The organism is Acidocella sp. C78, assembly GCF_907164655.1.
This window is the reverse complement of sequence record NZ_CAJQZK010000001.1, coordinates 286,450-344,120: the sequence shown is the minus strand read 5'-3', so window position 1 is coordinate 344,120 and position 57,671 is coordinate 286,450. Positions and strand designations below refer to the sequence as shown.

Genomic DNA, 57,671 nt, shown 5'->3' with positions numbered 1-57,671 from the left:
ATATTTGGCGATGATCGCGGGGATCAGGGCCTCGCTTGTGTCATCGAAGCTGAAAGCGGGTTCGGTCATGTCGTTCATCTTTCAGCGATCCACTTCCCCGAACACGATATCGATCGAGCCCAGCACGGCGATCGCATCGGCGAGGAGATGGCCTTTCGACATCAGGTTCATCGCCTGGAGATGCGAGAAGCCGGTTGCGCGGATCTTGCAGCGATAGGGCCGGTTGCTCCCATCGGCGACGAGATAGACACCGAATTCACCCTTCGGCGCCTCGACCGCGGTGTAGGTCGAGCCGGCGGGAACATGGTAGCCTTCGGTGTAGAGTTTGAAATGATGGATGAGTGCTTCCATCGACCGCTTCATATCGGCACGTTTCGGGGGCGTGATCTTGTGATCCTGCACCTTGATCGGTCCTTCAGGCATCGCCTTGAGCGCCTGGCGGATGATTTTCAGGCTCTCGACCATCTCGCGAATCCGCACGAGGTAACGGTCAAACGAGTCGCCATGCCGGCCAACCGGAATGTCGAAATCAACCTCGTCATATTTGTCATAGGGCTGCGCCCGCCGCAGATCCCAGGCGATACCGGAGGCCCGCAGGTTGGGGCCGGAAAATCCCATCGCCAGCGCGTCTTCGGCAGAGATCACCCCGATATCGACGAGGCGCTGGCGAAAGATTCGGTTGTCGTTCAGCAGGTTCTGTAGATCGTCGAGAAATTTCGGAAACCGCTCGCTCCACTCCCAGATCTGATCGGCAAGACCAGCAGGCATGTCCTTCGAAACCCCGCCGGGGCGGAAATAGTTGGCGTGGAAGCGCGCCCCGGATACGGCCTCGTGAAAGGTCAGCAACTTCTCCCGCTCTTCATACCCCCAAAGGCTCGGGGATTGCGCGCCAATATCAAGCGCGAGGTGAACGGCGTTCAACAAATGATTGAGAATACGGGTAATTTCTGCAAACAGCACGCGGATCCACTGCGCCCGTTCCGGCACTTTCACGCCGAGCAGCCGCTCGGTCGCGAGGGCGAACGCATGCTCGCAGCACATCGGACTGACGTAATCGAGCCGGTCAAAATACGGCACCGCCTGAAGATAGGATTTATATTCGATCAGCTTCTCGGTGCCGCGATGCAACAGGCCGATATGCGGATCGGCACGGGTTACCGTCTCGCCCTCCAATTCCATGATCAGGCGCAACACGCCGTGAGTGGCCGGATGCTGCGGGCCGACATTCACCGTATGACGGTCGTTGATGTCGATCACGCGACGCTCGGGTTCCTGCGTCCCGTTCTGTATCGCGTCACTCACGAGCCTGACCCTCCGCCCACCGCCTTCTCGTCGCCAGGCAGCGTATTCATCGCTTCCCAGGGCGAGAGGAAATCGAAATTCCGGAATTCCTGCGTCAGCGCGACCCTGTCGTAAACGACCCGCTTCTGTTCCTCGTCATAGCGAAGTTCGACATGACCGGTGAGCGGAAAATCCTTGCGCAATGGATGCCCCTCGAACCCGTTATCGGTCAGAATCCGGCGATGATCGACAAGCCCATCGAAACTCACGCCGAACAGGTCGAATACCTCACGCTCCCACCAGGTGACGCCAGACCAGATTTCGCTGACGCTTGGCACCGGTGTGGCTTCGTCGGTGGTCACGATCACACGCAACCGATCATTTCGGGTCACCGACAGCAGATTATAGACGACATCGAACCGCTCGGCCCGTTCTGGCCAGTCGACACCGCAGACGTCCATGCATTGCTCAAAGGCAAAATTCGGATCATCGCGGAGAATGCGCATCACCGTGGCGAGCGATTTCCGGTCAACCGCAATAATACGCTCATCCCGTTCGAGCATGACATGACTGACGCCGGAAACCGCGCGAAGCCGGTCGCCAAAGGGGTCGGCTGGCGCCGCGACGGCCGGCGCCTCTGTCTGGTTCTCTTCACTCACGGAAAATCGTCCCCGTCCGGCGAATTTTCTTCTGTAACTGGGTAATTCCGTACACCAGCGCCTCAGCCGTCGGCGGGCAGCCCGGCACATAAATATCGACCGGAACGATCCGGTCGCAGCCGCGCACGACGGAATAGGAATAATGATAATATCCGCCGCCATTGGCGCAGCTGCCCATCGAAATCACCCAACGAGGCTCCGGCATCTGGTCGTAGACCTTGCGCAGGGCCGGAGCCATCTTGTTGGTCAGCGTTCCGGCAACAATCATCACGTCGCTCTGGCGCGGCGAATTGCGCGGGATGATCCCAAAACGGTCGAGATCCCAGCGTGGCATATAGGCGTGAATCATCTCGACGGCACAGCAGGCGAGGCCGAAGGTCATCGGCCACAGGCTGCCGGTTCGGGCCCAGTTCACCAGCCGGTCGAGATTGGCAACAACGAACCCCTTGCCGGCGATTTCCCCCGTGATGCTACGGACCACGGCGTCCTGCTCGGCTCCGGGATTCAGATGCTCTCGATTCCAGGCAATGTCAGGCTGTTGCACGGCGTTCATGTCATGCCTTCCGCTTGGGCCGATGCGGCCGGTTTGTCACTCGTCTCATCAGGGTCAGGCACAAGCAGAGCCAGGCTATTCCCAGTCAAGCGCTCCCTTGCGCCACTCATAGATAAACCCGATCGCCAGGATTGCCAGAAACCCCATCATCGACCAGAACCCCAGCGCGCCAATCCGCGACAGGCTCACTGCCCAAGGGAACAGGAACGCGATTTCGACGTCGAATATGATGAAGAGAATTGCCACGAGGTAATACCGCACATCGAATTTGCGGCGGGCATCACTGAACGGAGCGAAGCCACACTCATAGGCACTCAGCTTTTCACCGTAAGGATTTTGGCGGGCGACAAGAAGTGAACCGACAACGAACGCGCCGCCAAGAAGACCTGCTATGCCGAGGAAAACCAGGATGGGGAAGTAGACCGACAGATCCGCATGCATCGCGATTGTCCCCTGCATATCCAGCATTACCCGCCAAGTCGCGGCAGACCATCAGATCAGAGCGCCGCAGGCCGAACACGCCACCGCAACCCGAATGACTCAGGCTGTTTCAGGTCGTGTCCTCCTTATGTTCTGTCCATCCATGATGCCTGAACCAAGGCAAAATGGCGCGAGTGACGGGGCTCGAACCCGCGACCTCCGGCGTGACAGGCCGGCGCTCTAACCAACTGAGCTACACCCGCGTTGTGAGACGTTCCGTATAGCGGCGACCGATGCGCGTCAAGCTCTGGTGGCGAGGTTGTCTTGTCCGTCATCGAAGGCCAACCCGCTTTCGCGCCCTCACAGCACCACCGGCTCCTGCCGCAAATGCACGAACCTCCCGGCAAACGCCCCAACATGCCTGCAGCACTGCCGCCCGTGCGGATTCGAGGGTGCGATGATGCGGACTTTTGCTGTTTCCGGAGATATTTATGCGACACTGCTATGCGTCAGGATGAACCACACCAACGGCCCAGAAGCCGAATCGGCTCGAGTCGCTCGGGTCATGTCGCAGAGGAAAAGGGGGCGATGAATGGGCGGTGACGGGATCGAACCGCCGACCCTCTCGGTGTAAACGAGACGCTCTACCTCTGAGCTAACCGCCCATAGCGGCGCCCTGCCAGTCCGCTGGCAGGGGCTTGGCAATCAGTTCAGGCCGACACAGAGATCGGCCTGTTTCAGTGTCAGTTCACAGCATCCTTGAGGGTCTTGCCTGGCTTGAACTTGACCGAGGTCGACGCTGCGATCTGGATTTCCTCTCCAGTGCGCGGGTTGCGACCTGTCGCCGCCTTCCGTTCGGCCGTGCCAAACGTGCCGAAACCGACCAGGCGCACTTCTTCCTTGCGCTTCAGAGCATCCTCGATAGCAGCAAACACCGCATCCACCACTTCGGTGGCCTTGGCTTTGGTAAGGTCGGTCTTCTCCGCAACGTCTGCGACGAGATCCATTTTGTTCACGGGTCAGTCTCCCAGTTGGTGTAAACGGAAGTGGGCGGTCAAGAAAACGAATCGGCTCCCGGCCACGCATTCCGCCGAACGCCGCACACTAATGGGGCCGGTTTCCCTCCGTCAACGAAGACGAATGGAAAACCGGCCTCAAAATACACGCGATATGCTAGTGAGGCAGAACCGCACCGGTGGTTGCACCGGGCTGAGCCGGCGCAACCGGCTCAACCGGTTCCTCCCACTCGATCGGCTCGGGTTTGCGCACCAGCGCCTGGGCAATGACCTCGTCAACATGAGACACCGCGATGATCTTCAGCGATTTCTTCACGTTATCAGGGATATCTGCGAGATCCTTCTGATTGTCCTTCGGGATCAGCACCGTGGTGATGCCGGCCCTGAGCGCCGCCAGCAGCTTCTCCTTCAGCCCTCCGATGGGCAGAACCCGCCCGCGCAACGTGATTTCGCCGGTCATGGCGATGTCCTTGCGCACCGGAATTCCCGTGAGCACCGAGACGATCGAGGTCGCCATCGCGATACCCGCCGAGGGGCCATCCTTTGGGGTCGCGCCTTCGGGAACGTGGACGTGGATGTCACGTTTTTCGAAGATCGGCGGTTTGATCCCGAAGCTGATCGCCCGTGAGCGGATATAGGAGATGGCCGCTGACACGCTTTCCTGCATCACGTCGCCGAGTTTGCCCGTCTGCTTGACGTTGCCCTTGCCAGGCAGCAGCACGCTTTCGATGGTCAGGATCTCGCCGCCAACTTCGGTCCAGGCAAGGCCCGTGACCACGCCCACCATGTCTTCCGCTTCGGTCTCGCCATAATGGAACCGCGGAACACCAGCGAATTTTTCGAGATTCTTCCGGGTAACCGCAACTTTTGTCACTTTCTTCGTGACAATGTCTTTTACCGCCTTGCGGGCAAGATTGGCAATTTCGCGCTCAAGGTTACGAACACCCGCCTCACGGGTATAGGTCCGCACGAGTTCACGGATCGCATCGTCGGATACGCTCCACTCACCGGCTTTGAGCCCATGTGCCTCGGCCTGCTTTGCGATCAGATGCCGCTTCGTGATCTCGACCTTCTCATCCTCGGTATATCCCGGGATACGGATGATCTCCATACGATCGAGCAGTGGCTGCGGCATCCGTAGCGAGTTCGCCGTGGTCACGAACATCACGTCCGAAAGATCGTAGTCGACCTCAAGATAATGGTCGTTGAAGGAGGCGTTCTGCTCCGGGTCCAGCACTTCGAGCAGGGCGGAAGTCGGGTCACCGCGCCAGTCGGCGCCAAGCTTGTCAATCTCGTCGAGCAGAAACAGCGGATTCGACGTCTTGGCTTTCTTCATCCCCTGGATGACCTTGCCGGGCATCGATCCGATGTAGGTACGACGGTGGCCGCGTATTTCCGCCTCGTCCCGCATTCCGCCAAGCGACATCCGGACAAAATTGCGCCCCGTCGCCTTGGCGATCGACTTGCCGAGAGACGTCTTGCCCACGCCGGGAGGGCCAACAAGGCAGAGAATCGGACCGCGGAGTTTCGGGCTGCGCGACTGGACCGCTAAATACTCCAGAATCCGCTCCTTGACCTTGTCGAGACCGTAGTGATCGGCATCAAGGATACGTTCGGCCTCGATCACGTCGTTCTTGATCTTGGCGCGCTTCTTCCAGGGTATGCCCAGCAGCCAGTCGAGATAGTTGCGCACCACAGTCGCCTCCGCGCTCATCGGGCTCATGGTCCTGAGCTTCTTCAGCTCGGCCATCGCCTTGTCGCGCGCTTCCTTCGAAAGCCTGGTGGTCCGGATCTTCTCCTCGAGCTCGGCGGTCTCGTCCTTGCCCTCGTCACCCTCGCCCAGCTCCTTCTGGATCGCCTTGAGCTGCTCGTTGAGATAATACTCTCTCTGGGTCTTCTCCATCTGCCGCTTCACGCGGTTGCGAATCCGCTTTTCCACCTGGAGGACGCCGATTTCGGATTCCATGTGGGCGAATACCCGCTCCAGCCTTTCGGCCACAGCCCCGGTTTCAAGCAGCTCCTGCTTGTCGGCGATCTTCAGTCCAAGATGGCTAGCAATCGTATCGGCAAGCTTCGACGGATCGTCGATCTGGTTAATGGAAACAAGAACCTCCGGCGCAATCTTCTTGTTCAGTTTGATGTATTGTTCAAACTGGGAGACCACGCCCCGAGCCAGCCCCTCGAGTTCCTTGCCCCCGACGACGACTTCATCCAGCGGCTCGGCCGTAACCTCGAAATGGCTGTCGATCTCATGGAATTTAGTAATCCGGGCGCGCCGCACGCCTTCCACGAGCACCTTGACGGTGCCGTCCGGGAGTCTCAGCAACTGCAATACGGTCGAGATCGTCCCGACTTCATAAATATCGCCCGGGGCGGGGTCGTCCTGCTGGGCGTTTTTCTGCGCCACGAGCAGAATCTGTTTGTCGTCCTTCATCACCCCTTCGAGCGCGCGAACCGATTTTTCGCGACCGACGAAGAGCGGAACGATCATGTGCGGAAACACGACGATGTCCCGCAACGGAAGTACGGCCAGACGATCGCCGTCGAGCGGCGCTTTCACAAGAGCGGTTTTGGTCTTTTTCGGTTCGGTCTCTGACATCAGACTACCTTTCGATAAGCGGCGTGCCCTGCCCTCAATCGGCACAGTGCACGGTGCCGGGCGATCCGGCCACGAGATAGATATTGTTCCACACCGGGGTTGCCGCAATGCCCCGGCATATTTCAGGTCCTGGAGCCGGACGGCGCACCGGACCGACTCGTTCAGGAGCCGGTTTCAGCGCGTTCCTTGCCATGCAAAAACAGCGGATTGGCGCGCCCCTCGGCGACTTCGCCGTTGATCACCACCTCTTCCACGGACTCGAGCCCCGGAAGATCGAACATGGTCTCCAGCAGGATGCTCTCCATGATCGATCTCAGCCCGCGCGCCCCGGTCTTGCGCTGGATTGCCCGTGATGCGACCACTTTCAGGGCGTCTTCGGTGAAGTTGAGCTTCACCCCTTCCATCTCGAACAGACGGCCATATTGCTTGACGAGCGCGTTTTTCGGCTTGGTAAGGATTTCAATCAATGCCGCCTCGTCAAGATCCTCCAGAGTGGCGACAACCGGCAGGCGTCCGATGAATTCCGGAATGAGCCCGAACTTCAAGAGATCCTCAGGTTCCACCTCACGCAGGATCGCGCCGGTGCGTTGTTCGGTAGGATCGCGCACATCGGCGCCAAATCCTATTCCAGACCCTTTCCCCCGCTGGGCGATGATCTTTTCGAGCCCGGCGAAGGCCCCGCCGCAGATGAACAGGATGTTGGTGGTATCGACCTGAAGGAATTCCTGCTGCGGGTGCTTCCGCCCACCCTGCGGCGGAACCGAAGCGACCGTGCCCTCCATGATCTTGAGCAGCGCCTGCTGCACGCCCTCCCCCGAAACATCGCGGGTGATCGATGGATTGTCGGATTTGCGGCTGATCTTGTCGACCTCGTCAATGTAGACGATACCGCGCTGGGCACGCTCGACATTGTAATCCGCCGCCTGAAGCAGCTTCAGGATGATGTTCTCGACGTCCTCGCCAACATAGCCGGCCTCGGTCAGCGTCGTTGCATCCGCCATGGTGAATGGCACATCCAGAATCCGCGCAAGGGTCTGGGCGAGCAGCGTTTTGCCCGAGCCGGTCGGGCCGACCAGCATGATGTTGGATTTTGCGATCTCGATATCGTTGTTCTTCTGTGCATGAGCGAGTCGCTTGTAGTGATTGTGTACAGCAACGCTCAGGATTCGCTTCGCGTAATCCTGCCCAATCACGTAATCGTCCAGCACCTTGCAGATTTCGCGCGGTGTCGGCACGCCATCGCGGGTTTTCACGAGGTGCGTCCGGTTATCCTCGCGAATGATATCCATGCACAGTTCGACGCATTCATTACAAATGAATACGGTCGGCCCTGCGATAAGCTTGACGACTTCGTGCTGCGACTTGCCGCAGAACGAGCAATACAGGGTGTTCTTCGAGTCTCCGGACTTCGTGCTCATCTATGCTCCAGCGGCGCCGGCAAGAAGGCCGGCGCATCAATCAAGGGACCAAGAGTAGACCTCAAGTCCCGCCGGCACAAGCATTGCGATGCTGTGCCACCACGGCTGGCCGTCGGGTGATGCAGTTATGCCTTTATTTCGTGTCCTTGGCCGGCTGCTTCGTCACAACCTCGTCGATCAGGCCGAACGCCTTTGCCTCGTCGGCGGACATGAACCTGTCTCGTTCAAGTGCCTGCTCGATCGCCTCGAGCGTCTGCCCGGTATGCGTGACGTAGATGTCGTTGAGGCGCCGGCGCAATGTGAGAATTTCGCGCGCCTGGATCTCGATATCGGCCGCCTGACCCTGCGCACCGCCGGAAGGCTGGTGGACCATGACCCGCGAATTCGGCAGCGCGAAGCGCTTCCCCTTTTCACCGGCGGTCAGAAGCAGACTTCCCATCGAGGCGGCCTGTCCGATACAAACCGTCGTCACCGGCGACTTGATGTATTGCATCGTGTCATAGATTGCGAGCCCAGCTGAAACAACGCCGCCTGGACTGTTGATATAGAAGGAAATTTCCTTCGAGGGATTTTCGCTTTCCAGGAACAGCAGCTGTGCGGCGATCAACGAACCAACCTGATCATAGACCGGGCCGGTCAGAAAAATGATCCGCTCCTTCAGCAGCCGCGAATAGATATCATAAGCGCGCTCGCCTCGCGCGGTCTGCTCGACCACCATGGGCACAAGGCTGTTCATGTAGATCTCGGTGGGGTCGCGATCCATCGGCATCTGTCTCCAAGTCAGGGCCGGACGCACCGCACCCGCATGAAATCCTGTCCTGCCGGGGGCGACGGCCGCCGTATCACGGCCGGCGCCGCCCCCTCAGGCTTCTAAGATGAGCCGGGAACAGGGTTCCGTCCACCCCCGGAAAAAAAAGAAGCTCAGTCGTCGGAGTCGGCGAACAATGCCTCGACTGTAACCTCTTCATCCGTGACCGTGGCAAGCTCGAGCGCGTAGTCCACCACCTTGTCCTCAAAGATCGGACCGCGCAGCCGGTCGAGCGCACCGGGGTTCTTCTGGTAGAACTCCATGATCATCTTTTCCTGGCCGGGGAAGCGCTGCATCTCGGCCATCATCGCGCGCCGCATGTCCTGCTCGGTGATCTGCACATTGTTGGTCCGGCCGATCTCGGCCACCAGCAGGCCAAGACGCACACGGCGTTCCGCGATGGCGCGATAATCGGCGCGCAGCGTCTCCTCGTCCTTTGCGGCATCTTCCTCATCGAGCCGCCCGGCCTGCTTCTCGGCCTCGACTTGACGCCAAATCTCGCCGAACTCGGCATCGACCAGCGATGCCGGCGACGGGAAATCGGCCTGCTCGGCCAGCATGTCGAGCAGCGCGCGCTTGACCTTCAACCGCGAGGCGCCGGCGCGGGACTGTTCAAGCCGGTCGGCAAAGAACTTGCGGAACTCGGCAAGGGTCTCGAAGCCGTTGGCCTCGGCGAACGCGTCGTCGATCACCGGCGCCACACGGCGCTTGAGCGCCTTTGCGGTGATGTCGAACGTCGCTTCCTGCCCGGCCAGTTCGGCGGCATGATACTGCTCGGGGAAGGTCACGGTAATCACCTTCGTCTCACCGGCCTTCATGCCCTCCATCTGCTCGGCGAAGCCCGGAATGAAGCCCGAGCCGCCCAGTTCGATATCGGTGTCGGTGCCGGCGCCGCCCTCGAAGGGCACGCCATCGCGCTTGCCGAGGAAATCAACGGTGAGAATATCGCCGGTTGCCGCAGGGCGGTCTTCCGTGACGATTTCGGCCTCGGCGCGTTGCTCGGCGAAGCGCGCAATCGCCTCGTCGATCTCCGCCTCGGTCACCGGCGCCTTCGGCCTGGTCAGGCTTATCGCCTTCAGGTCCGGAATCGCCACCTCCGGCAGCACTTCGAGCTCGACGGTGAATTCCAGATCGGAATCCGCGTCGGCACGAACCACCTCGACCTTCGGCTGCACCGCCGGGCGCAGGCTGCGGTCGTTGATCATCCGCTCGGTCGCCTCGTTCACCGAAGCTTCCATCACCTCGGCGGCCACCGCGTCGCCAAAGCGCTTGCGCACCATCGACAGCGGCACCTTGCCCGGGCGGAAGCCCGGCATCTGCATCGTCTTCGACAGCTCGGCGAGGCGCTTCTCGCGCTTCTCGCTGAGATCGCTGCCCGGCACGACGACGGTAAAGCCGCGTTTCAGCCCCTCGGTGAGGGTTTCGGTAACCTGCATGTCCAAACCAATCCTTACGTTACGCCATTTCCCACGTGCCGTGCGGGCACGGCAGATCGACCCTGTCTGCGGGCGGAGGGACTTGAACCCCCATGGCTCGCGCCACCAGAACCTAAATCTGGCGTGTCTACCAGTTCCACCACGCCCGCCCGAACCGGACCAGCAGGCCAGACGCGTTCAATTCCGCGCATGGCCGATCGGCGCGGACTAGCGCGCTTTGCCGTCCGCGACAAGCGAGAACGGCAAACTGGCTGAGCGCACGGTGTCAGAATCGCAAGCTCAGCCCGGCGCTGGCCATCCGTTGCTCGCCGGCGCGCCGCGCAAAGGTTGTCGCAAGATCGACCGTTGCCGAAAGTCGGCCGGCGAGGCGCGCGGTAATGCCGGCATCAGCCACGCCCCACATGGTCGAGAGCTGCGGATAGGTCGTGGTCAGACCGACCAGCGGCTCGTCGGTGAAAACGCTGGCGAACTGCCCCGGCGCGCCGGCGATCGAGGCCTGCATGCCGATCGAACCATGCGGGCGAATCGCAACGCCGCCCAGCCTCCCCCACATCGAAGCCGCAAGTCCGGCATCGAACAGCACACGCCCGAAATCCTGACCGCCCACCGCCATGGTCAGGGCCGGATCGCCGCGCTCGGTATACGGGTCGACATGCGCTTCGGTCGCATCGAGTCCCACTGTCGGTCCGAACGCCACGACGCCCCGTCGAATCATGTAGCCGGTCCGCACCGTGGCGCCGAGCGTGTGGCCGCTTGGCGACGCGGTAATCGGCGCCAGCACGCCTGGCCGGCTGATTCGGCCGAACCGGTCGATACCGTAATCAAGTTGCGCGTCGAGATAGAGATGGCGGCTTTGCGCGGCGAGATAAGCGGCAAACTGGTAGGCATCGGCATCCAGCCGCTCGCCCTCGTTCACCGTTGCGTGTTCGCGCGCATAGCCGAAGGCGAGGCCCGCGGCGAGATGGGAAGTGAGGCGGTAATCCGCGCCGGCGGTCACCGTGCCGATCTGGTCATGAAAGCCGAGGCTACCCGGCGCCGCCGCGCGCGCTCCAAATCCATAGCCGCCGGCAACAAACACCGAGAGGGCATGCCCGTTGCCCGGCAGTTCCATCGGCCCAGTATCGCCCGCCGCGGCATCGGCCAATATCGGGGCGCCGGCGAGAGCGACCGTCAGCCCCCCGGCTCCCTGCCGCAGCGAATCCATCCTGGAGTTGATCGTCCGCGCGAAGGCCGCCGCACCGGCATCGAGCAGCCGCGCCGGCACCGACAGTGACTGGAACCCGTTCAGTGCGCTCGCGACATATTCGGCGATCACCTGGTGCCCATGCGTGGTCGGGTGCACATTCCACCAGAGATACTGGTTCTGCACCGAGGCCGGCGCATAGGCGCAGGCGGAACTGGCCGAGGCGAAGCAGGCGCCGGTCACGTTGGTGAAGCCATAGGCTGCCGGATCGGCGCTGATCTCGGAGAAGATCTGCTGCTGGTTGATCAGCAGGATATTGATCCCGAGCGAGGCGTGCATCTGCGCGGCCAGGGTCGTAAGCCCGGCATTATGCGCGGCGATGATCTCGTCGCCGAGCGCCACCAGTTGCGGCGTGCCATTCACCGTCGGCACATTGCCAAAGGGCACCAGATTTTGCAGCACGATCTGCCGCGCCCCCAGCGCGGCCACCTGCCGGATCGCCTGTCCGGTCTGGGCGAGCACGGTCGTCACGTTCTGGCTGACGATCTGCTGCGCAAGCGCCGGATCCGCGCCGACCAGCGCCTCCGTTGCGAAATAATTGTTCCCACCAATCCAGATCCCAACCACGTCGGCGGGGGAAAAATGCCCACCCGATGCGGCGAAACCCTGGATTTCCTGCAATTCGTTGGGTAGGCCGGGCAGCAATGTGGTCGGAAAATTGGCGAGATTGTTATAGGTCACGCCATTGGCCACCAGTGGTCCGGCAAAAGCGCCGCCTACCGCATAATCATTCGAGGGCTTGAAGTTCAGCCCGGTGAGCCCCGGAAGGTATTCCGCCCAGACCGGCCCGTTAGAGAATCGGAAGCCGACATAGGGCGGTGGTGGATAGGGAACGCCGGTCAACCGCGGAATATTGCCATTGTCGCTCAGACTGTCGCCAAACACGTAAAGGCTTCCTGGCGCCTGCGCTCTTACCGGCGCCGACCCCGCGAATGCGGCCACGATTGCGCCCATCGCCAGTCTTCGAAAGGATATCTTGAAGGTCATCTCGCTCCCCTTTGTTCATCCCGAATTTGGCTGCTTTAAGCCGATATGGACAGGATATTTCCCATTACGGAGCAATTATGTCGCAGTCGAAATTTCCTGGTCAAATAAAAATTTCGCGCACTAGAATTTTGCCTGCCCGGTAGCGCCGGGGCTGATCAAGCTGGAGTTCAGCCGCTCAAGACGCTGCGGTGACCTCGTAGGGGCGGCCGGCCAGCGCCTCGATGAGTACGCCGCGCAATTGTGCGAGCTTGCGCTCGTTCTGCACTTTCAGACCGAACACGTCCTTCACGTAGAACACGTCGACCGCGCGGACTCCATAGGTGGTGATATGCGCCGAGGCGATCTGCAGGCCCTGCGAGGTGATCGCAGCGGTGACATCGTGCAACAGGCCCGGCCGGTCGCGGCCGTTCACCTCGATGACGGTGTGCCGATTCGACGCGCTGTTGTCGACGACGACGCGCGGCGGCACGTGAATCGCACGCATCCGGCCGCCGACAACGCTGTTCGTTGCCTTCTCGATCTCGGTGGCGAGGCGCAGCCGGCCAGACATCACCTGCTCGATCACGGCTGAAATCTTGGCCAGCCGATGCGGCGATTCCAGCGATCCGCCCCCGGCATCCTGGATCCAGAACGTGTCGAGCGCCATGCCGTCAGTCAATGTGTGGATGCGCGCATCAACGATCGTCGCCCCGGCGACCGCGAGTGCCCCGGCGATACGGCTGAACAACCCCGCATGGTCAGCGGTATAGACCACGACTTCGGTGACCGAGCGCGCCGGCAGCGGTTCCGCGGCGACGGTCAACGGCGCGTCCCTGTGCCGCGCATCGCGGATCATTCGGCCGTGCCGCGCGATGCTCTCGGGATCGAAGCCAAGCCAGTAGCCGGGATACCCCATGTTGAGAAAATCATCGCGCTCGGAATCCGGCCAGTCGGAGAGCAGTTCGGCCACCATCTGCTTGACCCGGGACACACGGGCGTCGCGCTCGGTCGTCGCCAGCCCCCCCTCGAGCACCTCGGCAACGCGAGCATAGATCTCGCGCAGCAAGGTGGCCTTCCAGCCGTTCCAGACCTTGGGAGAGACGGCGCGGATGTCCGACACCGTCAGGATCAGCAACAATCTCAGCCGCTCGGGCGACTGCACCACATCGGCGAGGTCGAGGATCGTCTTCGGATCATCGATGTCGCGGGAAAACGCTGTCTGGCTCAGCAACAGGTGGTGCAGCACGAGCCAGGAGACCATTTCGGTTTCCTCTGGATCGAGCCCGAGCGCCGGGCCGATGGTCAGCGCCAGCTCGGCGCCGATCTCGGAATGATCGCCCCCCCTGCCCTTCGCGATGTCATGCAGCAACAGCGCGACATAGAGCGCCCGGCGCGACTGCACGTGATGCGCCAGCCCGCTCGCCACCGGCACGATCTCTGAAAGTTCGCCGCGCTCGATCGCATTCAGCACCCCGATCGCGTGGATCGTATGCATGTCGACCGTATAGACATGGTAGGAATCGAACTGCATCTGCCCGACGATCCGCCGCCAGTCGGGCAGATAGCGCCCGAGCGCGCCAGTTTCGTTGAGAATGGCAAGCCACTGGGCGCCATCCTGCCGGGCCTCGCCATCGCCGCAGAGAAGATCGAGAAACAGTGCCGCGGCGCGCGGGTCGGTGCGCAATTCCGCGGTGCGACGCGCGCCACGGATCATCGCCCGAAGGGCGAGCGGATGCAGTTTCAGCCCCCGATCGCGCGCGACCTGCAGGATACGCAGCAGCTGGATGGGTTCGGCCAGCGGTTCGCGGCCGGTGACAAACAGGACCTTGCCGTCCGCCAACACGAAGCCGGCATCGAGCAGTGCTGCATCGGTTGCCGGCGCGATCGCGGGCGGCCCGAGCGCTGCGCGCACCACGGCGGGCTCCAGCACGCCGGTCACCCGCGCCACCTCGCGAACCACCAGGAAATAGTGCCGCATGAACCGTTCGACGCCATCCTGCCGCCCGTGCCGCGTATAGCCCATGCGCGCGCCAATCACCGGCTGCAAGTCGAAGGTCAGCCGCTCCTCGGCGCGGCCGGCGACATAGTGCAGGTGAAAGCGTACGGTCCAGAGATAGTCCCAGGCCCGCTTGCAGGCGCGTGCCTCCGTGGCGCTGAGAATGCCTCCGCCAGGCGCGCCAGCGCCGACCAGTTCGGTCATGGCGAATGTGCCGAACACGTAGCGGGCAAGCCAGTAGAGCGTTTGCAGATCCCGCAGCCCGCCTTTGCCCTCCTTTATGTTCGGCTCGACCATGAAGGGCGTGTCGCCGAACCGCTTGTGGCGGGCGGCGCGTTCGGCCTGTTTCGCGGCGATGTAGCCTGCCGGGCTGCCGGCGGCGCAATCGTGACGAAAGGCCTGCTGGAAATGCGCGAACAGCGGCCGGTCGCCCGCGATGCAGCGGGCATCGAGCAGCGACGTGCGTATCGTGCTGTCACCCTGCGCCTCGGTCAGGCAATCGGCTGTCGAGCGCGTCGCGTGCCCGACTTTCAGCCCGAGATCCCACATGAAATACAGGATGAATTCCACCGCACGGAGCACCCGCGCGGAGGGTTCGCTATCGGTCAGGAACAGCAGATCGATATCGCTGAACGGCGCAAGCGTGGCGCGGCCGTACCCGCCGGTCGCGGCAACCGCGAGGCGATCCCCTTCCTCGACCGGCAGCAGATCGACCGCGTAGCCGATCAGAGCGGCAAGCAGCTCGTCCATCAGCCCTGAAAGCAGACGAGCCGCCGCAAGGCCGGACATGTCGCCCCGCTCGAAGCGGGTCTGTACATGGGTTTGCAGGCGGGCAAGCTGACGGCGAACGATGCCGAGCGCGTCATCCCGCGATGGCGGGTTGCCACGCGGCAGCGCACGCGCGAGTTCGGCACCGATATCGGGGCGGCCGATGACCACCTCCTGCGGTGGTGGCGGGATCATGGCCGCCTGCATGACGGGCGGAAAGTCGCGCGGCGGCTGGGTGGAGTTCGACATGTCATTCCTTTTCTACCGCGCCATCCGCCCTGTCGCCAAGGAACTTTCGCCGCCAAGCATAGATCAGCTCCAGCGCCGCGCGCGGCGAAAGCTGGTCAGGATCAGCCTCCGCGAGCGCCGCATGCCAGCCATCCGCCACCGGCAATTCCGCTTGCGGCGCAGGCGCCTCGCCCACCGCGGCAAAAAGCGGCAGCGCGCCGGCCTCGCCGCCACCGCGCTCGGCAGCGCGCAGCAGCGCCTCGGCCCGGCGGATCACCGGCTCCGGCAGCCCGGCGAGTTTCGCGACATGCACGCCCCAGCTCCGCTCCGCCGCGCCCTCGATTACTTCGTGCAGGAACACGACGCTGCCCCGCCACGACTTCACCCGCATGGTACAGGGCCGCAACCGCGGCAGCGCTGCGCCGAGCTGCACCAGGTCGTGGAAATGGGTGGCGAAGATGCTGCGGCAGCGGATGGAGCCGTGCAGCGCCTCCAGCACCGCCTGGGCGATCGCGAGCCCATCCCGCGTGCCGGTGCCGCGGCCGATCTCGTCGATGATGACGAAGCTGCGCGGCCCGGCCTGGTTGAGGATCGAGGCCGTCTCGATCATCTCGACCATGAAGGTCGAGCGCCCCGCGGCGAGGTCGTCGGCGGCGCCCACGCGGGAGAACAGCCGGTCCACCAGCCCGATCCGCGCCTGCTCCGCTGGCACCGGCAGCCCCGCCTGGGCCAGGACGATGACCAGCGCGTTCTGCCGCAGAAAGGTGGACTTGCCGGCCATGTTCGGCCCGGTCAGCAATATTAGCCGCCGGTCGGGCGAGAGGTTGGCATCATTAGCGATGAAGCGCGTGCCGCCAGGCAGCGCCGCCTCCACCACCGGATGCCGCCCGGCGGCGATGTCGAACGCCGCATCCTCGGAAAGCTCCGGGGCGCACCAGCGCCCGCTCTCGGCCAGCGTCGCCGCCGATTGCAGCGCATCGAGCCGCGCCAGCGCCGCCGCGCATGCCGCCAGCGCCGCCTCCTCGCGCATCACCGCGGCGAGCAGATGGTCGAGCACCAGCGCCTCCCGCGCCGCCGCCCGTTCATGCGCCTCGGCGATCCGCCGGTCGAGGTCGGACAATTCGGGATGGGTGAAGCGCGCCGCCGAAGCCAGCCCCTGCCGCAGGATCAGCTCCGGAAACGCCCGCAGCGTCTCGACCGAAGCCGCCGGCGCCTCCAGCACATAGCCGAGCTGGTTGTGATGCCGCACCTTGAGACTGGCGACGCCATAGCGCGAGGCAAGCTCGGTCTGCAGCGCCGCGATCACCTGCCGCGTGTCGTCGCGCAGCCGGCGCTCGGCGTCGAGTTCACCGTCGAACCCCGCGCGGATCGCCGGCGCGTCGCCGATCCGCGCCGGCGGTGTTTCAACCAGCGCGGCCTCCAGCAGCGGTGCCAGCTCCGGCCCCGCTGCCAGCCTCGCGACGTCATCCGATAATGGGTGCGCGGGATCGGCGGCGACCGCTGGCGCCAGTCCCTCGGCCACGGCGCGCGCAGCGGCGAGCGAATCCCGCACCTGGCCCAGATCGCGCGGCGACAGCCTGCCCGCCTTCCGCCCCGCGAGGCCGAGCCGCGCGAGCGCGCGGGCGAGGTCCGGCGCGCCGCGCAGCGATCCGCGCAGGAACGCAAGCGTGCCCGGCGCGTCGAGCAGGCTCTGCCAGCCGGCCTGCCGGGCGCGCAGCGGGCCGATCGCATCGAGCGGCGCGGCGATCCAGCCGGCGAGCATCCGCGCCCCCGCAGCGGTCACAGTGCGCCTCACCGCGCCGAACAGGCTGCCAGCTTCGCCGCCATCGGCCGTGCGCAGCAGGTCGAGGCTGGCGCGGGTCGCCGCGTCCATGGCCAGCAGCCCGGTCTCGCCGGCACGTACCGGCCGGGCGATGCGCGGCAGCGTGCCGGCCTGGCTGCGCTCGACATAGCGCAGCGCCACCGCCGCCGCCTGCGCCTCCTGGTCGGTGAAGGCGCCGAAGGCGTCGAGCGAGGCCACGTCGAACAGCCGGGCGAGATCGCGCCGGGCCAGCTCCGCCGCCGGCGCCGGGCCAGCATCGGTGCGCCGGCCTTCATGCGCGCCAAGTTCGACATCCGCTCCGGAAAGAATTTCCGCCGGGTCCAAACGACCGAGCAGCGCAGCGAGTTCGCTCCCCGCCAGATCGGCGGTCTCGAACGACGCGGTCGAGACGTCGAGCCAGGCGGCGCCGACCCGCCCATCCCGGGGCACCAGCGAGAGCAACAGGCTGGCGCGGCCTGAATCGAGCAGCGCCTCTTCGGTGATCGTGCCGGGGGTGATGAGCCGGACCACAGCGCGCTCGATCAGCGCCTTGCCGCCTCTCGCCCGCGCCGCCTCCGGCGCCTCGACCTGCTCGGCAACCGCGACGCGGAATCCCCGCCGGATCAAACGGGTAAGATAGGTGTCGCGCTGGGAGACCGGCACGCCACACATCGCGATCGGCTCGCCCTGATGGGTGCCGCGCGCGGTCAGCGCGATGTCGAGCGCCGCCGAGGCCGCCTCGGCGTCCTCGAAGAACAGCTCGTAGAAATCACCCATCCGGAAAAAGATCAGCGCGTCCGGATAATCGGCCTTGGCCCGGAACCACTGCGCCATCGCGGGGGTTGCGCCGGCGGCGCGCTCGGAGATCATGGTCTCTCTCTAGCCGAGGAGATGGCCCGCGCGGAAGAGCACGGCAAAATGTCGATGGCCGGAAATAATTTCCGTCCATCTCGCCGACGGGGAAAATCAAGTTGAATTTGGAGAAAAAATCCGGCATGAGGCGTCCATGCCCAAAACCACAGACGAAATCATCGACCTGCTGGGCGGCGCCGATGCGGCGGCCCGGCTGACCCAGGTTTCGACCGAGGCCGTGCGGAAGTGGCGCAGCGCCGGGGCGATTCCCGCACGGCACTGGCCGGCGGTGATCGCCGCCACCGGCCTGTCCCTGGCCGATCTTTCAGGAGACGTTTCAATGGAATCCGAAACCACGAAACCGGACGGCGCAACCGCGGCTCTGGTATTGGGCGACGGGCGCGTGTTCTGGGGAAGCGGCTTCGGCGCGCATTCCGCCGGCGTGCCCGCGGAACTCTGCTTCTCCACCGGCATGACCGGCTATCAGGAAACCCTGACCGACCCCTCCTTTGCCGGGCAGATCATCACCTTCACCTTTCCTCATATCGGCAATGTCGGCGCCAATCCCGAGGATATCGAGGCGAGCGCAAGCTTCGCCCGCGGCCTCGTGATCAACCGCGACATCACCCAGCCCTCCAACTGGCGCGCCGCCGAAGGGCTGGCCGCCTGGTGCCGCCGCATGGGCCTGCCCGGAATCGCCGGGGTCGACACCCGCGCCATCACCCGCACCATTCGTGACGATGGCCCGCCCAACGCGCTGATCGCCTATCCCGAGGACGGCCGCTTCGATATTCCCGCCCTGATCGATCGGGCCCGCGCCTGGCCCGGACTGGAGGGCATGGACCTCGCGCGCGAGGTTTCCTGCACCCAGAGCTACGAATGGACCGAAACGCTGTGGGATCTCGCGCACGGGTTCGGCCGGCAGGACACGCCGAAATTCACCGTTGTCGCCGTGGATTACGGCGCGAAACGAAACATCCTCCGCAATCTCGCAAGCGCCGGCTGCCGGGTCATCGTCGTCCCCGCCACCGCCTCGGCCGAGGATATTCTCCGCCATCAGCCGGATGGCGTGTTCCTCTCCAACGGCCCCGGCGATCCGGCGGCAACGGCTGAATACGCCGTGCCGGCGATCCGCGGCGTGCTCGACGCCGGCAAGCCGTTGTTCGGCATCTGCCTCGGCCACCAGCTTCTCGCCCACACGCTCGGCGCGACAACCTACAAGCTCGCCCGGGGCCATCGCGGCGCCAACCAGCCGGTGCAGGAACTCGCCACCGGCAAGGTCGAGATCACCAGCCAGAACCACGGTTTCGCGGTCGATGAAGCGAGCCTCCCCGAGGGCGTGACGGTGACGCACCGCTCCCTGTTCGACGGATCGAACGAGGGCATCGCCTGCCCGGCGAAGAACTGCTTCTCCGTGCAATACCACCCCGAGGCCAGCCCTGGCCCATCGGATGCCAATCACCTGTTCCGGCGCTTTGTCGCGAAGATGGAGGGCTGACCATGCCGAAACGTACAGACATAAAGTCGATCCTGATCATCGGCGCCGGCCCCATCGTCATCGGCCAGGCCTGCGAGTTCGACTATTCCGGCGCCCAGGCCTGCAAGGCGCTGCGCGAGGAGGGCTACCGGGTGATCCTGGTGAACTCCAACCCGGCCACGATCATGACCGATCCCGAACTGGCCGATGCCACCTATATCGAGCCGATCACGCCGGAGATGGTCGAGAAGATCATCATCAAGGAACGGCCGGATGCGGTGCTGCCCACCATGGGCGGGCAGACGGCGCTGAACACCGCAATGTCGCTCGCCAAGGCCGGCACGCTGGAGAAGCACAGCGTCGAGCTGATCGGCGCCCGCGCCGAGGTGATCGACCGCGCCGAGGACCGGCTGAAATTCCGCGACGCGATGGCCGAGATCGGCATCGAAAGTCCGCGCAGCGCCATCGCCCACACGATGGAGGAGGCCCGCGCCGCACTCGACCTCGTCGGCCTGCCGGCGGTGATCCGCCCCTCCTTCACCCTCGGCGGCACCGGCGGCGGCATCGCTTATAACCGCGAGGAATTCATCGAAATCGTCGCCGGCGGGCTCGACGCCTCGCCGACCACCGAGGTGCTGATCGAGGAGAGCGTGCTCGGCTGGAAGGAATACGAGATGGAGGTGGTCCGCGACCAGGCGGACAACTGCATCATCGTCTGCTCGATCGAGAATATTGACCCGATGGGCGTGCATACCGGCGATTCCGTCACCGTCGCTCCCGCGCTGACGCTCACCGACCGCGAATACCAGCTGATGCGCGACGCCTCGATCGCCTGCCTGCGCAAGATCGGCGTCGATACCGGCGGCTCGAACGTCCAGTTCGGCGTCAACCCGGCCGACGGGCGCATGGTCATCATCGAGATGAACCCGCGCGTCTCCCGCTCCTCGGCGCTGGCATCGAAAGCGACCGGCTTTCCCATCGCCAAGATCGCGGCGAAGCTCGCCGTCGGCTACACGCTCGACGAGCTGCGTAACGACATCACCCGCGTCACCCCGGCGAGCTTCGAGCCGACGATCGACTATGTCGTCATCAAGATCCCCCGCTTCACCTTCGAAAAATTCCCCGGCACGCCGGCGCTGCTGACGACCTCGATGAAGTCGGTCGGCGAGGCGATGGCGATCGGCCGCTCCTTCCCCGAGGCGTTGCAGAAGGGGCTGCGCAGCCTGGAAACCGGCCTCGCCGGGCTCGATCCGGTCGAGAAGCCGGGCGATGGCACGCGGGACGCCTTCCGCGCCGCGCTCTCCACCCCGCGGCCGGACCGGCTGCTGATCGCCGCCGAGGCGCTGCGCGCCGGGCTGACGGTCGAGGAAATCCATGCCGCCTGCAAGTTCGACCCCTGGTTCCTCCGCCAGATGGAGGACATCGTCGAGGCCGAACGCCGCGTCGCCGCCGAAGGCCTACCCGGCGACGAGATCGGCATGCGCGCGCTCAAGGCGCTCGGCTTCTCCGACCGCCGCCTCGCTGGCCTGACCGGCCAGAGCGAGGTGGATGTGAGCAAGGCGCGCCTCGCCCTTGGCGTCACCCCGGTCTATCGCCGCATCGACAGCACCGGCGGCGAGTTCGCCTCGGCGACGTCGTACATGTTCGCGACCTATGAAGGCGGCTTCGGCGCGCCGGTCTGCGAAGCGGAGCCAAGCGAGCGGCGCAAGGTCGTCATTCTCGGCGGCGGCCCGAACCGGATCGGCCAGGGCATCGAGTTCGACTATTGCTGCGTCCACGCCGCCTATGCGCTGCGCGAGGCCGGGTTCGAGACCATCATGGTCAACTGCAATCCCGAGACCGTCTCGACCGATTACGACACCTCGGACCGACTCTATTTCGAGCCGCTCTTCGCCGAGGACGTGCTCTCCCTGCTCCGCCGTGAACAGGAGCGAGGCACGCTGCTCGGCTGCATCGTGCAATATGGCGGACAGACTCCGCTCAAGCTCAGCCAGGCCCTCGCCGAGGCCGGTATCCCGATCCTCGGCACCTCGGCCGACGCGATCGACGCCGCCGAGGACCGCGAACGCTTCCACGACCTGCTGCGCTCGCTCGGCCTGCGCCAGCCGGAAAACGGGCTGGCCCGCTCGGCCGAGCAGGCGGAGGCGATCGTCGAGCGGATCGGCTTCCCCGTCGTCATCCGCCCCTCCTACGTGCTGGGGGGCCGGGCGATGGAAATCGTCTACGACATCGCCAGCCTGCGCCGCTACATGCGCGAGGCGGTGGTGGTCTCCGGCACCAACCCGGTGCTGATCGACCGCTACCTGAACGACGCGATCGAGGTCGATGTCGACTGCATCGCCGATGGCCAGAGCGTCTATGTCGCCGGCGTGATGGAGCATATCGAGGAGGCCGGCATTCATTCCGGCGACTCCGCCTGCTCGCTGCCGCCCTATTCGCTCTCCCCCGCCATCGTCGCCGAACTCCGCGCCGAGACCGAGGCGATGGCGAAGGCGCTCAACGTGATCGGGCTGATGAACGTGCAGTTCGCGATCCAGGGCGAGAACGTTTATGTGCTGGAGGTCAATCCGCGCGCCTCGCGCACCGTGCCCTTCGTCGCCAAGGCGACGGGCGTGCCGGTCGCAAAAATCGGCGCGCGGGTGATGGCCGGCGAGGCGCTGGCCTCATTCGGGCTCGATGACAGCGTGATGCGCAGCCATGTTGCGGTGAAGGAAGCGGTGTTCCCCTTCGCCCGCTTCTCCGGCGTCGACGTGCTGCTGGGCCCCGAGATGAAGTCGACCGGCGAGGTAATGGGCCTCGATGTCAGCTTCGCCCGCGCTTTCGCCAAGGCGCAGCTCGGCGCCGGGGTGAAGCTGCCGCAGGCCGGCACGGTGTTCCTCTCGGTGCGGGACTCCGACAAGCCGGCGATCCTCGCGATTGCCCGCCGCTTCATCGATCTCGGCTTCGAGATCATGGCGACGCGGGGTACCGCCGCGCATCTTTCCGAGGCCGGCATCGCCGCGCGGGCGGTGAACAAGGTGCTGGAGGGACGGCCGCACTGCGTCGACGCGATCCGCTCCGGCGAGGTGCAGCTCGTCATCAACACCGCCTCCGGCGCGCAGACCGTGGCGGACAGTTTCGACATCCGCCGCCAGGCGCTGAACCATGGGGTGCCGCACTACACGACCATCGCCGGCGCGCGGGCGGCCTCGCATGCCATCGCTGCCCTCGCGGCGGGTAGCCTTGAAGTTGCGCCACTTCAGTCGTATTTTGCACAATCGTTTCGATGACCGTGGTGCCGGGCTGTCCTGGCCCGCGCATTTTTCGCTCATCCCCCTGTCGGATGGCTTAACCTGACTGAAGGAACTGCCGTGCAAAAATTCCCGATGACCGGGCCCGGACTGCAGAATCTCGAAACCGAGCTGCGCCACCTCAAGTCCGAGGAGCGGCCGGCGATCATTCGGGCGATTGCCGAGGCCCGCAGCCACGGCGACCTGTCGGAAAACGCGGAATACCATTCCGCGCGCGAGCGCCAGTCCTTCATCGAAGGGCGGATCGCCGAACTCGAGGAGATCATCTCCGCCGCCGAGGTGATCGATCCGTCCACCCTGTCGGGCGACACGATCAAGTTTGGCGCCCATGTCGAACTCGTCGACGAGGAGTCCGACAAGGAGGTCACCTACCAGATCGTCGGCGTTCACGAGGCGGACATCAAGGCCGGGCGGATTTCCGTGACCTCGCCCCTGGCCAAATCGCTGATCGGCAAGAAGCCGGGAGACACCGTCTCGGTGCCGGCTCCCGGCGGCGACCGCAGCTACGAGATCCTCGCCGTCCGGTTCGGCTGAAGCCTTGGTCACCCTCGCCGATATCGAGGCGGCGGCCGGCCGGATCGCCGACGCGGTGCTGCGCACCCCGCTGGTGCGCGCGGATGCCCTTTCGCGCGCGACCGGCGCCGACATCCATCTCAAGCTTGAAAACCTCCAGGCGACCGGCGCCTTCAAGGAACGGGGAGCCGCGAACCGCATCGCCCTGCTGACGGCGGCCGAGCGCAAATCCGGCGTGATCGCGATGTCGGCCGGCAACCACGCCCAGGCTGTGGCGCGCCACGCCCAGCTCGCCGGCATCCGCGCCACCATCGTGATGCCGCGCTTCACCCCGACCACCAAGGTCACCCGCACCCGGGCCTGGGGCGCGCAGGTCGTGCTGCACGGCGAAACCCTCGCCGAGGCCGCCGCCCACGCCCACGAACTCGCCGCCCGCGAGGGGCTGGTCTTCGTCCACCCCTATGACGACGCCGACGTGATCGCCGGCCAGGGCACGCTCGCCCTCGAAATCCTCCAGGATCTGCCGGACCTCGACGCGCTGGTGATCCCGACCGGCGGCGGCGGGTTCATCGCCGGCTGCGCCGTGGCAACGCGGGCGCTGCGGCCGGAGGTCGAGATCCTCGGCGTCGAGGTCGAAAGCTATGCCGGCTTCGCCCAGGCGCTCGCGGGGCAGGAAATCAAGGTTGGCGGCGCCACCATCGCCGAGGGCATCGCCGTGCGCGATATCGGCCAGTTGCCGCTCGCGCTGCTGAAGGAACAAAAAGTTGAGGTTCTGGTCGTGCCGGAAGCCGCGGTCGAACAGGCGATCGCGATGCTGGCCGAGAGCGGCAAGATCGTCGCCGAAGGCGCCGGCGCCGCCGCCCTCGCCGCGGTGCTCACCTTCCCGCAGCGCTTCGCTGGCCGCCGGCTCGCCCTGCCGATCTGCGGCGGCAATATCGACACCCGCGTCCTTGCCAACACGCTGCTGCGCAACCTGATGCGCGATGGGCGGATCGTGAAGGTGCTGATGGAAATCCCCGACCGTCCCGGCGTGCTGGCCGACATCGCCGCCCGCATCGGCGATCAGGGCGGCAACATCATCGAAGTCGTCCACCAGCGCCAGTTCGCCTCGCCGACCGTCCAGGCCGCGCATCTCGAAGTGATGTTCGAGGCGCGCGACGCTGCCCATGGCCGCTCGATCACCGAGGCGCTGGAAGCCGCCTACACCGTCCGCCGGCTCTGAGCGCCGGCCGGCGCTCAGATCACGAACGCGCCGGCGCGCATCACCGGCGTGACCGAGCCGTCGGCGTTCAAGCCATCGACATCCATCAGCGCCGAGCCGATCATCCAGTCGACATGGATGAGGCTTTCGTTGGCGCCGCGCCCGGCATCGCACCCGCCCTCCATGTTGAGCGCCAGCGCCTGGCCGAGCGCTATGTGACTGGCCGCGTTCTCGTCGAACAGCGTGTTGCGGAAGATCACCCCCGAACGCGATACCGGGGAAGCATCCGGCACCAGCGCCACCTCGCCGAGGCGGCTCGCCCCCTCGTCGGTCGCGATCAGGGCGCGGAACACGTCCTCGCCCCGCTTCGCCTTCGCCTCGACGATCCTTCCCGCCTCGAACCGCACCTCGATGTCCTCGATCAGCGCACCGCCATGCACGAGCGGCTTGCTCGCCCGCACCGTGCCGTTCACCCGGTCGCGATGCGGCATGGTGAAGACTTCCTCGGTCGGCATGTTCGGCATGCAGGCCGTGCCATCCTTCGATGTCGCGGACCCGCCCGCCCAGAGATGCCCGTCGGCGAGGCCGACTTCCAGGTCGGTGCCGGGGCCACTGAAGCGCAGCGCGGCGAAGCGGCGGGCGTTCAGCACGTCGCACCGCGCACGCAAGGTCGCGACATGAGCGTGCCAGGCGGCGACCGGATCGGCCTCGTTGATGCGGCTGACCTCGAAAATGGCATCCCACAGACGCGCGACCGGGTCGGGATCGTCGGGGAAGACCGATTTCGCCCAGCCCGGCGTGGCGAAGGACAGGATCGACCAATTGGTGGCGAAACTGCTGATCAGGCTGCGCACCGGCTTCATCGCCCGCGCCATCGCGCGCTGAGCGCGGCCGATCCGCGCCGGGTCGCAATCGGCGAGCAGCATCGGGTCGGTGCCGACCACGGTCAGCATCGCCGCCCCCTCGCCGATCGACTTGGCGACCCCTTCGTACAGCCAGGCCGGGGCGAAATCGAAACTGTCCTCGCTCGCCTCGCGGAACCGGGCGCGCTGGATCATATCGTCGGCGAAGAAGGGAATCACCAGCGCCGCGCCGGCGCGATAGGCATGGGTCGCGATCCGGTCGACCAGGTCGCGCGCCTCGATCGGCGCATTGACGATCAGCTCCTGGCCCGTCTGCACATTGACGCCGATCCGGACGGCGACCTCGGCCAGCCGGTCGAGCTTCTCTTCATGCGTCATGGCGCGTCTCCCTCGATGATCATGCCGTCAAAGGCGGGCTCGAAGCCGGCGGGCAGCGTGTCGCACAGCGTGCGGTAATCCATGTCGAGTCCCATATGGGTGAGTATGGTGCGGCGCGGCCGCAGCGCTTTCGCCCAGTCGATCACCTGACCGAGATAGGCGTGGGTGGGATGTGGTCCTCGCTTTGTAAAGCAATCCACGATCCAGGTGTCCACGCCCTCAAGCAGGGCGAACTGGTCGGGCGTGAAGCGCACCACGTCCGGACAGTAGGCGACAGTACCGACGCGCAGCCCGAGCGAGGGAATAAACCCGTGATCCTGGCGGATGAAGCGCACCGGCAGGCCGGCGATGGTCCGCGTTTCACCCGCGAGGATCGTGTGCGTCTGCAAAACCGGGCGGAAGAAGCCGGGCGGCTCCCAGGGGCGGAACGCGTAGTCGAACCGCTGGCGCAGTTCCACCCAGGTGCGCTCGTCGGTATAGGCGTCGATCGGAGTGCCGCGGAGGCGGTTGAGGATGCGGATGTCGTCGAGCCCGGCAATATGGTCCGCATGCGAATGGGTGAAGATCACCGCGTCGATCCGGTCAATCCGCTGTTCGGTCAGCTGCACGCGGATTTCCGGCGCGGTATCGACGAGGATTCGCTGCCCATCTTCGGCGGTGAACACCACGCTGGCGCGCGTGCGGCGGTTGCGCGGCTCCGCCGGGTCGCATTGCCCCCAATCGCCAGCCCCGTCCGGGCCGCCGATCTGCGGTATCCCGGCCGAGCCGCCAGTGCCGAGCAGCGTGAGCGTGAACCTCATGAAGCCTTGGCGAACAGGTGGTTGAAATTGGCGGTGGTGAGATCGGCGAGTTCGGCCATCCCCATGCCCTTCACCTCGGCCAGCACCTTGGCGGTGTGGACGGTATGCGCCGGCTCGTTGCGCTTGCCGCGGAACGGCACCGGGGCGAGATAGGGCGAGTCGGTTTCCACCAGCAGCCGCTCGCGCGGAATATCGCGCGCGATCTCACGCAGCTCGGCCGATTTCGGAAAGGTGAGAATGCCGGAGAAAGAGAAGAAACCGCCAATCGCCAGCGCCCGCTCGGCCAGCTTCCGGCCCGACGAGAAGCAGTGAAGCAGAAAGGCGAAAGGCGCCTTCGCGTGCTCGTCCTCCAGCATGGTGGCGATGTCGTCATCCGCGTCGCGGGCATGGATGGCGAGCGGCAGGCCGGTCATTTGCGCCGCGCGGATATGGGCGCGGAAATTCTCCGCCTGAACCGCGCGCGGCGCCTTGTCGTAGAAATAGTCGAGCCCGGATTCGCCGATGCCGATCACCCGTGGATGCAGCGTCATCTCGGCGATTGTCTCCGGGCTGGGCACGCCCGCCTCGCCGCCGGCATTGTGCGGATGCACACCGATGCAGGCGAACACGCTGGGATCGCTCTCGGCGATGGCGATCGCGGTTTCCGACTGGCGCAGCGAGGTGCCGATGGTCACCATGCGTTCCACCCCGGCCTCATGCGCGCGAGCAATGACGGCGGGGCGCTCGGCCTCGGTGAAGTAGTCGAGATGGCAATGAGAATCGATCAGCATTCGCCCTATATAAAGGTGCCGGCGCCGGATCGGAACCGCGCTTGACCCGCGCAAGCGCCTCGGTCCATCTGCGGGCGGCAGATGAGGGAGAATGCGATGACCAGGCCGGTGATGCTGACGATACTCGACGGGTTCGGCTGGCGCGAGGATCGCGCGGACAACGCCGTGGCCCAGGCGAACACGCCGCATTTCGACCGTCTCTGGCGGGAATCGCCGCACGCCTTCCTCAACGCCTGCGGCCGCGATGTCGGCCTGCCCGAGGGGCAGATCGGCAATTCCGAAGTGGGCCACACCAATATCGGCGCGGGCCGGGTGGTGATGCAGGAACTGCCCCGGATCGACAGCGCGATCGAGGACGGTTCGCTCGCCGAGAACGCCGATCTGCGCCGCTTCATCGACGCGCTGCGCGAATCGGGCGGTGCCTGCCACTTGCTTGGCCTGGTCTCCCCCGGCGGCGTGCATGCGCATCAGCGCCACATCGCCGCCCTCGCCGGCGCGGTCGCGCAGGCCGGGATTCCCGTCTTCGTCCACGCCATCACCGACGGGCGGGACACGGCGCCGGAAAGCGCGCCGGACTGCCTCGCCTGGCTGGGCGGCGCGCTGCCGAAAGGGGCGGAGATCGCCACAGTAATCGGCCGCTATTACGCCATGGATCGCGACAACCGCTGGGAGCGGGTCCGCCTCGCCTTCGACCTGTTCACCGAAGGCAAGGGCAACCACGCCGACGATCCCGCCGAAGCGGTGAGGGCGAGCCATGCGGGCGGCGTGACGGACGAGTTCGTCAAACCGGTCGTGATCGGCGGCTATCAGGGCATGCGCGACGGCGACGGCCTGTTCTGCGCCAATTTCCGTGCCGACCGCGTGCGCGAGATCCTCTCCGCCCTGCTCGATCCGGGCTTCGATGGCTTCGATCACGCCCGGCACATCCGCTTCGCCGCCGCCCTCGGCATGGTGACCTACTCCGATGAGCTTGCGCATTTCATGCACACACTGTTCCCGCCGCAGCGGATGGACGATCTGCTCGGCGAGGTAGTCGCCCGCGCCGGCAAGCGCCAGCTGCGCGCGGCGGAAACCGAGAAATATCCTCACGTCACCTACTTCCTGAACGGCGGGCGGGAAACGCCGTTCGAGGGCGAGGAACGCATCCTCGTCGCCTCGCCCAAGGTCGCGACCTACGACCTGCAGCCGGAAATGTCGGCGCCGGAACTGACCGACAAGGTCGTCGCCGCCATCGACTCCGGCCGCTTCGACCTCATCGTCCTCAACTTCGCCAACCCCGACATGGTCGGCCACACCGGCTCGCTCCCCGCCGCGATCAAGGCGGTGGAGGCGGTCGATGCCGGACTCGGCCGAATCGAGGCGGCGATCCGCGCCCAGGGCGGGACGATGATCGTCACCGCCGATCACGGGAATTGCGAGATGATGCGCGACCCCGAAACCGGCGGCCCGCACACCGCGCACACGCTCAACCGCGTGCCGGTGCTGCTGGCCGGCGGGCCGGCGGCGGCGAAGCTGCATGATGGCCGCCTTGCCGACCTCGCGCCCACGCTTCTCGCCCTGCTTGGGATTCCCCAACCGGAGGCGATGACCGGGCGGAGCCTGATCGGCGCCTGATGCCTTTGGCCGCGCGCCGCCGTTCCGCGACCGCCGCGCTGTTGGCCGCGATACTTGCTGCCGGCACAGCGCGGGCTGATCAGCTGGGCACGGCCCGAAACCGTCTCGATCAGGCGAACGCGGCGGCGCAACGCCATCGCGCCGCGGCAGCCGCGGCGGCCAGGGCGGAAGCCGCCGCGGCGGCGCGGCGGCAGGGACTGCTGACCCAGGAAATCGCTGCGAATGCCGCCTTGCGGGCCGCCGAAGACAAGACCGCCGAGATCGTCAGCCGGCTGGCCGATCTGGCGACCAAAACAGAGGCGGCGCGAGCGGACATCGAGGCATCGTCCGCAGCCATCGCACCCTTGCTGCCAATCATCATCAGACTCGCGCGGCGGCCAGCGGCAACCCTCATTGCCGCCGGTTCGGCGCCGGGCAAGGCCGCCGAAGGCGCCCTGGCAATGCAGGGAATGACCCGGCAGATCGCCGCCCGGGCGCGCTCCCTGCAGGCGGCACAGCAGCGCTACACGGCATTGTCCCTGCAACTTCAAGATCAAAAGACCCGGCTGGTCGCGGCCATCGCACGGCAGAAGGCCGGCGATGCGGCATTGCAGGCGGCCATCGCGGCTACCACCGCGGCAGAAACCCGGGCTGGGCGCCGCCGTTATGCGGAAGCCCGGCAGGCGGCCAAGGCCGCAAGCCAGGCACATGACCTCGTCGGCGTGATCAACCGCCTCAAGCAGGCCCGCGCCGCGGCTGCCCAGGCCGCGGCCGCCCGCGCAGCCGCCGCGCGAATCTCGCCTTCGGTGCCGCCGAAAATCCTCGCGAACGCCCCCGTCGCTGGCCGGCTGATCCGCGCTTTTGCCAGCGCCACGGCGACCGGCCCGGCAACCGGCGACACCTTCGCCGCATCACCCGGCGCCGTGGTCAGCGCGCCTTGCGGCGGCGGCGTGGTGTTCGCGCGTCCCTTCGCGAGTTATGGTAAGCTGATGATCATAGACTGCGGGGCTGGATACGATTTCGTGATGGCGGGGTTCGAGCGGTTCGATGTATCGGTAGGCCAGCATGTCGAGCCCGGCCAGCCGGTTGGTCGCATGCCGGCATTCGACGCGCACAACCCCGGAAATCAGCCGCGGCTTTATGTCGAGTTGCGGCATGACGGAAAGGCAGTCGATCCGGCTGAGCGCATCGGTGCCGGAACAGCGAACCGCTGACCCGCCCATTTCCGGCTATGGACTTCCGGGCCAGCCGCACTATTGGTGAGAGATACGATGAGGATGGCGTAGATGAAGCTCAGGACCTCCCTGTTGATCATGGCGACCTTTACGGCGGGGGTCGGCGTTGGAATGGTGGATCCGGTTATCCACGGCGCAGTCGCCGGTACACCGCAGAACGACGAAACCTATCGCCAGCTTGGCCTGTTCGAAAATATTTTCCAGCGGATCAAGGCCGACTACGTCGTGCCGGAATCATCGAAAAAACTGGTCTATAACGCGATGAACGGAATGCTGAGCGGGCTCGACCCGCACAGCGCCTACATGAACGCCCGCCAGTACAAGGACATGACCGCCGAGACATCGGGCCAGTTCGGCGGTCTCGGGATCGAGGTTTCCGAGGCGGGCGGATTCATCAAGGTGATCAGCCCGATCGATGGCACGCCGGCCGCCAAGGCGGGCATAAAGCCCGGCGACCTGATCGTCGCGATCGACGGCAAGCCGATGATCGGCATGACGCTGGACAAGGCGGTCAATCGCATGCGGGGCCCGGCGGGCAGCAAGATCGAACTCACGATCAAGCGTGCGGGCGTCGACAAGCCTGTCCACGTCACCCTGACTCGCGCGATCATTCACGTCCAGGCGGTCAAGACCGCGCTCTACGGCGATGTCGGCTACCTGCGCCTCGCCAGCTTCTCCGAGAACGCGAACCGCGACATCCGCCGCGGCGTGGCCAAGCTGAAGGCCGAAGGCCACGGCAAGGTGAATGCCTATATCCTCGATCTGCGCAACAATCCCGGCGGCCTGCTCGACCAGGGCATCGCCGTGGCCGATGATTTCCTCAATACCGGCGAAATCGTGTCCACCCATGGCCGCCATCAGTCCGACGACCAGGTCTGGTACGCGCATGACGGCGACATCACCGGCGGCAAGCCGATCGTCGTGCTGGTGAATTCCGGCACCGCCTCGGCCGCTGAAATCGTCAGCGCGGCCTTGCAGCAGAACCGCCGCGCGGTGGTGATGGGAACCCGCACCTTCGGCAAGGGCTCGGTGCAGACCATCTTCACCATTCCTGGCCATGGCGCGCTGCGGATGACCACCGCGCTCTATTACACACCCTCCGGCAAGTCGCTCCAAGATTACGGCGTCGAACCCGATCTCGTCGTGCATGAAACGAACAATCCGAAGGATCATTTCCCGAAGATCCGTGAATCGAACATGCCGCACGCCTTCCGCAATCCTTCGGGCCTGAAGGCGCCGATCCTGCCGCCCAAGCTGGTGCTGCCAGCGGTTGCGAAAACGATCGCGGCGCGGCCACCGGTGGGCTGGCCCAAACTCGAGCTGAAAAAGCCGGGAACCGACTATCAGTTGCAGATGGCTCTGAAGCTCGTCCGCGCCATGGCGGCGCCGAAGAGCGGCACGACGCACTGACCAATGCGCGCGATCCGAATCGCGCGCTCGGTCGGGCGTTTCTGGGCGGGCACTGGCCTTGCGACTGTCATCGGTGGCGCGATACTGGCCGCACTGGGGCCGCCGCAGCCGGCAAAGCCGGCCCGGCCCGAGCTGGTGCGACATCTCTATCATGGGGCCATCCCGCCGCCCAACCCGAAACTGCTGGTGGCATCCCCGGCCAATCCGGCATGGATGATCCCGCGGCAATCCGGCAAGACCAAGCCGATGGCGTATTACGCGGCCCCGGCCCATCTTTCCAACGGGCTGCATCGCGTGGCCATTCTCGTCGGCGGTATCGGTGAGGCGCTCAAGCCCAGCCTCGATGCCGTTACGTCGCTGCCGCCCTCGGTTTCGCTGGCGCTCACGCCCTATGGCCCCCATGCGCAAGACGTGGCGGCGGCAGCGCGCAAGGCGGGGCACGAGACGCTGCTTGGGCTGCCGATGGAGACGAGCCGGGAACCTACCGTGACCGAGGGCGACGAGGCCCTGCACGGCAGCGAGCTTGATTCGGTCAACCAGAGGCGGCTTGACTGGGCACTTTCCCGCGCGGCCGGCTACGCAGGCGTCACCGACGAAATCGGGATGACGACCGATGAGACATTCCTGTCTCAGGCCATGAACAGCCAGTGGCTCGGCAAGCATCTGCAAACCACTGGCCTGTTCATGGTGACCGCATCGAGGGGGTAAAACTCCCGCCCGGCATCCCTGGCCGTCGAGCGGATGTGGTGATCCATCCCGAGATGAGCGGAGCGGACCAGTTGCAGTCCCTGAACCAGCTGGCGGGTGTCGCCGTCGTTCAGGGCAGCGCTCTCGGCGTCATTTCGTCGCCGACGGCAAGCGATATCGACATCCTGACGAAATGGTGCGCCGGCCTGAAGGCGCAGGGGCTGGTTCTCGTGCCGGTGAGCGCCCTGATCGCGCCGCGGAAGACAAAATGACGGAGACAACCACCCTGCCCTACCGGCACAATGTCGGCGCCGCGGTGTTCAACCGTGCCGGTCGGGTGCTGGTCGCCCGCCGGGCCGATCTCGGCCGCGATGCCGCCTATCAGTGGCAGCTGCCCCAGGGCGGCATTGACGAAGGCGAAGATCCCGCTGCCGCCGTGCTGCGCGAGCTGGACGAGGAGATCGGCACCGCGGCGGTCGAGGTTATCGGCGAAATCGGGGATTGGCTCAGCTACGACTTTCCGCCTGAAGTGGTGGCGAAATTCGGCGCCCGGCATCGTGGCCAGAAGCAATGGTGGTTCGCGCTGCGGTTTGTCGGCAGCGACGAGATGATCCGCCTCGACGCCCACAGGCATCCCGAATTCGATGAATGGCGCTGGATCGAGCTTTCCGATATCCCCGCGTTGGCAGTGCCGTTCAAACGGCCAATCTATGAGCGCCTCGCGCGGGATTTCGCGCGGTTCGCCAAAACGGACGGAGCATGATGATGGGTGAGATGATCAACCTGACCGCCTCTTGCGGACACAAATTCCAGGCCTACGCCGCTGGCGACACCGCGGCGCGGCGTGGCATCGTGATCGTGCAGGAAATCTTTGGCGTGAATTCGCACATGCGGCAGATTTCGGATCACCTGGCCTCGTTCGGCTACCGCGTCATCACTCCGGCGCTGTTCGACCGGGTCGAGCGCGGCGTCGAACTCGGCTACGACGCTGAAGGACGCGACAAGGGCCTCGCCCTGCGCGCGGAAATCACGGAAGAGGCCGTGATGCGCGATATCGAAGCCTCGGCCGCGGCCCTTTCACCGCGACCCACCGGGATCATCGGCTATTGCTGGGGCGGCACAATCGCCTGGTGGGGCGCCACGCGGAGCAAGAGCTTCAAGGCCGCGATCGGCTGGTATGGCGGCGGCATCGCGGCCACGCGGTCGGAAAAGCCGAATTGCCCGGTGCAGCTGCATTTCGGCGCCGAGGACAAGGGCATTCCGCTCGCGGATGTCGAGTTGATCCGCAAGGCGCAGCCGGATGTCGGGATTTTCGTCTACCCGGGAGCGGAGCACGGCTTCGGTTGTCACGACCGCCCCAGCTTCAACCCCCGCGCCAACGAGATCGCCGAGCATCGCAGCCTCGCCTTCTTCGCCGAACACGTCGCCTGACGAGCGGCAGCCGTGAGCGCCGCGCGGCCCGGAGGGATTGAACCCGGCCGCGTGGCGTGCTGTTGAGGCGTCATGTCCGACGCATCCTCCGCAGACCGCATCCTCATCCTCGATTTCGGCAGCCAGGTGACGCAGCTGATCGCGCGACGCCTGCGCGAGACCGGCGTCTATTGCGAAATCTGGCCCTTCGACGCCGACCCGGCGCGCATGGCGGCCTTCGCACCTAAGGGCATCATCCTCTCCGGTGGCCCGGCGAGCGTCATCGAGGCGGTCGCGCCCAAACCCGCCGCCGGGGTTTTCGGGGCCGGCGTGCCGGTGCTCGGCATCTGCTATGGCGAGCAGGCGATCTGCGATGCGCTGGGCGGCGCGGTGGAAGGGTCTGACCATCGCGAGTTCGGCCGCGCCTTCATCGACATCGTCGAAGACTGCGCGCTGTTCGAGGGTGTCTGGGCCAAAGGCCAACGCGCCCAGGTCTGGATGAGCCATGGCGACCGGGTAACGGCGCTGCCGCCCGGCTTCCGCGCCGTGGCGGTGAGCGAAGGCGCCCCCTTCGCCGCCATCGCCGACGATGCGCGGCGAATCTACGGCGTGCAGTTCCACCCCGAAGTCGTCCACACGCCGGACGGCGCCCGCCTGCTCGCGAATTTCGCGCACAAGGTCTGCGGCCTTGCGGGCGGCTGGACGATGGCGAATTTCCGCGAAACCGCGCGCGATGCGATCCGCGCCCAGGTCGGCGCCGGGCGGGTCATCTGCGGGCTGTCCGGCGGCGTCGATTCCTCGGTCGCGGCGGCGCTGATCCACGAGGCGATCGGCGAGCAGCTTGTGTGCATCTTCGTCGACCATGGCCTGCTCCGCGCCGGCGAGGCGGACGAGGTCGTGCGCGTCTTCCGTGATCGTTTCAACATCCGGCTTGTGCATCGCGACGCGTCGGACCTCTTCTTCGCAGCCCTTGAGGGCGTTTCCGATCCGGAGGTGAAGCGCAAGACGATCGGCCGCCTGTTCATCGAGGTGTTCGAGGAAGAGGCGCAGAAGCTCGGCGGCGCGGATTTCCTCGCCCAGGGCACGCTGTATCCGGATGTGATCGAAAGCGTCTCCGCACGCGGCGGGCCCAGCGCCGTCATCAAGTCGCACCACAATGTCGGCGGCCTGCCCGAACGGATGCGGATGAAACTGGTCGAGCCGCTGCGCGAACTCTTCAAGGACGAGGTCCGTGAACTTGGCCGCGAGCTTGGCCTGCCCGAAACCATCGTCGGCCGCCATCCCTTCCCCGGCCCCGGCCTTGCGATCCGCATTCCCGGTCCGGTCGATCGCGACAAGGTGCGCATCCTGCAGAAGGCGGATGCGATCTATCTTGAGGAAATCCGCAACGCCGGCTTGTATGACGCGATCTGGCAGGCCTTCGTGGCCCTGCTCCCGGTGCGCAGCGTCGGCGTGATGGGCGACGGCCGCACCTACGACTTCGCCTGCGCCCTGCGCGCAGTCACCAGCACCGATGGCATGACCGCGGACGTGTATCCGTTCGACATGAATTTCCTCACCCGGGTTGCAGGACGGATCGTGAACGAGGTTCGCGGCATCAATCGCGTTACCTACGACATCACTAGCAAACCACCCGGCACAATCGAGTGGGAATGATTTAGGGCCTTTCGGCGGCATCCGCCAACAATCGAAAAATCGCACTAAACCACTGAAATAAATAAAAATACCTGTCAGGATCAATCGCCGTCATTTTGGAGGCAGCGCTCCAATTTGACGGCATCTCTGACGGTATCATCACCTCTTGCTCACGTCCAAAACTCGCGATACCGTCAACCCGTTGAGGTCGTTTGACGGTATTTTTTTCCTCGTAAGTCACTGATAAAAAGGGGGAAATAGAAAATACAGCCGTCAAAAAAGGCCTGACGGTATTTTTCTCAGAGGTGAGAGCGATGCTGACGGACGTGGCCCTTAAGAACCTGAAATCTAAAGAGAAACCGTATAAGGTGGCAGATCGCGACGGCATGTACGTCGTCGTCGCACCGTCAGGAACGGTCACTTTCAGGCTCGACTATCGGCTGAACGGTCGGCGCGAGACCGTCACTTTCGGCCAGTACGGCCCCGCCGAGTTATCCCTGGCCCGCGCCCGTGAGATGACGATCGATGCGCGGCGCTCGATCATGGAGGGTAATTCCCCCGCCCACGAAAAACAGCGTGCGAAACGGCGGATCAAAGAGGCGAAGAGCTTCGGCGAATTTGGGGAGAGGTGGCTTTCCACGGCGACGATGGCCGACAGCACCCGTGCGATGCGCCGAGCCATTTTCGAACGGGAGCTGGTCCCGACCTGCAAAAATCGCCTTCTGCACGAGATCACGCCTGATGATCTGCGAGCGCTTTGCGCGAAGATCGTCGAACGCGGCGCGCCGGCGACGGCCATCCATGTCCGCGACATCATCAAACAGATTTACGGCTTTGCGATTTTGCACGGGGAGAAGGTTGCCAATCCGGCCGACGAAGTCGGGCCGGCGTCGATCGCCACCTTTGTGGCAAAGGACCGATCGCTGTCTCCGACTGAGATACGCATCATGCTCAAGCAGCTTGAACATGTGGCCACGCTTCCTACGATCCGACTTGGGATGCGCCTGTTCCTCCTCACCATGGTGCGCAAGAGCGAGCTGCAGGACGCAACCTGGGACGAAGTGGATTTCGAGAATGCCGTCTGGAGCATCCCCAAAGAACGGATGAAGAGGTCCAAGGCCCACAACGTCTATCTGTCTCGGCAAACCCTCGACATCATGATCGCGCTGAAAACCTGTGCCGGGAATTCCCGCTACCTGCTGCCGTCGCGCTATGACGCCGATGCCCCGATGTCGCGGGCGACGTTCAATCGGATCACATATGCCGTTGTGGAGCGCGCGAAATCCGAGGGGTTACCCTTGGAGCCCTTCACCGTTCACGACCTGCGCAGGACCGGCTCCACGCTTTTGAACGAGATCGGCTTCAACAGTGACTGGATCGAAAAGTGCCTAGCGCATGAGGACGGCCGGTCGTCTCGCGGCGTCTACAACAAGGCGGAATACGAACCTCAGCGGCGGCACATGATGCAGGAGTGGGCGGATATCATCGACGCCTGGGTGGCGGGACGAAAACATCTCCCTGTTCTCATTCCGCCGTCGATGCCGATGCTGGTTCCTGACCCGGCGCTTTGACGGGGCGGCTTCGGCGCTTGCGGACGTCCGGGTGAGGCGCGCGCCGCGTCGAGGCGCTTTCCGTGGCCCGTCGGCGGTCGGCCAGCCAGGCTTCCACTTCGCTGAGATCCCAGACCACGCATCGGGTGGTGAGGGCAAAGCGGCGGGGGAATTCGCCACGCTGCTCCATCTCGTAGATGGTCGAGTCGGCAAGCGGCACGATCTGGCGCAGCTCGCCGCGGCGGATGGTCCGTTTGATGGATTGCTCGATCATCGCGGCCATGACGGTGTCTCCTTGATTGGCGTCTGATGCCAATGGAAACCGATAGTCGCTGATCATGGGAAGCGTTGAGTTGGCCGCGTAGTGCCGGGTGCGGCTCTGGCGTAGGAATCGGACGGTTGGCCGTCGGTGGAGACAACGCTCAACGAGCGACGGAAGCAAATTCGACTTTTTGCGGAGGGGTAAATCCCGCCAATCCAAAGCCTAGCATCTTTTGCTAAACTCTGGCAGGTTCTGCCATCCGTTCTGATGAGAGGGCCGGTCTATGCCGGACGAGATTCTAACGCTGCCCGAGGTCGCCATCTTGTTGAAGGTCGCTGAAAAGACGGTCTACACGATGGCCCAGAAGGCTCAGCTTCCGGCCTTCAAAGTCCGCGGTCAGTGGCGATTCAAGCGTGTCGACCTCGATCGGTGGATCGAGCAACAGAAGGCCGCGTCTCGCAGCGAGGGAGGAAGCTGAATGCCCACGCCCCTCGCATCACAGATTCAGGAAGTGCTGCCACGAACAAGGGACGCCTACTACAAGCTCGTTTTGGCGGTCGGGCCTGCCAGATCAGGAAAGACTGCAATGCTGACCGAGCTGGCGGCCCAGCACAGTTGGCCGCGCGTCAATGTCAATCTGCGACTTTCAGAACGGCTTCTTGAATTGACGCATCGTCAACGAGCCACGCGCGTCGCAAATATTCTCGACGATATGGTTCGATCGGAACAATCAGATGTGGTCCTGCTCGACAATATCGAGATGCTCTTCGCCGAGGAATTGGCGCAGGACCCACTTCGGCTTTTGCAATTTCTGTCGCGGAACAGAGCGATAATAGCCGCTTGGCCAGGCGGTTTCGATGGGGCGTGCCTCACCTATGCGGAGCCAGGCCATCCGGAGGCGCGCAGATATCAGACACCCCAAGCGGTGATCGTCAACGCCGGTGACAGCGATCAGGCCGAAGCGGAAACGCGCGGGGAGGAGATGGCATGAAGTATTCGGACCTCATTCAATTTGAACCGATTGAAACGGTCGTTCAGCTTCGCGAAGCGGATTCTGCGACAGACGCCCGCAGATTGGTTGAGACGTTCGTGATTTCTGACCGTATGGCCGAGCTGCTCGGGGAGTTGGTTTTTCCCCAATTGCAGTTCACTAAGCCGGCCGACAACAAGGGAATCCTTGTCGTCGGCAACTACGGAACGGGTAAATCTCACTTGATGGCCGTTGTATCGGCGATCGCTGAACATCCGGACCTCGCCGCACGGCTAACCAATCAAAAGGTTGCTCAGCAGGCCGCCGAAATAGCTGGCCGCTTTCGTGTGATCCGTGCCGAGATTGGGTCCACTACCATGTCACTGCGCGACATCGTTTGCTCAGTTTTGGAGGACGGCCTGAGTGGGCTGGGTGTTACCTACGAGTTTCCCTCCACCGATGACCGTCACGAAAACAAGTCTGCCTTCGAGGAGATGATGGCGGCGTTTCAGGCCGTTCATCCCGACCGCGGCCTGATCCTCGTTCTCGATGAACTGCTCGATTATCTGCGGTCGCGAGCCGATCAGGCGCTGAGCCTCGACCTCTCGTTCCTGCGAGAGCTTGGCGAGGTCTGCAAGGGGTCGCGGTTCCGCTTTATTGCCGGCGTCCAGGAGAGCCTGTTCGACAATCCGCGGTTCCAATTCGTGGCAGACACTCTGCGACGCGTGAAGGATCGGTTCGAGCAAGTTCGCATCGCCCGCGACGACGTCGCGTTCGTCGTCGCCGAGCGAATCCTCAAAAAGGATGCCAAGCAGCAGGCGTTGATCCGCGAGCATCTGAAGCAGTTCGCGCCCCTGTATGGCTCAATGAACGAACGGATGGAGGAATTCGTCCGCCTGTTCCCGATCCACCCTGCCTATCTCGACACGTTTGAGCGCGTTTATGTGGCCGAGAAGCGTGAGGTGCTGAAGACACTTAGCGCCGCCATTCGGCGCATCATCGACAACGACGTTCCGAAGAATGACACCGGGCTCATTGCCTACGATTCATACTGGGGTGTGCTCCGGGACAACCCGTCATTCCGATCCGATCCCGCCATCAAAGAAGTCATCGATCGCAGCGGCGTGCTCGATGCGCGCGTCCAGCAGGCGTTCACCCGGCCGCAATACAAGGCCGCCGCTATCCGGATCGTTCACGCGCTTTCCGTCCATCGCCTGACGACGGCCGATATCTATGCGCCGATTGGAGCCACGGCTGAGGAGCTGAGAGACGATCTTTGCCTCATGCTGCCGGTGCCAGAGAAGGACGCCGAGTTTCTGCGAACGCTCGTCGAAACCGTTTTAAAGGAGCTTCTTCGTACGGTCAGTGGCCAGTTTCTCAGCTTCAACAAGGAGAACGGCCAGTATTTTCTTGATCTGAAGAAGGATGTCGATTTCGACTCTCTCATCGAAAAGCGTGCAGAGACCCTCGGCGACGCGCAACTTGATCGATATTATTTTGACGCGCTGCGGCGAGTTGTTCTCGAAGATCCTGATGCTCCGCCCTATGTCACCGGCTATCGCATCTGGGAACACGAGATCGAGTGGCGGGAACGGCGTGCCGGCCGCAGCGGCTACCTGTTCTTCGGGGCTCCCAATGAGCGCTCGACGGCGCAACCCGCTCGCGATTTCTATCTATATTTCCTGCAGCCGTTCGATGCGCCGTACTTCAAGGATGAGAAAAAGGCAGACGAGGTCTTCTTCAAACTGAAGGACCGAGACGATGCGTTCGAACGCGCTCTTCGTCTGTATGCCGGCGCGCGGGAACAGGCTGCCGCTGCTTCGGGCAGCAACAAGAAGATCTATGAAGACAAGGCAACGGATCAGCTCCGCGCACTGACAGCCTGGTTGCGCGAGCATGTACCGACCGCCGTCGAAGTCGTGCATCAGGGGCGATCAAAGACGTTACTGGAGGTCGTTCGTGGCAAGCTGCCGCCGAACGCGACGGTAAGAGACTACGTCAACACTGCCGGTTCGGCGTTGCTGGCGCCGCATTTCGCGGATAAGAGCCCTGAGTACCCGATATTCAGCGTGCTGGTCACGCGCCAGAACCGCGATCAGGCCGCGCAGGAAGCGCTGCGTTGGATTGCCGGTGGCGTGAAGAGCAAACAGGGCTCGGCGATTCTGGACGCGCTGGAGCTGCTGGACGGCGAAACGCTGAAGCCGCGCAATTCGCGCTATGGCAAGAACGTGCTCGACGTTTTGAGCCAAAAAGGCCAAGGCCAGGTGCTCAATCGGTCCGAATTGATCGCCTCGGAGTCCGGCGTCGATTATTGGACCAAGTTTCGGATCGAGCCGGAATTTCTAAGTGTGGTTCTAGCCGCCTTGGTCCATAGCGGGGACATCGTCCTCAGCCTTGCCGGGAAAAAGATCGACGCGGCTGGCATCGACCAGTTCGCAAAGATCGGAATCGGAGAGGTCACCGAATTCAAGCACATCGATCGCCCGCGGGACCTGCCGCTCGGGCCGCTCCAGGATCTGTGCGATCTTCTCGACGTGCCAAAGGGGCTCATCGTCAATCCCGCAAACCGGGACGACGGAGTAGCCAAAGTTCAGCAGCGGGCGGCCGAGCTTCTCGGGAAGGTGGTCGCCTCACAGGCGCGCGTTGCAGAGCTGGTCTTTTGGGGCCGACCGATCCTGTCGGAGCAGGAGCAGAAGGATTGGAAGGATCGGCTCGGAAGTCTCAAGGGCTTCCTTGAATCCCTGCAGCCGTTCAACACGTCCGGGAAGCTGAAAAACTTCCCGCATGATTCCGCCGCTGTGTTGGGTCAGAAGCCGGCGATAGAGCTGGCTCGCGAGGTCGACGAGCTCGGCGTTCTCCTGCAGCAGACCAGTCCACTGACATCATATCTGGGCAAAGCAGAGGCGCTGTTGGATGCCAGCCATCCCTGGCAGGACACGGTGCGGACCGTTCGCGCCGATCTGACAGCCAAGATTGCCAGCCCGAAACAGCGTTCGGAGTCGGATTTCAAAAGGCTTCTCACTCAGACGTTGGGAGATCTGAAGTCGAAGTATCAGGATGCCTATCTGGCGGCGCATGAGCGTGCGCGCCTGGGCGCCAACGACGATAAGCGGAAGGCCGGCCTCGCGAAGGATTCGCGTCTGGCGCAGCTTCAGAAAATCGCCGGCGTGGACATGATGCCAACGCAGCAGCTGCGGGATTTCGAAAACCGGCTGTTTGCCCTGAAGACCTGTTTCCAGCTTAGCCGTCCAGACCTCGACAGCGATCCGCTTTGCCCGCATTGCGGCTTCCGGCCAGGGGAAGAGCCTGCTGGTGGCGCGACCTCGAAGAAGACTCTGACGGACCTGGACGGGGTGCTGGATGCGTTGGTTCGCGGCTGGACGGACACGCTCCGTTCCAACCTCGAAGATCCCACAGTGTCTGCAAATATTGAACTTGTCAGCGATGCCGCCGGCAAGGGAGAACTCCAGAGCTTTCTCAAGAGCAAGCAGCTTCCTGATCCAGTGAACCCAGCCTTTTTGAAGGCTTTGCAGGAGGTGCTGAGCGGGTTGCAGAAGGTGACGTTCGGCAACGCGGCACTTCAAGTGGCCCTGTCCGAGGGGGGGCTACCGTGCACCGTCGGGGATCTTCGCGAGCGGTTTGACCGCTACGTCGCCACTCTCACCAAGGGCAAGGACCTTTCGAAAGTCCGCGTGGTGATCGAATGAAGCTATCTCGATCCGCTTTGCTAGCCCGCATCAACACGTACGAATGGTCGGACCTCGAAGTGAAGGCGGCGCAGAACGAAGTTCCGCGCGATGCATTCGAGACGATATCGGCCTTCGCGAACACAGCAGGCGGGCATTTGGTTTTTGGGGTGCAGCAGCAGCGAGAGCACTTCGAGGTCGTCGGCGTCCTTGCCCTGGACAAGGTGCAGAATGACTTGCTCAGCGCGCTGCGCTCGCGCGAGAAAATCAGCTATCAGATGGTGACCAGCGACGACGTCATCGAGACGGAGTCTGGCAAGCTGCTCGTCTTCTATATACCGGAAGCGCCGCGCCAGCATAAGCCAGTTTACCTCAATGGCGACATCCGCCGAAGCTATATCCGGCGTGGCGCCGGGGACCAAAGATGCAACGAGGACGATATTCGGCGCTTCCTGAGAGCTGCCGGCGGCCCGTCGTATGAGTCAGAGGTTGTTGACCTCGACCTCGGAGCCAGCCTGGATGCGGCGACCCTGGAACGATACCGGCAGCGCTTCCAGGCCCAGCACCCCAACCACCCGTGCATCCCATATGATAATGCTCACTTCCTGGAGCATTGGGCATTGGCGGTCGCGCGTGAAGTCGGGCTTCGGCCGACACGGGCGGCGATCTTGCTGTTCGGCACCGGCGCCGCATTGCGCACGATGATGCCGCGGCCCTTGGTCGATTGCCGTTGGGCGGACTACCCGTGGGATGCACCGGCTCCGGAGCGGCGCTGGCTTGATCGGCTCGTCTGCGAGGAGAACCTCTGGACCTGTTGGGAACAACTGGCCGATCGCTACGCGCAGAACGCCTCCAAGCCATTCTCGATCGAACTGGGGACAATGGCGCGGCAGGATCGCCCGGAAGACTTCATTTCATTCCGTGAGGCGGCGATCAATCTCCTGATGCATCAAGATTTTGAAGAGACGACGCGGGCCGCCACGATCGCATTCCACCCAGACCGGGTGGTTTTCGAGAATCCGGGCTGCACGCGCGCGCACAAGGCCGATTTGCTTGAGCCAGGCGCCAAGGACGTCCGGAATCCTTTGATCGTCGCCATGTTCCGCCGCGTCGGTTTGAGCGAACAGGCGGGCACGGGAATTGGCGCGATCTTCAGCGATTGGCGCCGCCGCGGCAGGGTGCCGCCGGAGATCATAAACGATATCCCATCGTACAGCTTCCGCCTGTCGCTCCTGGCGAAGGAGCTGATGTCGGAGAGGCAGCTTCTATTTCAGGCTTCGCTGGGTGCCAGGCTCTCAGACGCCGAGGCGCACGCGCTGGCAATCCTGTGTGGCCAGCCGCAGGTCTCCTTGCCGGAATTTCGGGCTTCGCTTGGTATGGGGAGCGCCGACACGCTGGCGGTTCTGGCGCGCCTGGAGACGCAGGTGCTGGCGGCCCGGATCGAACGGTCGGACGGCGCATGCTATGAACTCGCCCAGCATCTCCGTGATCGCTGGCCCATCCCCGGCATGGCCAAGTCGACAGCAGGCAGCAGCTTGGTCAGTGACCAAGCCGCCGAGAATTCGGCGAGCTTAGTCAGTGACCAAGCTCGCGCGCGGGGAGAGAGTGGTCGCCGGCCGTCTCGCCCGGTTGACGAACTCACCGCGCAGCAGCGCCAGCTTCTGTCGGCGTGCGACACGCCCCGCCGCCAAACCGAGTTGATGGAATTGCTAGGCGTGACCCATCGTACCCAGTTTCGGACCTTCCACCTGCAACCCCTAATAGATGGCGGGTTGCTGCAGCCGCAGTTTCCCGACAACCCGCGCCATCCCAGACAACGCTACTCGCTTACCCCCGTCGGTGCCGAGATCGTTGGTCGTCAACTCAAGGCTGAGGTAGCTTCCAAATGACCACTAGGGGCAAATCACCTCGGACCGGCGAACTTTTCGTTGAAGGATCTGGACAACTCCGCTTGGTCGAAAAGTCAGCGGAGCAGCAGGTTCTGGAAAGGGGCAAGGTCGAATGCCTCGGGATGACATTTGATAGCGAAGACGCACGCCGGGCCTTTTTCACCGAGCGCCTTCGCGAGAAACTGACCGACCCTGAATTCAGGAAGACCCCCGGGTTTCCAAAGGGAGCCGACGAGGACATCATCCGGATGTCTGATCCGCCTTGGTATACAGCGTGTCCCAATCCCTTCCTGGCCGACTTCGTGCGCTTGTACGGTAAGACTTATGATCCGAAAGAGCGTTACGAACGTGACCCATTTGCAGTCGACACAAGCGTCGGGAAGACCGATGCGCTCTACAAGGCACACGGTTACCACACAAAGGTTCCGCACCTAGCGATCGTTCCCTCGATCCTCCACTACACGGATCCGGGCGATGTCGTGCTGGATGGTTTTGCTGGCTCAGGCATGACTGGTGTGGCTGCCCAATGGTGCGGTTCTGCACCGGCGGAGTACCGCAAGCAGATCGAGGCGGAGTGGTCGCAACAAGGGCAACCGAAACCAAAATGGGGCGCGCGCCGCGCAATTCTAAACGATCTCGGTCCGGCTGCCAGCTTCATCGCTGCGAACTACACATTGCCTTTCGACGTCGCTGCATTTTCCAGAGCCGCGGAACGCGTCCTTGCCGAGGTCGAGAAGGAACTCGGCTGGATGTACGAGACACTTCACACCGACGGAAAGTCCAAGGGCCGCATCAATTTCACGGTCTGGAGCGAGGTCTTCACCTGCCCGGAATGTGCCGGTGAGGTGAACTTCGTCGAAGAGGCTCTCGATCCTTCCACTAAGCGTGTCCATGATCACTTTCCTTGTCCGCACTGCAATGCTGAGCTGACAAAGAGCCGCCTGGAAAAGCTCTATGAGACAAGGGTCGATCCGGTGATTGGAAAGACCATCAAGACACCCAAGCGTCGAGCTGCCCTGATCGACTATTCAATCGGCAGCGCCAGGTACGAAAAGGCTCCGACACCTGCTGACGCTGCGGTGCTTGATCGAATAGCAGCCATGCCTTTGCCCGCGGAGGTGCCAACCCAACCACTGCCTTACATGCATATGACTCACGAGCGCGCCCGCATGGACTCCGCCGGCGTCACTCATGTGCATCACTTTTTCATGCCGCGTGCTGCGCAAGCTCTCGCATCCCTTTGGCGCAATGCCAATGCTGAACAAAACCGGCGTCTTCGGTCGATGCTTCTCTACTTTGTCGAGCAAGCCATCTGGACAATGTCTATCTTGAATCGATATCGCCCCACGGGATTTTCCCAAGTAAATCAGTATATGACTGGAGTGTACTACGTCGCTTCTCAGAATTCAGAGCCAAGCCCATGGTATGTCCTGGGGGGAAAGGCGAAGCGCCTAGGAACTACATTTTCAGGCCTTCGTAGCAGGCAATATTTTGTAGCTACGCAGACGGGCACCTGCGCCCTTATCCCGCTCCAACAGAACTCAATCGATTATATTTTCACGGATCCACCATTTGGCGAGAACATTTACTATTCAGACCTAAATTACTTAGTCGAAGCATGGCATCGAGTTATTACGGAGCCGGAGCCGGAAGCAATAGTCGATAAAGCGAAGAAGAAAGACGTTAACGACTACCAAGCGCTTATGCGAGATTGCTTCGATGAGTATGCGAGAGTCTTGAAGCCCGGCCGCTGGATGACGGTTGTCTTTAGCAATTCAGCAAATTCCGTCTGGCGAGCAATACAGGAGGCTATGGGAACCGCCGGCTTCGTTGTCGCGGATGTCAGGACTCTCGACAAGCAGCAAGGCTCCTATCGGCAAGTCACGAGCACGGCAGTCAAACAGGACCTTGTCATTTCAGCCTACAAGCCGACGGAGGCTTTGGCTGGGCGTTTTGCCCTAGGGGAGGCGTTGCCAGAAAACGCTTGGGCCTTCGTTACTGAGCATCTTGGACACGTTCCTGTTTTCTCCAGCGTGGCGGGCGTGGCGGATGTGATTGCCGAACGCACTGCGCAGGTACTTCACGATCGGATGGTGGCATTTCATGTTCAACGGCAACTGTCTGTGCCGCTTTCGACCTCGGAGTTTCTGTCTGGGCTGACCCAACGCTATCCCGAGCGGGATAGCATGTACTTCCTGCCGACACAGGTTGCTGAGTATGACCGCAAGAGAAATACCGCGGCCGAGCTTCGCCAGCTCAGCCTTTTTGTCATCGACGAGGCGAGTGCCATCCAATGGGTGCGTCGCGAGCTTCAGGACAAGCCGCGCAGCTTCCAGGATCTCCAGCCTGCATTCATGCGCGAAATCCAGAATTGGGCAAAACACGAGGAGACGGTCGAGCTTAAGGAAATTCTTCGTCAGAATTGTATCCATTACGACGGCAGCGGACCGGTCCCGAGTCAGATCCATTCTTACCTGTCCACAAACTTCAAAGAGCTCCGCAATCTCGCCAAAGAAGATCCCACACTGACCGCGAAGGCTGCAGATCGCTGGTACGTGCCCGATCCAGGGAAGCAAGGCGATTTGGAGAAGCTTCGCGAGAAAACTCTCCTGAAAGAGTTCGAGGCATATAAGCAAGCGAAGGAACGTAAACTGAAGATGTTCCGTACCGAGGCCGTTCGTGCGGGCTTCAAAGCCGCATATGACGGTCAGGACTACAAGACGATTGTCAGTGTCGCCGCCAAGCTTCCAGAAAACGTCCTGCAAGAAGACGAAAAGCTGCTGATGTACTACGATGTCGCGAGCATGCGCCTCGGTGATGAGTGAGGTGATCCATGCAAGCTGGCGAGTGGTGGCACAGCATTGATCACGATGAACCCTGCCGCGTTGTCGATACGGAAACGCTGTGGGGTCAGGCGAGCTGTCTGGTGTGGCTGCCGCGCCGGGACACGGCGGTCAGGGTTCTTCAGAAGCGCCTTATCCCGCTGAAAGCGGGCGGGTCCCATCCGCTTGATCGCCTTTCCTATGTCAGCGCCGGTGCGCGCATCGCGGACGCTTTGGAGCGCGACGCGCTGGTCGCGCCGTTGGAAGGTACCGTCATCCCGCTGCCGCACCAGCTACTGGCGCTCCAGCGGGCGATCTCCGGCGACCGCATCCGCTATCTCCTTGCCGACGAAGTCGGTCTCGGCAAAACGATCGAGGCCGGCCTGATCCTGCGCGAACTGAAAATTCGGGGGCTCGTTCGCAGGATTCTCATCGTCGCGCCCGCTGGCTTGGTCTTGCAGTGGCAGTCGGAAATGAAAGGGCATTTTGGGGAGGACTTTCGCCTCATCCTTCCGAGCAGCCTGGCCGCGTTGCGGCAAGCTGGCGCTATCGACGAAAATGAAAACCTCTGGCGCATGCACGACCAGGTGATCTGCCCGCTCGACTCGGTGAAGCCGATGGACGCTCGACGCGGTTGGAGCCAGGAGCAACTCGCCCGCTATAACCGTGAGCGGTTCGAGGATTTGGTTTCGGCTGGTTGGGACCTGATCATCATCGACGAAGCGCATCGGGTTGGCGGTAGCACTGAACAGGTTGCCCGGTTCAAGTTAGGCGACGCGCTGGCGCAGGCGGCGCCATATCTGCTGCTGCTTTCGGCGACACCGCACCAAGGCAAGTCCGATGCGTTCCGCAGGCTCATTCGGTTTCTCGATCCGGATATGCTGCCGGGAGATGACGCGATTTCGCGGGAAGCCGTCGGTCCCTTTGTCATTCGAACTGAAAAACGTCGCGCGATTGACGCCGCGGGCAACCCGCTTTTCAAGCCGCGCTTCACGCAGCTCGTGCCAATCGAGTGGGATGCCACGCACACAGAGCAGCGGGCTCTCTACGAGGCGGTCACCGAGTATGTGCGCGACGGCTACAACCGCGCCATCAAGGAAAAGCAGACGGCCGTCGGCTTCCTGATGATCCTTATGCAGCGCTTGATCACCTCAAGCACGGCGGCGATCCGAACCGCGTTGGAACGACGGCTTACAGTGCTCGAGCTACCCCAGGGGCAGCTTTCATTGTTTCCCGAAGACATGGCCGAGGAGTGGTCGTCTCTCGACGGCCAGCAACAGCTCGACACCATTCTGAAGACGCGCCTGAAGGGCTTGAAGGATGAGCGAAAGGAGGTCGAACTGCTCCTGTCGGCCGCCCGCCGTTGTGAGGCCAGCGGCCCAGACGTGAAGGCGGTGGCACTGCTTGAGCGAATCCAGCAGCAACAGCGTGAGGAAAACGATCCGCTCCTGAAGGTTCTGATTTTTACGGAGTTCGTTCCGACCCAGGCCATGCTCGCCGATTTCCTGGAACGGCGCGGGTTTAACGTCGTCGTGCTCAACGGCGGGATGGGTCTGGAGGAGCGCCGACAGGCGCAAAGGCAGTTTGCCGGCGACGCCCAAATCCTCATCTCAACGGACGCTGGTGGCGAAGGTCTCAACCTTCAATTCTGCCACGTGATCGTGAATTACGATCTGCCGTGGAACCCGATGAAGATCGAGCAGCGGATCGGCCGTGTCGATCGTATCGGTCAGAAGCACATCGTGCGGGCGATGAACTTCGCGCTCGCGGACACGGTGGAGTTACGCGTCCGTGAGGTTCTGGAAGAGAAACTGGCAAGAATCCTAGAGGAATTTGGTGTCGACAAACTCGCCGACGTGCTCGATTCCGAGGATGGCGGTGTGCCTTTCGAGGCTCTGTTTGCCCAAGCCATGATAGCGCCGGAAGATGCCGAACAACGCGCGGCGGGTGTCGCGGACGAGATCAGGCGACGGGCGGAGGAAGCGCGTGCAGGCTCCAGTCTGCTGAATGCGACCGAAAAGCTGGACCCATCGGCCGCGCAGCATATCGCTAATCACCAAATGCCGTATTGGACAGAAAGGCTGACGCTCGGATTCCTCCGCACTCAGGAGCCGACCGTGGCGTCCGCGACCGCCGCCGCTGTCGGCTTTGATCTGCGGTGGCCGAATGGCGACACGAGCCCGTGCGCCGTATTCAATCGGGACGATGCCGATCGGCCAGGCGCGACGCTGATTTCTCTCGAAGATGAGCGGGTTCGCGGCCTGATAAACAGCCTGCCCGTCTTTGCGCCAGGGCAACCGATTCCCTCCGTTGTGATTCCAGATGTCTCCGACAAAACAACTGGCGTCTGGTCGTTGTGGCGGATCAGCCTGCACACAGCCGGCGGGCGGGAGCAGCGTTTCCTCGCGCTGTTCGTGAGCGACGATGGTCGTGTGTTTGGTCCGACTGCGCGAACGGTTTGGGACCGTCTGATCGACCTTCCGGTTGGGCTGAGCCAAGCGGCCGACGATCTATCCGACGCGCCTGCGTTGCGGGCGTACAACGCCAGCCGGAGCGCCGCCGAAACGCAAGGGGCAGCGGTCTTCGAAGAACTTTTGGCGGCTCACCAGCTCAGTATCCTTCGCGAGCGCAAGAAGGGTAGCCACGCGTTTGCGTCGCGTCGACGTGCGATTGAGCGTTTGGGCTTGCCACAGGTCCGGAATTACCGGCTCCGAATTTTGGCTGACGAGGAGCAGGCCTGGACCCGAGAGCTTTCAGTGAGGGAAACCGCTCTACCGGATCTCGCGGCCGTTCTGATGGCCCGCGTGTCACCGATAGGCAAGAGCATATGATCGCTCATGCCGCCGCCAGTACCTGGCGAGATCCCATACTTGCCCAGTTCACGCCCGACATCGCCACGGTCGCACGCCTCACCGTCGTCGCCGACCCGGATGAGCTGCTGACCGAGCAGGGCGTTATTGACGGTATTCGCCAGCGCGGATTCGAGATTGTCCCGTTCGAGGATCACGTCGCGTTCCGCTACGCCTATGAGCGGCGCTTTCGTGAGGTTTGGGACAATGGGAGGGACACCAACCTCGTTGTCGTTTTGCGAGCGACGCGATCGGATGTGAGTGGCCTTCCGTTCGACCTCCTTGAGCAGGCCAAACGCGACCGCCGTCTGCTCTCGTTCAGTCTTGCGGAACTGTTCCCGTCCTTAGCTCCGCATGTGCTGTCAGAGTTGGATCGGGGTGACCTCGATGCAGTTTCCGCGGCCCAGCAACTTTTCAAACCCGAGCCCCTGGGTGAGAACGCCACGCGTGACTTTCTGCTGCGCCACGTATTCCGACTCGATCCTGCGCAGATCCAGGATGACGCGGAGCTCCTTCGTGCGCTCCTGCGACGGCATTATAGCGGGAAGATCATTCCAAAGTCTCTGGACGACCGACTGATCCATTTGTTGCGATCAACGGATCGATGGCTGAAATGGCCGCTCGATCAGATCGTCCCAAATCGAGCAAATTTCCTGGAGTTTTTGCAGGAACGGTGGCCGATATTCGTACGTCAGCGCTTGGCATTGCCGCCAAGCGGACTGCGCGAAGAAGCCGAGCCCTACGGTCTTCAGTTCTCCGGTCCCGTGGATCTACCGTTCGACCACGACGACGTTCGTGTCTATGTCGATAACCTATTTACCGATGGCCTGCTGACGCCAGTTGACGGCATCTCCCGTTCACTCGTCGCAGGGTCATGGATGGCTGTTGGTGTCGCGGGGTCTACAGGCGCGGACCTGACTTCGCGCTTCCGAAAACTCCTGCAGCTTCTGCAGGCTGATAGCCCGTTGCCTAACAGCGATCACCAGGTGTGGATTCAAGCCGCGACACGATGGGCCGAGGTCGTGGCGCTCCGCTGGTCACTGCCCGAGGATTTGCCACCAGAGGACAAATCACGGTTCGAGACGGCACACCGCGAGATCGAGCAGCGCTTCCAGGAATGGATGGTAGCGCACTATGGCGCCCTGCACAGTCTGTCGTATCTACCGCGGCCGGCCATGGTTCATCAGATACCGCGGTACATGGCCCATCGGATGGCGGCGAAGGGGCCGGCGCGGAAGCTTGCCGTGATCGTTATCGACGGCCTCGCCATGGACCAGTGGGCAGTTGTCCGCCAGGAGATGCCGTCACGAAAATGGCTCACGGAGGAATTCGGCCTCTTCGCCTGGGTGCCGACGCTGACCTCTGTATCTCGTCAATCAATCTTCGCGGGTGATCCGCCCTTCTTTTTCGGCCAAAGCCTGGATACGACGCGCAAGGAAGAGCAGCATTGGACGCGGTTCTGGGACGATCGCGGCGTTCGCAAGGGCGACGCCGTCTATGCCTGCCAGGGTACCCTTGAAGACGACGATGCGTTCATAAAAAGGGTAATTGAAAAGATCGATCAGCCCAGATGCAGAGTCGCCGGCATCGTCGTCGGGACCATTGATCAGATGCTCCACGGCATCGTCAATGGAACCGATGGGATGCACGCGGGGGTCCGACATTGGGCGAAGCGAGGATCCCTCTGGCGGCTCCTGGACGCGATGCTCGAACGTGGCTTTGAGTTGATCCTGACCGCTGATCACGGAAACGTCGAGGGCGTAGGTATCGGTAAACCAAATGTGGGTGCGACCGCCGATGAACGTGGCGAACGCGTGCATGTTTTCTCGGACGCGCTGTTGCGGTCGAATGTCGGTGAGAAATATCCGGGCTCACTGGAATGGCCATGCATCGGATTGCCTGAGGACTACCTTGCTCTAGTTGCTCCAGCGCTCCGTGCTTTCATCGGCGAGGGAAAGCGAACAGTGGCGCATGGCGGGATATGTATTGAGGAGGTGATTGTTCCGTTTATCACCATCGCAAAGGCGGAATGAGCATGCCCGAAAGACGAAGAATCGGGTTTGACCGAACGATTGCTGCTGAGTGGCTGGACGCCGCTGTCGCCCGAGTGCTGACTGGAGAGTCGCCAGATGCCACGAGGAAATTTCTCTGGGAATTTCTGGAAGGTGTTGAATCGGGCACGACCAACAATAGCAGTCGCGGAAAGACTCTCACTGTTTTGACCCGGATCTGGGTGTCCGTGCCAATACCGTCTGAACCCCTAAAGCGTGCCGCGTTGCAATGCGTGACCAGTGCGTCTGGCGAAAAGCGGATCGGGATCCATTGGGCGATGGTTGCTGGCACTCATCCCTTCTTTTTCGATGTAGCGACCCAGGTCGGGAAACTGATCAAACTACATGGCCAAGCTAATCGATCGCAAATCAAACGACGCATGACTGAGACCTGGGGAGATCGCTCTACGCTTGAGCGCACCATTCAGCATGTACTCCGGTCTTTGACTCACTGGGGGCTGCTTCGGGCCGGCGAAGAGCATGGGGCCATCGTTGGCCCGGCCTACCGAATTAGTCTGGGAGATGACATCGGCCAGTTGCTTCTACACGCCGTCTTGCTGGCGCACGGGAAGGGTTTGCCGTTCTCTCATCTCATCGACCACCCAGCCTTGTTCCCGTTCGCCATCCAAGTCACAGCGCGAGATTTGATGCGCAACCCGATCTTTCGGGTGCAACGCCAGGGTGATCAATCAGACTTTGTCGAATTGGCATAGGATTCAGGTATCGGTTAATATTACTCAGCAGTCGGTAATATAGGCGACAGTTGGTGCTTTGAAGAATGATTGCACGAGACGTGGTTTGCGCTTGATGGCGGCGAGTTGGGCTTCGATTTTGTCCTGAAGCTTTTCGCCTTGGCGTAGCGGAGTCCGGGCGACGCCCGTCCGCTTCATGTGGCTCCAGACCAGTTCATCTGGGTTCAGGTCAGGGGCGTAGCCTGGCAGAAAATGCAACGTCAGCATTCCATTGGTCGACGCCACGTAGGCTTTCACCAGCGCTGTTTTGTGGGCAGGCAGCCCGTCGAGGACCAGGTGCACCGGCCTCGTGCGGTGCCGCATCATCCGGCGTAGCAGCGCTACGAACAACTCAGCATTCAGGCCGCCTTCATAAGTGCAATACCAGAACCCGCCGCGGGCTGTCACCGCCGAGGCGGCGCTGATCGATTGCCGTTGGCCCGGACGCTCGACGATCGGCGTCTGTCCCTTCACGCCCCAGGTCTTGCCATGCACGGCGTCGGCCCGAAAGCCGGACTCGTCCCAGAAAAAGACCTCGCCGCCACAGGACTTGGCCTGCCTGGCGATTTCAGGAAACCGCTCACGTCGCCATGTGTTGATTTCCGCTGAGATCTGACCCGGGAAGGCCGGATTTTTCCACTGAGATTTGACCCATGTTTGACTGTTTCCCCGTCTGGAAGAGGCGGGGGCGAACGGAGTGTTGGACATGGCGTTTTTGAGCATTATCCGCCGGTGGCATAAGCGTGAGCATGTGCCGATCCGAGAGATTTCCCGGCGCACAGGCGTGTCGCGGAACACGATCCGCAAATATCTTCGGTCTGATGTGATTGAGCCGAAGTTTCAGGTTCCGGACCGGCCGAGCAAGCTTGATCCTTATGCCGAGAAGCTTTTGGCGTGGCTGCGCCGTGAAGCTGGCCGGCCGCGCAAGCAGCGGCGGACGGTCAAGCAGCTATACGGTGATCTCGTCAGCCTGGGCTATGACGGTTCCTACAATCGTGTGGCGGCCTTTGCCCGGGCTTGGAAGGGGGAGTGCCAACGGCTGCAGCAGACCGCCGGCCGGGGAACCTTCGTGCCCTTGGCCTTTGCGCCTGGCGAGGCGTTCCAGTTTGACTGGAGCGAAGATTTTGCGATCATCGGTGGCGTCCGCGTCAAGTTGCAGGTGGCGCACACCAAACTGTCGCATAGCCGGGCGTTCATTGTTCGGGCCTATCTGCTGCAGACACATGAGATGTTGTTCGACGCGCATAACCACGCCTTCCAAGCTCTCGGCGGCGTACCGCGGCGCGGGATTTACGACAACATGCGCACCGCCGTTGACAAGGTCGGCCGTGGCAAGGAGCGCAGCGTCAACGCCCGCTTCCTGGCGATGACCAGCCATTATCTCTTCGAGGCCGAGTTCTGTAATCGGGCCGCCGGTTGGGAGAAGGGGCAGGTTGAGAAGAACGTCCAGGATGCACGCCACCGCCTGTGGCAGTCCATGCCTCCGTTCGAAAGCTTGGACGCCCTGAACGACTGGCTGGAGCGGCGCTGCCGGGAGCTGTGGGAGCAGACCGCGCATGGCAACGAGCCGGGAACCATTGCCGATGTCTGGGCCAGCGAGGTTGAGAGCCTCATGCCTGTGGGCCGTCCGTTCGATGGGTTCGTGGAACACACCAAGCGGGTCTCCTCGACCTGCCTGATCCACTTGGAGCGTAACCGCTACAGCGTGCCGGCCTCTTTTGCCAACCGGCCGGTCAGCCTGCGGGTCTATCCCGACAGGCTGGTGGTGGCGGCGGAGGGGCAAATCATCTGCGAGCATCCGCGCATCATCGACCGGACGCACAACGGCCCAGGGCGCACTGTGTATGACTGGCGGCATTATCTGGCGGTGATCCAGCGCAAGCCGGGCGCCTTGCGCAACGGTGCGCCGTTCCTGGAATTGCCCGATGCTGTTGATTTCCGCTGAGATCTGACCCGGGAATTCCATCGAGATTTGACCCGCCCATAGTTTATGATTTGAGTTTCATGATGGGGTCAAGGCTGGATTTTTCTCCTTTCGTTTTTGGGATTTCTGCACGGAGCTATTTTTGAACCTGAAGCTGTCATTTCCGGTCTCGAGGATATGGCAGTGGTGGGTGAGGCGATCGAGGAGCGCGGTGGTCATCTTGGCGTCGCCGAAGACGGCGGACCATTCGCTGAAGCTCAGGTTGGTGGTGATGACGACGCTGGTGCGCTCGTAGAGCTTGCTGAGCAGATGGAACAGCAAAGCTCCGCCTGAGGCGCTGAAGGGCAGATAGCCAAGCTCATCGAGGATGACGAGGTCGGCATGGATCAGACGGCCGGCGATTTGCCCAGCCTTTCCCTGAGCTTTTTCCTGCTCCAGAGCATTGACCAGCTCGACGGTGGAGAAGAAGCGGACGCGCTTTTTGTGATGCTCGACGGCCTGCACGCCGAGCGCGGTGGCGATGTGGGTTTTGCCCGTGCCCGGGCCGCCGACGAGCACGACATTGTCGGCGGGTTCGATGAAGTCGCAACGATGCAACTGGCGGACCAGGGCCTCATTGACCTCGCTGCTGGCGAAGTCGAAGCCGGCCAGGTCGCGATAGGCCGGGAAGCGGGCGGCCTTGAACTGATAGGCCATGGAGCGGACCTCGCGCTCAGCGGTCTCGGCCTTGAGCAACTGGGAGAGTACCGGGATGGCGGCTTCGAAGGCCGGGGCACCCTGCTGGGCCAGTTCATCGACGGCCTGTGCCATGCCGTGCATTTTGAGGCTGCGCAGCATGATGACGAGCGCGCCGGTGGCGGGATCATGACGCATGGCGGGCCTCCTCAGATTGGCGCAAGCTATCGTAGCGCTCGACGTCAGCCTTGGGTTCATTGGCCAATGTCAGTGCCTGTGGCGCGGTGATGACCGGAGGCGGAGCCTGTTTGCCGTCGATCAGCCGGTGGAGCCGGTTGATGATATGCGTCTTGGACGGCACGCCGTCCTCCAGCGCCAGTTCCACCGCCACCAACACCGCCTGCTCGTCATGGTGCAGCACCAGGGCCAGGATCTCCACCATCTCCCGGTCACCGCCAGGACGGCGCAGGAGATGTTGCTGCAGCCGCTTGAAGGCATCGGGCAATTCCAGGAACGGCGCACCGTTGCGCAAGGCGCCCGGCTTGCGCTGGATCACCGCCAGATAATGCCGCCAGTCATACACAGTGCGCCCTGGGCCGTTGTGCGTCCGGTCGATGATGCGCGGATGCTCGCAGATGATTTGCCCCTCCGCCGCCACCACCAGCCTGTCGGGATAGACCCGCAGGCTGACCGGCCGGTTGGCAAAAGAGGCCGGCACGCTGTAGCGGTTACGCTCCAAGTGGATCAGGCAGGTCGAGGAGACCCGCTTGGTGTGTTCCACGAACCCATCGAACGGACGGCCCACAGGCATGAGGCTCTCAACCTCGCTGGCCCAGACATCGGCAATGGTTCCCGGCTCGTTGCCATGCGCGGTCTGCTCCCACAGCTCCCGGCAGCGCCGCTCCAGCCAGTCGTTCAGGGCGTCCAAGCTTTCGAACGGAGGCATGGACTGCCACAGGCGGTGGCGTGCATCCTGGACGTTCTTCTCAACCTGCCCCTTCTCCCAACCGGCGGCCCGATTACAGAACTCGGCCTCGAAGAGATAATGGCTGGTCATCGCCAGGAAGCGGGCGTTGACGCTGCGCTCCTTGCCACGGCCGACCTTGTCAACGGCGGTGCGCATGTTGTCGTAAATCCCGCGCCGCGGTACGCCGCCGAGAGCTTGGAAGGCGTGGTTATGCGCGTCGAACAACATCTCATGTGTCTGCAGCAGATAGGCCCGAACAATGAACGCCCGGCTATGCGACAGTTTGGTGTGCGCCACCTGCAACTTGACGCGGACGCCACCGATGATCGCAAAATCTTCGCTCCAGTCAAACTGGAACGCCTCGCCAGGCGCAAAGGCCAAGGGCACGAAGGTTCCCCGGCCGGCGGTCTGCTGCAGCCGTTGGCACTCCCCCTTCCAAGCCCGGGCAAAGGCCGCCACACGATTGTAGGAACCGTCATAGCCCAGGCTGACGAGATCACCGTATAGCTGCTTGACCGTCCGCCGCTGCTTGCGCGGCCGGCCAGCTTCACGGCGCAGCCACGCCAAAAGCTTCTCGGCATAAGGATCAAGCTTGCTCGGCCGGTCCGGAACCTGAAACTTCGGCTCAATCACATCAGACCGAAGATATTTGCGGATCGTGTTCCGCGACACGCCTGTGCGCCGGGAAATCTCTCGGATCGGCACATGCTCACGCTTATGCCACCGGCGGATAATGCTCAAAAACGCCATGTCCAACACTCCGTTCGCCCCCGCCTCTTCCAGACGGGGAAACAGTCAAACATGGGTCAAATCTCAGTGGAAAAATCCGGCCTTCCCGGGTCAGATCTCAGCGGAAATCAACAGCCGGCCGTCTGATCCATGCCGACCTCGTCATCCTCGATGAGCTTGGCTATCTGCCCTTCAGCGCCTCAGGCGGAGCTTTGCTGTTCCATCTGCTCAGCAAGCTCTACGAGCGCACCAGCGTCGTCATCACCACCAACCTGAGCTTCAGCGAATGGTCCGCCGTCTTCGGCGACGCCAAGATGACCACCGCGCTCCTCGATCGCCTCACCCACCACTGCCATATGCGGATTCCGGAGAATTCGCCCATGGATTCCGATTTTAATTCGCCCACGATTCCGACGTTTATTCGCCCGGGGATTCCGAGATTTATTCGCCCGGGTAGCGGTCTCTGTGGCTGTTGATTTCGTTGCTCTCCTGTTCTCGTTGGGTCAAGCGGTTTTTGGGGTTTGCTTGCGGATCTTGCGCAGGCTTTCGCCGGTGAGTTCGATGCGGTGGGCATTGTGGAGCAGACGGTCGAGAATGGCGTCGGCGTAGGTCGGATCGCCGATCAGCTCATGCCAATGCGCCGGGGGGATCTGGCTGGTGATGATGGTGGCGCGGCGGCCGTAGCGATCCTCGACGATCTCGAGCAGGTCGTGACGGGCGCCGGCGTCGAGTGGAGCAAGGCCGAAGTCGTCGAGGATCAGTAGATTGACGGCACCGAGGGTGCGGATCATCCGGCCGTGACGCCCTTCGGCGCGGGCGACCGCGAGTTCTGCGAAGAGTTTGGGGGCGCGCTGATAGAGCACGGTCCTGTCATCGCGACATGCCTTGTGACCGAGGGCACAGGCCAGCCACGATTTTCCGACCCCTGTCGGCCCGCTCAGGACGAGATTGTCGTGCGCGTCGATCCACTCACCCTGGATCAGCTTCTGGAACAGAGCCCGATCGAGGCCGCGGGCACTCCGGTAATCGACATCCTCGATTGCAGCGTCATGGCGCAGCCTGGCATGGCGCAGCCTTGTGCTCAACCGCTTGTCACGTCGGACGGTGATCTCGCGGTCGAGCAGAAGACCGAGCCATTCGGCGTGACTGAGGCTGGGGGTTTCGGGATTGGCGTGCAGCTCGGTGAACGCGCGGGCCATGCCTGCAAGACCGAGCTGGTGGATCTGATCGAGGGTCGGATGGTTCAGCATGAGGCTTCTC

At 63.2% G+C, this 57,671-nt stretch carries 41 protein-coding genes, 3 tRNA genes and 3 pseudogenes (1 of these 47 running past the window's edge); 23 read left to right on the top strand and 24 right to left on the bottom strand.

Annotated elements, in window-relative coordinates; all coding sequences use genetic code 11:
- The 16 genes from ACIDOCELLA78_RS98470 to mutS all read right to left on the bottom strand — a co-directional run.
- Positions 1-78 carry the start of an NAD(P)H-dependent oxidoreductase subunit E gene (locus tag ACIDOCELLA78_RS98470; RefSeq protein WP_201727621.1) on the bottom strand. It extends 534 nt beyond the left edge of the window, so 78 of the gene's 612 nt are visible here — the first part of the coding sequence; it begins with the start codon at positions 76-78; its stop codon lies beyond the left edge, outside the window.
- Between the two features lie 3 nt (positions 79-81).
- Positions 82-1,302, bottom strand: coding sequence for an NADH-quinone oxidoreductase subunit D (locus ACIDOCELLA78_RS98465; RefSeq protein WP_201727620.1), 1,221 nt, complete (start codon positions 1,300-1,302; stop codon positions 82-84).
- Positions 1,299-1,940, bottom strand: a complete 642-nt coding sequence (locus ACIDOCELLA78_RS98460; RefSeq protein ID WP_249674945.1) for an NADH-quinone oxidoreductase subunit C — start codon at positions 1,938-1,940, stop codon at positions 1,299-1,301. The genes ACIDOCELLA78_RS98465 and ACIDOCELLA78_RS98460 overlap by 4 nt, the downstream gene beginning before the upstream one ends.
- On the bottom strand, positions 1,933-2,493 hold the full coding sequence (locus ACIDOCELLA78_RS98455) for an NADH-quinone oxidoreductase subunit B family protein (RefSeq protein ID WP_201727619.1): 561 nt from the start codon (positions 2,491-2,493) through the stop codon (positions 1,933-1,935). The genes ACIDOCELLA78_RS98460 and ACIDOCELLA78_RS98455 overlap by 8 nt, the downstream gene beginning before the upstream one ends.
- 75 nt (positions 2,494-2,568) lie before the next feature.
- Complete coding sequence (locus ACIDOCELLA78_RS98450) at positions 2,569-2,934, bottom strand: NADH-quinone oxidoreductase subunit A (protein ID WP_174504741.1); 366 nt, start codon at positions 2,932-2,934, stop codon at positions 2,569-2,571.
- A 165-nt stretch (positions 2,935-3,099) separates the two neighbouring features.
- Positions 3,100-3,176: transfer RNA gene (locus tag ACIDOCELLA78_RS98445), tRNA-Asp, on the bottom strand.
- Positions 3,177-3,506: 330 nt separating this feature from the next.
- Positions 3,507-3,578 (bottom strand) — tRNA-Val (locus ACIDOCELLA78_RS98440).
- A 78-nt stretch (positions 3,579-3,656) separates the two neighbouring features.
- A complete protein-coding gene (locus tag ACIDOCELLA78_RS98435; RefSeq protein WP_283770803.1) occupies positions 3,657-3,920 on the bottom strand; it encodes an HU family DNA-binding protein in 264 nt (87 codons plus the stop codon).
- Between the two features lie 166 nt (positions 3,921-4,086).
- Positions 4,087-6,528, bottom strand: coding sequence for an endopeptidase La (lon, locus tag ACIDOCELLA78_RS98430; protein ID WP_201727618.1), 2,442 nt, complete (start codon positions 6,526-6,528; stop codon positions 4,087-4,089).
- 161 nt (positions 6,529-6,689) lie between these two features.
- Complete coding sequence (gene clpX, locus ACIDOCELLA78_RS98425) at positions 6,690-7,946, bottom strand: ATP-dependent Clp protease ATP-binding subunit ClpX (RefSeq protein ID WP_201727617.1); 1,257 nt, start codon at positions 7,944-7,946, stop codon at positions 6,690-6,692.
- Positions 7,947-8,079: 133 nt separating this feature from the next.
- Positions 8,080-8,709: an ATP-dependent Clp endopeptidase proteolytic subunit ClpP gene (clpP, locus tag ACIDOCELLA78_RS98420; protein WP_201727616.1), complete on the bottom strand. Its 630-nt coding sequence runs from the start codon at positions 8,707-8,709 to the stop codon at positions 8,080-8,082.
- Positions 8,710-8,867: 158 nt separating this feature from the next.
- Complete coding sequence (gene tig / locus ACIDOCELLA78_RS98415; protein WP_201727615.1) at positions 8,868-10,190, bottom strand: trigger factor; 1,323 nt, start codon at positions 10,188-10,190, stop codon at positions 8,868-8,870.
- 67 nt (positions 10,191-10,257) lie between these two features.
- Positions 10,258-10,339 (bottom strand) — tRNA-Leu (locus ACIDOCELLA78_RS98410).
- 116 nt (positions 10,340-10,455) lie between these two features.
- A complete protein-coding gene (locus ACIDOCELLA78_RS98405; protein WP_249674943.1) occupies positions 10,456-12,318 on the bottom strand; it encodes an autotransporter domain-containing protein in 1,863 nt (620 codons plus the stop codon).
- 277 nt (positions 12,319-12,595) lie between these two features.
- The gene (locus ACIDOCELLA78_RS98400; protein WP_201727613.1) at positions 12,596-15,412 is read right to left on the bottom strand and encodes a [protein-PII] uridylyltransferase; all 2,817 of its coding nucleotides are present in this window, start codon (positions 15,410-15,412) and stop codon (positions 12,596-12,598) included.
- 1 nt (position 15,413) lies between these two features.
- Positions 15,414-18,062, bottom strand: coding sequence for a DNA mismatch repair protein MutS (mutS, locus tag ACIDOCELLA78_RS98395; RefSeq protein ID WP_201727612.1), 2,649 nt, complete (start codon positions 18,060-18,062; stop codon positions 15,414-15,416).
- A 136-nt stretch (positions 18,063-18,198) separates the two neighbouring features.
- Between mutS and carA the strand changes: the two genes are divergently transcribed.
- The 4 genes from carA (at position 18,199) to ACIDOCELLA78_RS98375 (ending at position 24,546) form a co-directional block, all read left to right on the top strand.
- Positions 18,199-19,542 (top strand): glutamine-hydrolyzing carbamoyl-phosphate synthase small subunit, encoded by a 1,344-nt coding sequence (gene carA, locus ACIDOCELLA78_RS98390; RefSeq protein ID WP_201727611.1) that lies wholly within the window; start codon positions 18,199-18,201, stop codon positions 19,540-19,542.
- A 2-nt stretch (positions 19,543-19,544) separates the two neighbouring features.
- Positions 19,545-22,790: a carbamoyl-phosphate synthase large subunit gene (gene carB, locus ACIDOCELLA78_RS98385; RefSeq protein WP_201727610.1), complete on the top strand. Its 3,246-nt coding sequence runs from the start codon at positions 19,545-19,547 to the stop codon at positions 22,788-22,790.
- Positions 22,791-22,871: 81 nt separating this feature from the next.
- Positions 22,872-23,345, top strand: a complete 474-nt coding sequence (gene greA / locus ACIDOCELLA78_RS98380) for a transcription elongation factor GreA (RefSeq protein WP_201727609.1) — start codon at positions 22,872-22,874, stop codon at positions 23,343-23,345.
- Between the two features lie 4 nt (positions 23,346-23,349).
- Entirely contained in the window at positions 23,350-24,546 is a 1,197-nt protein-coding gene (locus ACIDOCELLA78_RS98375; RefSeq protein WP_201727608.1) for a threonine ammonia-lyase, read from the top strand.
- A 14-nt stretch (positions 24,547-24,560) separates the two neighbouring features.
- Here the strand turns inward: ACIDOCELLA78_RS98375 and ACIDOCELLA78_RS98370 are convergent, their stop codons facing one another.
- From ACIDOCELLA78_RS98370 to ACIDOCELLA78_RS98360, 3 genes are read right to left on the bottom strand one after another with little or no spacing between them, the layout of a single operon-like run.
- The gene (locus ACIDOCELLA78_RS98370; protein ID WP_201727607.1) at positions 24,561-25,766 is read right to left on the bottom strand and encodes an aminopeptidase; all 1,206 of its coding nucleotides are present in this window, start codon (positions 25,764-25,766) and stop codon (positions 24,561-24,563) included.
- Positions 25,763-26,566: an MBL fold metallo-hydrolase gene (locus tag ACIDOCELLA78_RS98365; RefSeq protein WP_201727606.1), complete on the bottom strand. Its 804-nt coding sequence runs from the start codon at positions 26,564-26,566 to the stop codon at positions 25,763-25,765. Before ACIDOCELLA78_RS98365 ends, ACIDOCELLA78_RS98370 begins: the two co-directional genes overlap by 4 nt.
- Complete coding sequence (locus tag ACIDOCELLA78_RS98360; protein ID WP_201727605.1) at positions 26,563-27,336, bottom strand: TatD family hydrolase; 774 nt, start codon at positions 27,334-27,336, stop codon at positions 26,563-26,565. Before ACIDOCELLA78_RS98360 ends, ACIDOCELLA78_RS98365 begins: the two co-directional genes overlap by 4 nt.
- Before the next feature lie 96 nt (positions 27,337-27,432).
- On the opposite strand from ACIDOCELLA78_RS98360, the gene gpmI reads away from it, so the two are divergent.
- The 9 genes from gpmI to ACIDOCELLA78_RS98315 all read left to right on the top strand — a co-directional run bounded on the left by gpmI (position 27,433) and on the right by ACIDOCELLA78_RS98315 (position 36,877).
- Complete coding sequence (gpmI, locus tag ACIDOCELLA78_RS98355) at positions 27,433-28,950, top strand: 2,3-bisphosphoglycerate-independent phosphoglycerate mutase (RefSeq protein ID WP_201727604.1); 1,518 nt, start codon at positions 27,433-27,435, stop codon at positions 28,948-28,950.
- Entirely contained in the window at positions 28,950-30,143 is a 1,194-nt protein-coding gene (locus ACIDOCELLA78_RS98350; RefSeq protein ID WP_201727603.1) for a murein hydrolase activator EnvC, read from the top strand. Before gpmI ends, ACIDOCELLA78_RS98350 begins: the two co-directional genes overlap by 1 nt.
- A gap of 72 nt (positions 30,144-30,215) precedes the next feature.
- Positions 30,216-31,574 carry a S41 family peptidase gene (locus ACIDOCELLA78_RS98345; protein WP_201727602.1) on the top strand — a complete coding sequence of 453 codons (1,359 nt, stop codon included), beginning with the start codon at positions 30,216-30,218 and terminating at the stop codon, positions 31,572-31,574.
- Positions 31,575-31,577: 3 nt separating this feature from the next.
- Positions 31,578-32,282, top strand: a complete 705-nt coding sequence (locus ACIDOCELLA78_RS98340) for a divergent polysaccharide deacetylase family protein (RefSeq protein ID WP_283770799.1) — start codon at positions 31,578-31,580, stop codon at positions 32,280-32,282.
- Between the two features lie 38 nt (positions 32,283-32,320).
- A complete protein-coding gene (locus ACIDOCELLA78_RS98335) occupies positions 32,321-32,533 on the top strand; it encodes a divergent polysaccharide deacetylase family protein (RefSeq protein WP_283770798.1) in 213 nt (70 codons plus the stop codon).
- Positions 32,530-33,024: an RNA pyrophosphohydrolase gene (locus ACIDOCELLA78_RS98330; protein ID WP_201727601.1), complete on the top strand. Its 495-nt coding sequence runs from the start codon at positions 32,530-32,532 to the stop codon at positions 33,022-33,024. Before ACIDOCELLA78_RS98335 ends, ACIDOCELLA78_RS98330 begins: the two co-directional genes overlap by 4 nt.
- 2 nt (positions 33,025-33,026) lie before the next feature.
- A complete protein-coding gene (locus ACIDOCELLA78_RS98325; RefSeq protein WP_201727600.1) occupies positions 33,027-33,692 on the top strand; it encodes a dienelactone hydrolase family protein in 666 nt (221 codons plus the stop codon).
- A gap of 72 nt (positions 33,693-33,764) precedes the next feature.
- Complete coding sequence (gene guaA, locus ACIDOCELLA78_RS98320; protein ID WP_201727599.1) at positions 33,765-35,327, top strand: glutamine-hydrolyzing GMP synthase; 1,563 nt, start codon at positions 33,765-33,767, stop codon at positions 35,325-35,327.
- 293 nt (positions 35,328-35,620) lie between these two features.
- Complete coding sequence (locus tag ACIDOCELLA78_RS98315) at positions 35,621-36,877, top strand: tyrosine-type recombinase/integrase (RefSeq protein ID WP_201727598.1); 1,257 nt, start codon at positions 35,621-35,623, stop codon at positions 36,875-36,877.
- Here ACIDOCELLA78_RS98315 and ACIDOCELLA78_RS98310 read toward each other — a convergent pair.
- Entirely contained in the window at positions 36,831-37,139 is a 309-nt protein-coding gene (locus ACIDOCELLA78_RS98310) for an AlpA family transcriptional regulator (protein ID WP_249674934.1), read from the bottom strand. The two genes, ACIDOCELLA78_RS98315 and ACIDOCELLA78_RS98310, sit on opposite strands and share 47 nt — an antisense overlap.
- Positions 37,140-37,401: 262 nt before the next feature.
- Between ACIDOCELLA78_RS98310 and mads1 the strand changes: the two genes are divergently transcribed.
- From mads1 to ACIDOCELLA78_RS98270, 8 genes are all read left to right on the top strand, one after another.
- Positions 37,402-37,596: a methylation-associated defense system helix-turn-helix domain-containing protein MAD1 gene (mads1, locus tag ACIDOCELLA78_RS98305; protein ID WP_201727597.1), complete on the top strand. Its 195-nt coding sequence runs from the start codon at positions 37,402-37,404 to the stop codon at positions 37,594-37,596.
- Positions 37,597-38,109 carry a BREX-3 system P-loop-containing protein BrxF gene (brxF, locus tag ACIDOCELLA78_RS98300; RefSeq protein WP_201727596.1) on the top strand — a complete coding sequence of 171 codons (513 nt, stop codon included), beginning with the start codon at positions 37,597-37,599 and terminating at the stop codon, positions 38,107-38,109.
- Positions 38,106-41,795, top strand: coding sequence for a DUF6079 family protein (locus ACIDOCELLA78_RS98295; protein WP_201727595.1), 3,690 nt, complete (start codon positions 38,106-38,108; stop codon positions 41,793-41,795). Before brxF ends, ACIDOCELLA78_RS98295 begins: the two co-directional genes overlap by 4 nt.
- A 17-nt stretch (positions 41,796-41,812) precedes the next feature.
- Positions 41,813-43,663, top strand: a complete 1,851-nt coding sequence (locus ACIDOCELLA78_RS98290; RefSeq protein WP_201727594.1) for an RNA-binding domain-containing protein — start codon at positions 41,813-41,815, stop codon at positions 43,661-43,663.
- Between the two features lie 62 nt (positions 43,664-43,725).
- The gene (locus ACIDOCELLA78_RS98285) at positions 43,726-46,488 is read left to right on the top strand and encodes a DNA methyltransferase (RefSeq protein ID WP_201727593.1); all 2,763 of its coding nucleotides are present in this window, start codon (positions 43,726-43,728) and stop codon (positions 46,486-46,488) included.
- Between the two features lie 8 nt (positions 46,489-46,496).
- Complete coding sequence (locus tag ACIDOCELLA78_RS98280; protein WP_201727592.1) at positions 46,497-49,316, top strand: DEAD/DEAH box helicase; 2,820 nt, start codon at positions 46,497-46,499, stop codon at positions 49,314-49,316.
- Positions 49,313-51,367 carry a BREX-3 system phosphatase PglZ gene (gene pglZ, locus ACIDOCELLA78_RS98275; protein ID WP_201727591.1) on the top strand — a complete coding sequence of 685 codons (2,055 nt, stop codon included), beginning with the start codon at positions 49,313-49,315 and terminating at the stop codon, positions 51,365-51,367. The genes ACIDOCELLA78_RS98280 and pglZ overlap by 4 nt, the downstream gene beginning before the upstream one ends.
- Complete coding sequence (locus tag ACIDOCELLA78_RS98270) at positions 51,364-52,098, top strand: hypothetical protein (protein WP_214006266.1); 735 nt, start codon at positions 51,364-51,366, stop codon at positions 52,096-52,098. Before pglZ ends, ACIDOCELLA78_RS98270 begins: the two co-directional genes overlap by 4 nt.
- A 24-nt stretch (positions 52,099-52,122) precedes the next feature.
- On the opposite strand, the pseudogene ACIDOCELLA78_RS98265 reads toward ACIDOCELLA78_RS98270, so the two are convergent.
- Positions 52,123-52,722 (bottom strand): annotated as a pseudogene (locus ACIDOCELLA78_RS98265) (IS630 family transposase); the annotation flags it as partial.
- A 100-nt stretch (positions 52,723-52,822) separates the two neighbouring features.
- Between ACIDOCELLA78_RS98265 and istA (ACIDOCELLA78_RS98260) the strand changes: the two are divergent.
- Positions 52,823-54,046 (top strand): annotated as a pseudogene (gene istA / locus ACIDOCELLA78_RS98260) (IS21 family transposase); the annotation flags it as partial.
- A gap of 72 nt (positions 54,047-54,118) precedes the next feature.
- Here the strand turns inward: istA (ACIDOCELLA78_RS98260) and istB (ACIDOCELLA78_RS98255) are convergent.
- Positions 54,119-54,913, bottom strand: coding sequence for an IS21-like element helper ATPase IstB (gene istB / locus ACIDOCELLA78_RS98255; protein ID WP_013641220.1), 795 nt, complete (start codon positions 54,911-54,913; stop codon positions 54,119-54,121).
- Positions 54,903-56,432, bottom strand: coding sequence for an IS21 family transposase (istA, locus tag ACIDOCELLA78_RS98250; RefSeq protein WP_201727588.1), 1,530 nt, complete (start codon positions 56,430-56,432; stop codon positions 54,903-54,905). Before istA (ACIDOCELLA78_RS98250) ends, istB (ACIDOCELLA78_RS98255) begins: the two co-directional genes overlap by 11 nt.
- A 113-nt stretch (positions 56,433-56,545) precedes the next feature.
- Between istA (ACIDOCELLA78_RS98250) and ACIDOCELLA78_RS98245 the strand changes: the two are divergent.
- A pseudogene (locus tag ACIDOCELLA78_RS98245) lies at positions 56,546-56,770 on the top strand (ATP-binding protein); the annotation flags it as partial.
- 144 nt (positions 56,771-56,914) lie between these two features.
- Here the strand turns inward: ACIDOCELLA78_RS98245 and istB (ACIDOCELLA78_RS98240) are convergent.
- Positions 56,915-57,661 carry an IS21-like element helper ATPase IstB gene (gene istB / locus ACIDOCELLA78_RS98240; RefSeq protein WP_201727488.1) on the bottom strand — a complete coding sequence of 249 codons (747 nt, stop codon included), beginning with the start codon at positions 57,659-57,661 and terminating at the stop codon, positions 56,915-56,917.
- Positions 57,662-57,671 lie beyond the last annotated feature (10 nt).

Excerpts from the sequence above, each read along its gene's own strand:
- lon (WP_201727618.1), bottom strand. The coding sequence starts at position 6,528 with ATGTCAGAGACCGAACCGAAAAAGACCAAAACCGCTCTTGTGAAAGCG.
- ACIDOCELLA78_RS98435 (WP_283770803.1), bottom strand. The coding sequence starts at position 3,920 with ATGGATCTCGTCGCAGACGTTGCGGAGAAGACCGACCTTACCAAAGCC.
- ACIDOCELLA78_RS98270 (WP_214006266.1), top strand. The coding sequence starts at position 51,364 with ATGAGCATGCCCGAAAGACGAAGAATCGGGTTTGACCGAACGATTGCT.
- tig (WP_201727615.1), bottom strand. The coding sequence starts at position 10,190 with ATGCAGGTTACCGAAACCCTCACCGAGGGGCTGAAACGCGGCTTTACC.
- ACIDOCELLA78_RS98325 (WP_201727600.1), top strand. The coding sequence starts at position 33,027 with ATGGGTGAGATGATCAACCTGACCGCCTCTTGCGGACACAAATTCCAG.
- clpP (WP_201727616.1), bottom strand. The coding sequence starts at position 8,709 with ATGGATCGCGACCCCACCGAGATCTACATGAACAGCCTTGTGCCCATG.
- guaA (WP_201727599.1), top strand. The coding sequence starts at position 33,765 with ATGTCCGACGCATCCTCCGCAGACCGCATCCTCATCCTCGATTTCGGC.
- ACIDOCELLA78_RS98295 (WP_201727595.1), top strand. The coding sequence starts at position 38,106 with ATGAAGTATTCGGACCTCATTCAATTTGAACCGATTGAAACGGTCGTT.
- ACIDOCELLA78_RS98310 (WP_249674934.1), bottom strand. The coding sequence starts at position 37,139 with ATGGCCGCGATGATCGAGCAATCCATCAAACGGACCATCCGCCGCGGC.
- ACIDOCELLA78_RS98455 (WP_201727619.1), bottom strand. The coding sequence starts at position 2,493 with ATGAACGCCGTGCAACAGCCTGACATTGCCTGGAATCGAGAGCATCTG.
- ACIDOCELLA78_RS98280 (WP_201727592.1), top strand. The coding sequence starts at position 46,497 with ATGCAAGCTGGCGAGTGGTGGCACAGCATTGATCACGATGAACCCTGC.
- ACIDOCELLA78_RS98340 (WP_283770799.1), top strand. The coding sequence starts at position 31,578 with ATGCGCGCGATCCGAATCGCGCGCTCGGTCGGGCGTTTCTGGGCGGGC.
- pglZ (WP_201727591.1), top strand. The coding sequence starts at position 49,313 with ATGATCGCTCATGCCGCCGCCAGTACCTGGCGAGATCCCATACTTGCC.
- ACIDOCELLA78_RS98315 (WP_201727598.1), top strand. The coding sequence starts at position 35,621 with ATGCTGACGGACGTGGCCCTTAAGAACCTGAAATCTAAAGAGAAACCG.
- ACIDOCELLA78_RS98360 (WP_201727605.1), bottom strand. The coding sequence starts at position 27,336 with ATGCTGATCGATTCTCATTGCCATCTCGACTACTTCACCGAGGCCGAG.
- gpmI (WP_201727604.1), top strand. The coding sequence starts at position 27,433 with ATGACCAGGCCGGTGATGCTGACGATACTCGACGGGTTCGGCTGGCGC.
- ACIDOCELLA78_RS98450 (WP_174504741.1), bottom strand. The coding sequence starts at position 2,934 with ATGCATGCGGATCTGTCGGTCTACTTCCCCATCCTGGTTTTCCTCGGC.
- ACIDOCELLA78_RS98370 (WP_201727607.1), bottom strand. The coding sequence starts at position 25,766 with ATGACGCATGAAGAGAAGCTCGACCGGCTGGCCGAGGTCGCCGTCCGG.
- carB (WP_201727610.1), top strand. The coding sequence starts at position 19,545 with ATGCCGAAACGTACAGACATAAAGTCGATCCTGATCATCGGCGCCGGC.
- brxF (WP_201727596.1), top strand. The coding sequence starts at position 37,597 with ATGCCCACGCCCCTCGCATCACAGATTCAGGAAGTGCTGCCACGAACA.
- ACIDOCELLA78_RS98350 (WP_201727603.1), top strand. The coding sequence starts at position 28,950 with ATGCCTTTGGCCGCGCGCCGCCGTTCCGCGACCGCCGCGCTGTTGGCC.
- ACIDOCELLA78_RS98330 (WP_201727601.1), top strand. The coding sequence starts at position 32,530 with ATGACGGAGACAACCACCCTGCCCTACCGGCACAATGTCGGCGCCGCG.
- ACIDOCELLA78_RS98400 (WP_201727613.1), bottom strand. The coding sequence starts at position 15,412 with ATGTCGAACTCCACCCAGCCGCCGCGCGACTTTCCGCCCGTCATGCAG.
- istB (WP_201727488.1), bottom strand. The coding sequence starts at position 57,661 with ATGCTGAACCATCCGACCCTCGATCAGATCCACCAGCTCGGTCTTGCA.
- carA (WP_201727611.1), top strand. The coding sequence starts at position 18,199 with ATGCCCAAAACCACAGACGAAATCATCGACCTGCTGGGCGGCGCCGAT.
- ACIDOCELLA78_RS98365 (WP_201727606.1), bottom strand. The coding sequence starts at position 26,566 with ATGAGGTTCACGCTCACGCTGCTCGGCACTGGCGGCTCGGCCGGGATA.
- mutS (WP_201727612.1), bottom strand. The coding sequence starts at position 18,062 with ATGATCTCCGAGCGCGCCGCCGGCGCAACCCCCGCGATGGCGCAGTGG.
- istA (WP_201727588.1), bottom strand. The coding sequence starts at position 56,432 with ATGGCGTTTTTGAGCATTATCCGCCGGTGGCATAAGCGTGAGCATGTG.
- clpX (WP_201727617.1), bottom strand. The coding sequence starts at position 7,946 with ATGAGCACGAAGTCCGGAGACTCGAAGAACACCCTGTATTGCTCGTTC.
- istB (WP_013641220.1), bottom strand. The coding sequence starts at position 54,913 with ATGCGTCATGATCCCGCCACCGGCGCGCTCGTCATCATGCTGCGCAGC.
- mads1 (WP_201727597.1), top strand. The coding sequence starts at position 37,402 with ATGCCGGACGAGATTCTAACGCTGCCCGAGGTCGCCATCTTGTTGAAG.
- ACIDOCELLA78_RS98345 (WP_201727602.1), top strand. The coding sequence starts at position 30,216 with ATGAAGCTCAGGACCTCCCTGTTGATCATGGCGACCTTTACGGCGGGG.